Annotated in this window: 51 protein-coding genes, 10 tRNA genes and 1 other RNA gene (1 of these 62 only partly in view); 39 read left to right on the top strand and 23 right to left on the bottom strand. The window is 53.7% G+C overall.

The features are described 5' to 3' along the window. Positions 1-189 precede the first annotated feature (189 nt). The 3 genes from P4S53_RS11880 to P4S53_RS11870 all read right to left on the bottom strand — a co-directional run bounded on the left by P4S53_RS11880 (position 190) and on the right by P4S53_RS11870 (position 3,192). Positions 190-1,401, bottom strand: a complete 1,212-nt coding sequence (locus tag P4S53_RS11880; protein WP_337112848.1) for an FAD-dependent 2-octaprenylphenol hydroxylase — start codon at positions 1,399-1,401, stop codon at positions 190-192. A 2-nt stretch (positions 1,402-1,403) separates the two neighbouring features. After that, positions 1,404-2,555 carry a 2-octaprenyl-6-methoxyphenyl hydroxylase gene (gene ubiH, locus P4S53_RS11875; protein ID WP_337112847.1) on the bottom strand — a complete coding sequence of 384 codons (1,152 nt, stop codon included), beginning with the start codon at positions 2,553-2,555 and terminating at the stop codon, positions 1,404-1,406. Positions 2,556-2,616: 61 nt separating this feature from the next. Beyond that, positions 2,617-3,192, bottom strand: coding sequence for a UPF0149 family protein (locus tag P4S53_RS11870; protein WP_337112846.1), 576 nt, complete (start codon positions 3,190-3,192; stop codon positions 2,617-2,619). 291 nt (positions 3,193-3,483) lie between these two features. Between P4S53_RS11870 and P4S53_RS11865 the strand changes: the two genes are divergently transcribed. From P4S53_RS11865 to serA, 5 genes are all read left to right on the top strand, one after another. Next, positions 3,484-3,786: a cell division protein ZapA gene (locus tag P4S53_RS11865; RefSeq protein ID WP_337112845.1), complete on the top strand. Its 303-nt coding sequence runs from the start codon at positions 3,484-3,486 to the stop codon at positions 3,784-3,786. A 7-nt stretch (positions 3,787-3,793) separates the two neighbouring features. Further along, positions 3,794-3,975: non-coding RNA, 6S RNA (gene ssrS, locus P4S53_RS11860), on the top strand. 69 nt (positions 3,976-4,044) lie between these two features. Beyond that, positions 4,045-4,668 (top strand): 5-formyltetrahydrofolate cyclo-ligase, encoded by a 624-nt coding sequence (locus tag P4S53_RS11855; RefSeq protein WP_337112844.1) that lies wholly within the window; start codon positions 4,045-4,047, stop codon positions 4,666-4,668. 117 nt (positions 4,669-4,785) lie between these two features. After that, positions 4,786-5,445: a ribose-5-phosphate isomerase RpiA gene (gene rpiA, locus P4S53_RS11850; protein WP_337112843.1), complete on the top strand. Its 660-nt coding sequence runs from the start codon at positions 4,786-4,788 to the stop codon at positions 5,443-5,445. A 252-nt stretch (positions 5,446-5,697) separates the two neighbouring features. Next, the gene (gene serA / locus P4S53_RS11845; RefSeq protein ID WP_337112842.1) at positions 5,698-6,927 is read left to right on the top strand and encodes a phosphoglycerate dehydrogenase; all 1,230 of its coding nucleotides are present in this window, start codon (positions 5,698-5,700) and stop codon (positions 6,925-6,927) included. 63 nt (positions 6,928-6,990) lie between these two features. On the opposite strand, the gene P4S53_RS11840 is transcribed toward serA, so the two are convergent. After that, positions 6,991-7,686: an oxidative stress defense protein gene (locus tag P4S53_RS11840; RefSeq protein ID WP_337112841.1), complete on the bottom strand. Its 696-nt coding sequence runs from the start codon at positions 7,684-7,686 to the stop codon at positions 6,991-6,993. A 166-nt stretch (positions 7,687-7,852) separates the two neighbouring features. Next, on the bottom strand, positions 7,853-8,749 hold the full coding sequence (locus tag P4S53_RS11835; protein WP_337112840.1) for a LysR family transcriptional regulator ArgP: 897 nt from the start codon (positions 8,747-8,749) through the stop codon (positions 7,853-7,855). Positions 8,750-8,887: 138 nt separating this feature from the next. Between P4S53_RS11835 and P4S53_RS11830 the strand changes: the two genes are divergently transcribed. After that, positions 8,888-9,520 (top strand): LysE/ArgO family amino acid transporter, encoded by a 633-nt coding sequence (locus tag P4S53_RS11830; protein ID WP_337112839.1) that lies wholly within the window; start codon positions 8,888-8,890, stop codon positions 9,518-9,520. Positions 9,521-9,591: 71 nt separating this feature from the next. On the opposite strand, the gene mscS is transcribed toward P4S53_RS11830, so the two are convergent. From mscS to epd, 4 genes are all read right to left on the bottom strand, one after another. Then, positions 9,592-10,476 (bottom strand): small-conductance mechanosensitive channel MscS, encoded by an 885-nt coding sequence (gene mscS / locus P4S53_RS11825; RefSeq protein WP_337112838.1) that lies wholly within the window; start codon positions 10,474-10,476, stop codon positions 9,592-9,594. A 262-nt stretch (positions 10,477-10,738) separates the two neighbouring features. After that, positions 10,739-11,815 carry a class II fructose-bisphosphate aldolase gene (fbaA, locus tag P4S53_RS11820; protein WP_027253596.1) on the bottom strand — a complete coding sequence of 359 codons (1,077 nt, stop codon included), beginning with the start codon at positions 11,813-11,815 and terminating at the stop codon, positions 10,739-10,741. 138 nt (positions 11,816-11,953) lie between these two features. Then, positions 11,954-13,117 (bottom strand): phosphoglycerate kinase, encoded by a 1,164-nt coding sequence (locus P4S53_RS11815; RefSeq protein ID WP_337112837.1) that lies wholly within the window; start codon positions 13,115-13,117, stop codon positions 11,954-11,956. 44 nt (positions 13,118-13,161) lie between these two features. Continuing rightward, positions 13,162-14,238 carry an erythrose-4-phosphate dehydrogenase gene (gene epd / locus P4S53_RS11810; RefSeq protein WP_337112836.1) on the bottom strand — a complete coding sequence of 359 codons (1,077 nt, stop codon included), beginning with the start codon at positions 14,236-14,238 and terminating at the stop codon, positions 13,162-13,164. Positions 14,239-14,877: 639 nt separating this feature from the next. Here epd and metK point away from each other — a divergent pair. The 3 genes from metK (at position 14,878) to P4S53_RS11795 (ending at position 17,743) form a co-directional block, all read left to right on the top strand. After that, positions 14,878-16,032 (top strand): methionine adenosyltransferase, encoded by a 1,155-nt coding sequence (gene metK, locus P4S53_RS11805; protein ID WP_337112835.1) that lies wholly within the window; start codon positions 14,878-14,880, stop codon positions 16,030-16,032. A gap of 392 nt (positions 16,033-16,424) precedes the next feature. After that, positions 16,425-16,928 (top strand): SprT family zinc-dependent metalloprotease, encoded by a 504-nt coding sequence (locus P4S53_RS11800; RefSeq protein WP_337112834.1) that lies wholly within the window; start codon positions 16,425-16,427, stop codon positions 16,926-16,928. Between the two features lie 95 nt (positions 16,929-17,023). Continuing rightward, entirely contained in the window at positions 17,024-17,743 is a 720-nt protein-coding gene (locus P4S53_RS11795; RefSeq protein WP_442958660.1) for an endonuclease, read from the top strand. Between the two features lie 46 nt (positions 17,744-17,789). Here the strand turns inward: P4S53_RS11795 and P4S53_RS11790 are convergent, their stop codons facing one another. Beyond that, on the bottom strand, positions 17,790-19,109 hold the full coding sequence (locus tag P4S53_RS11790; protein ID WP_337112833.1) for a hypothetical protein: 1,320 nt from the start codon (positions 19,107-19,109) through the stop codon (positions 17,790-17,792). A gap of 261 nt (positions 19,110-19,370) precedes the next feature. Between P4S53_RS11790 and rsmE the strand changes: the two genes are divergently transcribed. The 4 genes from rsmE to ruvX all read left to right on the top strand — a co-directional run bounded on the left by rsmE (position 19,371) and on the right by ruvX (position 22,208). Then, positions 19,371-20,102 carry a 16S rRNA (uracil(1498)-N(3))-methyltransferase gene (rsmE, locus tag P4S53_RS11785; RefSeq protein ID WP_337112832.1) on the top strand — a complete coding sequence of 244 codons (732 nt, stop codon included), beginning with the start codon at positions 19,371-19,373 and terminating at the stop codon, positions 20,100-20,102. 15 nt (positions 20,103-20,117) lie between these two features. After that, a complete protein-coding gene (gene gshB, locus P4S53_RS11780; RefSeq protein ID WP_337112831.1) occupies positions 20,118-21,068 on the top strand; it encodes a glutathione synthase in 951 nt (316 codons plus the stop codon). Positions 21,069-21,219: 151 nt separating this feature from the next. After that, positions 21,220-21,783 carry a YqgE/AlgH family protein gene (locus P4S53_RS11775; protein WP_337112830.1) on the top strand — a complete coding sequence of 188 codons (564 nt, stop codon included), beginning with the start codon at positions 21,220-21,222 and terminating at the stop codon, positions 21,781-21,783. Then, positions 21,780-22,208, top strand: coding sequence for a Holliday junction resolvase RuvX (gene ruvX, locus P4S53_RS11770; protein ID WP_337112829.1), 429 nt, complete (start codon positions 21,780-21,782; stop codon positions 22,206-22,208). The genes P4S53_RS11775 and ruvX overlap by 4 nt, the downstream gene beginning before the upstream one ends. 141 nt (positions 22,209-22,349) lie before the next feature. Here the strand turns inward: ruvX and P4S53_RS11765 are convergent, their stop codons facing one another. The 3 genes from P4S53_RS11765 to P4S53_RS11755 all read right to left on the bottom strand — a co-directional run bounded on the left by P4S53_RS11765 (position 22,350) and on the right by P4S53_RS11755 (position 26,015). Continuing rightward, a complete protein-coding gene (locus tag P4S53_RS11765) occupies positions 22,350-23,666 on the bottom strand; it encodes a YjiH family protein (RefSeq protein WP_337112828.1) in 1,317 nt (438 codons plus the stop codon). A gap of 191 nt (positions 23,667-23,857) precedes the next feature. Next, positions 23,858-24,964 carry a PilT/PilU family type 4a pilus ATPase gene (locus P4S53_RS11760; RefSeq protein WP_337112827.1) on the bottom strand — a complete coding sequence of 369 codons (1,107 nt, stop codon included), beginning with the start codon at positions 24,962-24,964 and terminating at the stop codon, positions 23,858-23,860. 16 nt (positions 24,965-24,980) lie between these two features. Next, positions 24,981-26,015: a type IV pilus twitching motility protein PilT gene (locus P4S53_RS11755; RefSeq protein WP_337112826.1), complete on the bottom strand. Its 1,035-nt coding sequence runs from the start codon at positions 26,013-26,015 to the stop codon at positions 24,981-24,983. Between the two features lie 23 nt (positions 26,016-26,038). On the opposite strand from P4S53_RS11755, the gene P4S53_RS11750 reads away from it, so the two are divergent. The 7 genes from P4S53_RS11750 to hemW all read left to right on the top strand — a co-directional run bounded on the left by P4S53_RS11750 (position 26,039) and on the right by hemW (position 30,874). After that, positions 26,039-26,740, top strand: a complete 702-nt coding sequence (locus P4S53_RS11750) for a YggS family pyridoxal phosphate-dependent enzyme (protein WP_337112825.1) — start codon at positions 26,039-26,041, stop codon at positions 26,738-26,740. 46 nt (positions 26,741-26,786) lie between these two features. Continuing rightward, positions 26,787-27,605, top strand: coding sequence for a pyrroline-5-carboxylate reductase (proC, locus tag P4S53_RS11745; RefSeq protein ID WP_337112824.1), 819 nt, complete (start codon positions 26,787-26,789; stop codon positions 27,603-27,605). 9 nt (positions 27,606-27,614) lie between these two features. Then, positions 27,615-28,172, top strand: a complete 558-nt coding sequence (locus P4S53_RS11740; protein WP_337112823.1) for a YggT family protein — start codon at positions 27,615-27,617, stop codon at positions 28,170-28,172. Beyond that, the gene (gene yggU, locus P4S53_RS11735; protein ID WP_337112822.1) at positions 28,169-28,462 is read left to right on the top strand and encodes a DUF167 family protein YggU; all 294 of its coding nucleotides are present in this window, start codon (positions 28,169-28,171) and stop codon (positions 28,460-28,462) included. Before P4S53_RS11740 ends, yggU begins: the two co-directional genes overlap by 4 nt. 125 nt (positions 28,463-28,587) lie before the next feature. Beyond that, entirely contained in the window at positions 28,588-29,016 is a 429-nt protein-coding gene (locus tag P4S53_RS11730; protein WP_337112821.1) for a DUF4426 domain-containing protein, read from the top strand. A gap of 104 nt (positions 29,017-29,120) precedes the next feature. Then, positions 29,121-29,714 carry an XTP/dITP diphosphatase gene (locus tag P4S53_RS11725; RefSeq protein WP_337112820.1) on the top strand — a complete coding sequence of 198 codons (594 nt, stop codon included), beginning with the start codon at positions 29,121-29,123 and terminating at the stop codon, positions 29,712-29,714. Continuing rightward, positions 29,714-30,874 (top strand): radical SAM family heme chaperone HemW, encoded by a 1,161-nt coding sequence (gene hemW, locus P4S53_RS11720; RefSeq protein WP_337112819.1) that lies wholly within the window; start codon positions 29,714-29,716, stop codon positions 30,872-30,874. The genes P4S53_RS11725 and hemW overlap by 1 nt, the downstream gene beginning before the upstream one ends. Before the next feature lie 68 nt (positions 30,875-30,942). Here hemW and glsB read toward each other — a convergent pair whose 3' ends face one another. Together glsB and trmB are read right to left on the bottom strand one after the other, a co-directional pair. Then, entirely contained in the window at positions 30,943-31,863 is a 921-nt protein-coding gene (glsB, locus tag P4S53_RS11715) for a glutaminase B (protein ID WP_337112818.1), read from the bottom strand. 116 nt (positions 31,864-31,979) lie between these two features. Beyond that, positions 31,980-32,717: a tRNA (guanosine(46)-N7)-methyltransferase TrmB gene (gene trmB, locus P4S53_RS11710; RefSeq protein WP_337112817.1), complete on the bottom strand. Its 738-nt coding sequence runs from the start codon at positions 32,715-32,717 to the stop codon at positions 31,980-31,982. Positions 32,718-32,934: 217 nt separating this feature from the next. Here trmB and mutY point away from each other — a divergent pair, with 217 nt between their 5' ends. The 13 genes from mutY (at position 32,935) to P4S53_RS11645 (ending at position 40,664) form a co-directional block, all read left to right on the top strand. Beyond that, positions 32,935-34,020 carry an A/G-specific adenine glycosylase gene (gene mutY / locus P4S53_RS11705; RefSeq protein ID WP_337112816.1) on the top strand — a complete coding sequence of 362 codons (1,086 nt, stop codon included), beginning with the start codon at positions 32,935-32,937 and terminating at the stop codon, positions 34,018-34,020. Between the two features lie 114 nt (positions 34,021-34,134). Then, positions 34,135-34,407, top strand: coding sequence for an oxidative damage protection protein (locus tag P4S53_RS11700; protein ID WP_120513334.1), 273 nt, complete (start codon positions 34,135-34,137; stop codon positions 34,405-34,407). Between the two features lie 129 nt (positions 34,408-34,536). Next, a complete protein-coding gene (gene mltC, locus P4S53_RS11695) occupies positions 34,537-35,673 on the top strand; it encodes a membrane-bound lytic murein transglycosylase MltC (protein ID WP_337112815.1) in 1,137 nt (378 codons plus the stop codon). 151 nt (positions 35,674-35,824) lie between these two features. Further along, a tRNA-Phe gene (locus P4S53_RS11690) sits at positions 35,825-35,900 on the top strand. A gap of 43 nt (positions 35,901-35,943) precedes the next feature. Further along, positions 35,944-36,019 (top strand) — tRNA-Asn (locus P4S53_RS11685). 116 nt (positions 36,020-36,135) lie between these two features. Next, positions 36,136-36,211 (top strand) — tRNA-Thr (locus tag P4S53_RS11680). Positions 36,212-36,244: 33 nt separating this feature from the next. Then, positions 36,245-36,320: transfer RNA gene (locus P4S53_RS11675), tRNA-Phe, on the top strand. Positions 36,321-36,363: 43 nt separating this feature from the next. After that, positions 36,364-36,438 (top strand) — tRNA-Asn (locus P4S53_RS11670). Between the two features lie 33 nt (positions 36,439-36,471). Further along, positions 36,472-36,547, top strand: a tRNA-Phe gene (locus P4S53_RS11665). Positions 36,548-36,553: 6 nt separating this feature from the next. Next, positions 36,554-36,629, top strand: a tRNA-Asn gene (locus P4S53_RS11660). Beyond that, on the top strand, positions 36,597-36,890 hold the full coding sequence (locus P4S53_RS11655; protein ID WP_337112814.1) for a hypothetical protein: 294 nt from the start codon (positions 36,597-36,599) through the stop codon (positions 36,888-36,890). The genes P4S53_RS11660 and P4S53_RS11655 overlap by 33 nt, the downstream gene beginning before the upstream one ends. A gap of 705 nt (positions 36,891-37,595) precedes the next feature. Then, positions 37,596-38,762: a lytic polysaccharide monooxygenase gene (locus tag P4S53_RS11650; RefSeq protein ID WP_337112813.1), complete on the top strand. Its 1,167-nt coding sequence runs from the start codon at positions 37,596-37,598 to the stop codon at positions 38,760-38,762. A 276-nt stretch (positions 38,763-39,038) separates the two neighbouring features. Then, positions 39,039-40,664: a methyl-accepting chemotaxis protein gene (locus tag P4S53_RS11645; protein WP_337112812.1), complete on the top strand. Its 1,626-nt coding sequence runs from the start codon at positions 39,039-39,041 to the stop codon at positions 40,662-40,664. A 70-nt stretch (positions 40,665-40,734) separates the two neighbouring features. Here P4S53_RS11645 and P4S53_RS11640 read toward each other — a convergent pair whose 3' ends face one another. From P4S53_RS11640 to P4S53_RS11615, 6 genes are all read right to left on the bottom strand, one after another. Next, positions 40,735-41,244 (bottom strand): Lcl C-terminal domain-containing protein, encoded by a 510-nt coding sequence (locus tag P4S53_RS11640; RefSeq protein ID WP_337112811.1) that lies wholly within the window; start codon positions 41,242-41,244, stop codon positions 40,735-40,737. A gap of 67 nt (positions 41,245-41,311) precedes the next feature. Further along, entirely contained in the window at positions 41,312-42,463 is a 1,152-nt protein-coding gene (locus P4S53_RS11635; RefSeq protein ID WP_337112810.1) for an Lcl domain-containing protein, read from the bottom strand. Further along, a complete protein-coding gene (locus tag P4S53_RS11630) occupies positions 42,385-42,759 on the bottom strand; it encodes a hypothetical protein (RefSeq protein WP_337112809.1) in 375 nt (124 codons plus the stop codon). The genes P4S53_RS11635 and P4S53_RS11630 overlap by 79 nt, the downstream gene beginning before the upstream one ends. A gap of 21 nt (positions 42,760-42,780) precedes the next feature. Continuing rightward, positions 42,781-45,054, bottom strand: coding sequence for a proprotein convertase P-domain-containing protein (locus P4S53_RS11625; protein ID WP_337112807.1), 2,274 nt, complete (start codon positions 45,052-45,054; stop codon positions 42,781-42,783). Positions 45,055-45,064: 10 nt separating this feature from the next. Next, positions 45,065-47,221 (bottom strand): TonB-dependent hemoglobin/transferrin/lactoferrin family receptor, encoded by a 2,157-nt coding sequence (locus tag P4S53_RS11620; RefSeq protein ID WP_337112806.1) that lies wholly within the window; start codon positions 47,219-47,221, stop codon positions 45,065-45,067. A gap of 108 nt (positions 47,222-47,329) precedes the next feature. Then, a complete protein-coding gene (locus P4S53_RS11615; protein ID WP_337112805.1) occupies positions 47,330-49,396 on the bottom strand; it encodes a prolyl oligopeptidase family serine peptidase in 2,067 nt (688 codons plus the stop codon). A 417-nt stretch (positions 49,397-49,813) separates the two neighbouring features. On the opposite strand from P4S53_RS11615, the gene P4S53_RS11610 reads away from it, so the two are divergent. The 4 genes from P4S53_RS11610 (at position 49,814) to P4S53_RS11595 (ending at position 51,838) form a co-directional block, all read left to right on the top strand. Continuing rightward, a tRNA-Phe gene (locus P4S53_RS11610) sits at positions 49,814-49,889 on the top strand. A 45-nt stretch (positions 49,890-49,934) separates the two neighbouring features. Continuing rightward, positions 49,935-50,010: transfer RNA gene (locus P4S53_RS11605), tRNA-Asn, on the top strand. A 248-nt stretch (positions 50,011-50,258) separates the two neighbouring features. Then, positions 50,259-50,334, top strand: a tRNA-Thr gene (locus tag P4S53_RS11600). Positions 50,335-50,569: 235 nt separating this feature from the next. Next, a complete protein-coding gene (locus P4S53_RS11595; protein ID WP_337112804.1) occupies positions 50,570-51,838 on the top strand; it encodes an HD-GYP domain-containing protein in 1,269 nt (422 codons plus the stop codon). Positions 51,839-51,871: 33 nt separating this feature from the next. On the opposite strand, the gene mrcB is transcribed toward P4S53_RS11595, so the two are convergent. Further along, positions 51,872-54,298: a penicillin-binding protein 1B gene (gene mrcB, locus P4S53_RS11590; protein ID WP_337114469.1), complete on the bottom strand. Its 2,427-nt coding sequence runs from the start codon at positions 54,296-54,298 to the stop codon at positions 51,872-51,874. Positions 54,299-54,356: 58 nt separating this feature from the next. Further along, the gene (gene hrpB, locus P4S53_RS11585; protein WP_337112803.1) at positions 54,357-56,849 is read right to left on the bottom strand and encodes an ATP-dependent helicase HrpB; all 2,493 of its coding nucleotides are present in this window, start codon (positions 56,847-56,849) and stop codon (positions 54,357-54,359) included. Between the two features lie 126 nt (positions 56,850-56,975). On the opposite strand from hrpB, the gene thpR reads away from it, so the two are divergent. Further along, entirely contained in the window at positions 56,976-57,596 is a 621-nt protein-coding gene (gene thpR, locus P4S53_RS11580; protein WP_337112802.1) for an RNA 2',3'-cyclic phosphodiesterase, read from the top strand. Further along, positions 57,593-57,671: the 5' portion of a DNA/RNA nuclease SfsA gene (gene sfsA / locus P4S53_RS11575; RefSeq protein ID WP_337112801.1), read on the top strand. It continues 629 nt past the right edge of the window; 79 of the gene's 708 nt are visible here — the first part of the coding sequence; the start codon lies at positions 57,593-57,595; the stop codon falls past the right edge of the window. The genes thpR and sfsA overlap by 4 nt, the downstream gene beginning before the upstream one ends.

Genomic DNA, 57,671 nt, shown 5'->3' with positions numbered 1-57,671 from the left:
GATCCTTACCAAAACGGCGACGCCGATATGTTCACAAAAAGAGGTCTAACCTTCCCTTACAAAGGCTTCGTCTTGCCTAACTGTTATTACTTTAGGAGAAAAAAACAGATTGAAAGCAAATGGACTCACAAAAAAAAGCCGCCTCATAGCGAGACGGCTTTTCAGAATCAGCATTCAGTTAAAAGAAGCTTATTCAACCCTGGCTAACGCAGGCAGTTCTCCGCTCAGTCCCAGGGCCCGGCGCATAAACTGATCTTTGACCCCCGGCGCATGGTTGACCAGCAACAGTCCCACATCACGGATCAGCTTTTTCGCCGGATGGCTGCCTGCAAACAGCTCCCGGAACGCTTGCATGGCCGCAATCATTTTCGCCGCTTCCGCTTTTCGCCAGCGTTCAAAATAGCGCAGATGCTGACGGGCACCTATATCCTTGTCCTGACGCCATAGCTGACGCACAGTTTCCGCCAGGCTGGCAGCATCCAGCAACCCCAGATTCACCCCTTGCCCTGCCAGCGGATGAATCGTATGCGCGGCATCGCCAATCAGCGCCACACGCTCACGCACAAAATCACGGGCATAACGCATTTTCAGCGGCACTGACTGACGTTCACCTTCCAGACGACACACGCCCAACCGGCAATCGAACGCTGCAGACAACTGATGGCTAAAGCTGTCGGCATCCAGGGCCATCAAGTCTTCCGCCTTCTGCGGCGAGACAGACCAGACAATCGAGCACAGATCCGGCTCTGACAAGGGCAGAAATGCCAGTGGGCCATCAGGGGTAAAAATTTGTCTGGCGGTGCGAGCGTGAGACTCAGCACAGCGAATGTTGGCAACAATCGCGTGATGGCCATAATCCCAGTGAGTCAGCGGGATATCCATCTGCCTGCGTACCCATGAATTGGCACCATCCGCCCCCACCACCAGCTTAGCCGTCAGGCTCTGACCGTTGTCCAGCGTCAGCCAGGCTTCACGCTCACCAAAAGCCAGTTGCTGGCAGCGCACCGGGGCAATCATGGTCACATTGGACTGAGCATTCACTTTGTCCAGCAGTGCCAGCTGAATCACGCGATTTTCGACGATATGACCCAGATCAGGCTGCGCCAGAGAGGCAGCATCAAAACTGATCTGGGCAAAGCTGTCCTGCTCCCAGACATCCATCTGCTGATAAGGGCTGATTCGCCGCTCAGCCATGCCTTGCCAGGCTCCGACCCGCTGCAAAATCCGCTCACTGGCACGGCTCAATGCAGAGACACGGACATCCGGTAACGGGGCCAGTTCAGGGTCAGGCAACTGGCCTTCAATGACGGCAATACGAAGATCTGTATCGGCCAGGGCCGTTGCCAGAGTTAACCCCACCATACCGCCACCGATAATGGCTATATCCACACTTTGCATCATGATTATCTGTCTACCTGTCCCATCGCCCGCTTCATGAGCGGCGCTTTAATTGTATCCATTACACTCATCGCCATCAGGCCGGCATTACGCCCGGCAACCAAAGGCCAGTGCTCATTTGCAAACAGTTTCACCAGGCAGGTTGTCATCGCCACCGTGGCTGCCTGGTCTGGCTCCCGACGCTGACGAAAGCGGCTTAAAACCGCCGTTGACCCCGGATCTTCACCGGCCTGATAGCCGGCCACTACCTCTTCTGCCAGCGTCACAACATCACGCAAGCCCAGATTGAACCCCTGCCCGGCTATCGGATGCAGTGTCTGTGCGGCATTGCCGATCACGGCAAAACGGTGAGAAACCCGGCGCTCAGCCTGACGCAGACTCAGTGGATAGACAAATCGCTGCCCTGTTTTTTCCATCTTGCCCATGCGCCAGCCAAAGGCGGCCTGCAATTGCGCCAGAAACGTCTCGTCGTCCCATCCCATAACTTCCTGCTGCTGTTCCGGCGATATGCACCATACCAGCGAGCTTCGCCCCTGACTCATCGGCAGCAAGGCCAGCGGACCATAAGGTGTGAATCGTTCAAAAGCTTCGCCCTGATGAGACAAAGCGGTAGAGACATTGGCAATCACAGCGACCTGTTCAAAGTCCAGGCTCTGATGGCCTATGCCCAGTTGCGCGCAGCAGCCGGACACCCCGCCATCGGCCGCCACCAGCAAGCTGGCCTGCAGGGATTCGCCGGTAGAAAGCTGCAGGCTGACCACATCCTGTTCGCGATGCAGCGTATGGATTCTGGCCGGACAAAACAGATCAATCGCCGCCCTTTGCGACAACTGTTCGAGGAATACTGAGCCTGCCTGAGCCAGCTCAATCACATAACCCAGCGCACTGAACCCATACTCACTGGCTGACATACGGGCTAATCCGGGATGACCGCGATCAGACACATGAATACGAGAGATGGCCGTGGCGTCATCCGCCAGAGATGACCAGAGACCGAGTTGCTCCATCAAACGGACGGAGCCTAGAGACATGGCAATACTGCGGGCATCATAACCGGGATGGCCTGTCTGTTCAGGAGAAACCGCTTCAACAACGGCAATGCGTAAATGACCCTGACTCAGGGTATCTAATGCAAGGGCCAGGCTGGCACCCGTCATGGCTCCCCCGCAATGACAACATCATACTGCTTCACGTCTGTTTTACCTCAAACCTGCCCTGTCAGTGCAGCGTAGGCGCATCGCCCTGACCCGACTGGTGCCGTGACACCAGCTCGAAATAACAGGTCAGAGTACACATCCGGACATGCTCTATGACCTGCTCAAACAAAGTCGCCTGCTCTTCCAGATCATCCTCATCGTCGATCCCCAGCTGCGCGATATCCTGCAGATCGCCCAAGGCTTCCTGCACTGAAGCTGGCAGCTTTTCTTGATTCAGTCCCATCAGACCCAATCCGGACAAGAAACAGTTAACCCATTCACTCAAAGCTTCAGCCCGCACCATCAAATCCACATCATCATCTGGCAGCAACAAAGACGCGTCAAAACCCGTACCAGACAATTCCTTCGAAGTCATGTCCACCAGGTTTTGCGTCAGTGTTCTGGCGTCCCCGTCCAGGGATTCGCCATTGTTGGCGTAATCCGAGATAGGACCAATCCATTGCTCGCCGACAGCGGGTAAACCGCCGCACAGCATACCCGTCAGTAATCCGTGTAACTCTGAGGGCGTCACCGCCAGAGACTGGCTTTTCAGCGCGGCTTCAACCGCTTCATAAGCCGGCAATTTTACTTCGCTCATGGGCTTTTTCACCTTAATAAGATTGGTGTCAGATGGGTTTGTGATATGCTACCACTAAGGCTGGATTCAGGCTAACCTAAAGCAAAAGGCGATTGATTGAGTCGATATTTTTACTGGCATTCATCGACTCAACGACAAAAATAACACCGAACTGATGAAGATTTGTCATCTCGCTTGCGGGCCGTTCATACAGTCAGTTCGCATGCTTGCAAGTTAAATAGGCTTTTTCTATATTAGCGACCGATCTTCGCTTCACGAATTCACAGTGACTGACACGGATACAAAACAGCTATGAGCTCGCAGGCAGTTGAAATTGAAATTTTAGGCCGTACCATTAAGGTAAATTGCCCCGTTGGCCAGGAAACAGCGTTACGTGCAGCCGCGGCGGATTTTGACAATCGCCTGAATGAACTGTCGCAGCGAACCAAAATCTCCAACCCGGAGCAGTTACTGATGTTTACCGGGCTGAACATCTGCAGTGAACTGCATAACGAACGACAAGAATTTAACAACAATGCCGATTCTTTGTCCGAGCGCATCGGTCAAATCACAGAAACTCTGACTGAGGCATTGCAAAATCAACCGCAACGTTGATAATGAATTGACCCTGGGGTGTGCGTCAGCGAATCGACGTCCCCGAGCCGATAAGCAAAAAACCAGGATTTGCTTTTATTAGCTATTGAGCATGCTCAGCACGACTGAGAAGCCTACGGTTAATGTTGCCGATCCACCTTGAACGTCTGGTTCAAGGGCTACCATTCGCAACGGCACCTTGGGGCACCCTCTCTTTTTCTATTCTGCTCACAGCCAGCAGTTCTCTCTTTGAGCAGGCGACGACAGGCATAGAATGTTATGGATGCATCTCACCCGCAAGGCCAGACCGGCCAAACAACCCAAACCACACGCCAGCAGCTTCGCCAGCAGGTTCGCCTTAAACGCCAGGCACTGACCCCACATCAGCAGGAACAGGCAAGCAAAGCCGTGCTGAGCCGCTTTTGTCAGCTCAGTGAGGTTCGCCAGTCGCAGCATGTGGCTTTATACCTCAACAATGACGGTGAGTTAGATACCGAGCCGTTAATCGAATGGCTGTGGCACCAGAACAAGAACGTTTATCTGCCCGTTTTACATCCCTTCAGCAAAGGCCGCTTGTTATTTCTGCATTACCGGCCTGAGACGAAAATGCATTGTAACCGCTATGGGATTGCCGAGCCTGTGCTGGATGTCCGTCATGTTAAACCCGTTCACGAATTGGATCTGATTTGCACCCCGCTTGTCGCCTTTGATGAGCAGGGGCAAAGGTTAGGCATGGGTGGCGGGTACTATGACCGCACATTAAGCCAGTGGCACCAAAACGGCGCTGGTCCTCGTCCCCTCGGACTGGCCCACGACTGCCAGCAGGTCCGGCATCTGCCGGCAGAAGCCTGGGATGTGCCACTGCCAGCCATTATCACCCCTTCGGCACACCATCACTGGTAAACATCCAGCTGCCAGTTGCCTAAACAGGGATCTTCATCATGATTTTAACCTGCCAGAGTATCAATGCTCGGCTATAATCAGCGCTCCGCAATCCATAGGCCATCACGAGGAAAAAGCATGACACAAGATGAAATGAAAAAAGCGGCTGGCTGGGCAGCCCTGGACTACGTGACCAAAGACAGCATTGTAGGCGTTGGTACCGGCTCTACCGTCAATCACTTCATCGATGCGCTGGCAACCCGCAAAGAAGAAATCAAAGGTGCTGTGTCCAGCTCTGTAGCATCAACACAGCGGCTGGAAGCGATCGGTATTCCGGTCTTTGATGCCAATGAAGTGTCTGCGCTGGATATCTACGTGGATGGTGCCGACGAAATCAACCCTGACTTTGACATGATCAAAGGTGGCGGTGCGGCACTGACACGCGAGAAGATTGTTGCGGCCATTGCCAAAAAATTCATCTGCATTGTCGACAACACCAAAGAAGTCGATGTGCTGGGTGCTTTCCCGCTGCCGGTTGAAGTCATTCCGATGGCGCGCTCCTACATAGGCCGTGAATTAGTGAAGCTGGGCGGCGATCCTGTATACCGTGAAGGTGTCATTACGGATAACGGCAATATCATCTTAGATGTGCACAATCTGCAGATCACCGATGCAAAAGATCTGGAAAATAAGATTAATGCACTGCCAGGCGTGGTCACTGTCGGCCTTTTTGCCCGGCGCGGTGCGGATGTCCTGCTGGTAGGCTCTCCTGATGGCGTGAAAACTGTCACTAAATAACAGTTTCAGCGCTATTCATAAGGCTTGATGACTAAACGGCATAATATATGCCGTTTTTTATTATCCATTTCGTAATATTCTCGCCACTTCATCGAAATTTTTGATACTTTAATGTGAACGCAATCGTTTAAGCTCACCAGACGGCAACACAGGATGTACGCCTGTCCCCGTGTGACATCACAATGTGCTGTCGCATGAACACGTTATCCTGCCCGCTGTATGGAATACCTGTTGTTTTTAAGGAAAAGGACCATGGCAAAAGTTTCGCTGGATAAAGACAAGATTAAAATTCTGCTGCTGGAAGGCGTTCACCCCTCTGCACTTGAAGTGCTCAAACAAGCCGGCTACGAGAATATCGAGTATCACAAAGGCTCGCTGGCGGGTGATGAACTGCTCGACGCAATCAAAGATGCCCACTTTGTTGGCATTCGCTCCCGCACCCAGCTGACTGAAGAAGTCTTTGACGCGGCCAAAAAGCTGATTGCTGTCGGCTGTTTCTGCATTGGGACCAATCAGGTTGATCTGGCTGAAGCCAACCGTCGTGGTATTCCTGTATTTAACGCCCCCTTCTCAAATACCCGCAGTGTGGCTGAACTGGTGCTGGGTGAAATACTGCTGCTGCTGCGCGGTATTCCGGAAAAAAATGCCAAAGCCCACCGGGGTGAATGGCAAAAAACGGCAGATTCCTCTTATGAAGCCCGCGGTAAGAAGCTGGGTATCATCGGCTATGGCCATATCGGGACTCAGCTCAGTATTCTGGCTGAAAACCTGGGTATGGATGTGTATTTCTATGACATCGAAAACAAACTGACCTTAGGGAACGCAACCCAGGTTGATTCCCTGAGTGAGCTGCTCAATAAATCCGATGTGATCAGTCTGCACGTTCCTGAAACGCTGGACACTCAGAACCTGATGGGTGCCGAAGAATTCGCGCGCATGAAGCCGGGTTCCATCTTTATCAATGCCGCGCGCGGCACAGTCGTCGATATAGATGCACTGTGCAGTGCGCTGGAAAGCAAACATCTGGCAGGTGCGGCGATTGATGTCTTCCCGGTCGAGCCTAAAACCAACAAAGATATGTTCGAGTCACCGCTGACACGCTTTGATAACGTGATCCTGACGCCGCACATCGGTGGTTCGACTCAGGAAGCCCAGCAAAACATTGGGATCGAAGTGGCGGGCAAAATCGTGAAATACTCAGACAACGGTTCTACCGTGTCGGCCGTTGGCTTCCCTGAAGTGTCATTGCCTGAGCACCGTGGCTGTTCGCGCCTGCTGCACATTCACGAAAACCGCCCGGGTATCCTGAACCAGATCACCACAATATTCGCCTCTGAAGGCATCAACATTGCCGCTCAGTATCTGCAAACCAGCCCTGAGCTGGGTTATGTGGTGATTGACGTTGAGACCGAGCGCTCTGAAGAAGCACTGAATAAGCTCAAAGCCATTGACGGCACAGTCCGTGCCCGTATTCTGCATTAATTCGGCCCCCTGAAACTAAGAAGCTCACCCTGGGGTGAGCTTCTTGCTATCTGGTGCATGACGTTATTTTTCCAGACGGAAAACCACTTCCACTCTGTCGCGGAAAGTAATTTCGGCATCCTGATAGGTAGCCTGCGTTTCCATCGCCGCATCCATTTTCATCCGCCCCATCACCGGGCGCGGCATCGGATCGAAATAGCGGATATTCCACACCCCTTCGATCTCGGTATCAAAACCTTGCGCCAGTGACTTGGCCTTACCCTGAGCATCTTTGATGGCGGCCTGGCGAGCTTGCTCCATGTACTTATCGGCATCGCTGACTTTCAGCTCAATATTCTGAATCCGATTGATGCCATCACCCAGCGCACTGTCCAGATAAGTATTGAGTTGTTCTAAATCGCGAACAGTCACAGTCACCTGACGTGATGCCTGATAACCCACCAGTTCAGGTGGTGCATCATTGCTGCTGTGATACTGCGGATGCAGATAAATATTGGCGCTTTCAATATCCGCCCGCTTTACGCCGCTTTTTTGCAAGCGGTCCATAAAGGCCGTGACGGCTTTATCCGCTGCCTGTTTTGCTTCCTTAGCCGTTTTACGATTTTCTTCAACCGCCACGGTAAATACCGCCATATCCGGTTGAGCAGTAACTTCACCCACACCAATGGTTTCCAGACGGGGAAAGCTGTCTTCTGCCATTGCCAACGGACTGATCAGCGTCGCTCCACTCAAACACACAGCAATTAAGGTTTTATTCATAACACCATCCAAATCATCACGTTAGGTTTCAGCTCATTGGCCTTATGCTGTTTTTGACACCGTGCAGAGAAAAATTATCCCTGGATCGCAAAAAATTTTGCACATCATTTTATTAAAATGTCAGTTATCAATAATTGCACACGCTTCGCTGACGGGCTGGTCTCCCTTACTGAGGGAGACGCTTTCTTGCATGATCCAGTAACTGAGCTGTCACTTCACTAAAGACGCCGCTTTCCAGCGCCCAGTGATGCCAGTAAATTCTGCGTGTCAGCATGATATCCGGGGTCAGGTTGACCAGCTCACCGCTTGCCAGCTCTGACTCTATCTGAATTTTAGGGATCAGGCAGTATGCCACTCCCTGCAGCGCCAGTTTGACGAAGGCCTCTGAGGAGCGCACCCTGTGGGTCAGCACGCTGCCACGCGGCAGGTTATAATGCTGCTGAATGAAGACTTCATGTAAATCATCATACTGGTCAAATGCCACAGCCGGGGCGCGCATCAGTACATCGCGGTTTACCCCATCCGCAAAATACCGCATCTGAAAATCCGGGCTGGCAACACACAGATAGTCCATCCGGCCGAGGTAATCAGAGACACAACCGGGCATCGCCGTGGCCTCCATGCTGATGGCCCCGACCACTTCCCCGCTGCGCAATCTGTCGAGGGTTCGGCTCTCATCTTCCAGCATCAGATTAATTTCGATACGTCGCTGCCTGAGCAGCGGACTGAGTGCCGGCAGCAACCAGGTCGCCAGACTGTCGGCATTCGAGGCAATCGACATTTGTAACGGCTGGCTTTGCTCGCCAGGCCGGATATCCGGCAACAACTCCTGCTCCAGCAGACGAACACGGCGGTACAGACCCAGCAATTTTTGGCCGGCCGGTGTGGGCCTTGGCGGCTGCTCCCGCACCAGCAGTGGCTGAGCCATGTGTTTCTCCAGCTGTTTTATCCGCTGTGAGACCGCAGATTGAGTAATGCACAGCATTTCTGCCGCCCGTTCAAACCCCCGCTGCGACACAACCGCGTCCAACGCCTGCACCCAGCGGTAATCCAGTCCTTCCATGCTGCCCTCATTATTAGGAAGTCTAATAAATCATAAAAATTATTAGATTTACTAAATCATAGCGAGCGATTTAAGCTTTAGCCAGATCAAACCTGTAAAGCCCGACACTTTCACCAAAGAATAAGGACAATATCACTCATGAGCCTATGGCCGTTACTGCAAGGCTTTGGCCTTGGCGCCAGCATGATCATTCCGATTGGCGCTCAAAATGCGTATGTACTCAATCAAGGTATTCAACGTAATCATCATTTAACCACTGCCACTGTGTGCAGTCTGCTTGATGTGTTGTTCATCAGTCTGGGCGTATTTGGCGGCGGCGCGCTGCTGTCCAGCAATGAGCACCTGTTGCTGGCCGTGACACTGGGCGGGATCGCTTTTCTGTTGTTTTACGGTAGTCTGTCTGTGAAAAGCGCCTTTCGTCAGGCTTCTGAAGAAGAGGCACAGATGCAGATCATGGCTCGCGGCAGGCGGGCCGTGATCGCTGGCGCGCTGGCTGTGACTGTGCTCAACCCGCATCTGTATCTGGATACTGTTGTGATTCTGGGTTCGATTGGCGGACAGTTTGAAGGTCAGGACCGTATTGCTTTTGCCATAGGGACCATATTGGCATCCTTCGTCTGGTTCTTTACCTTATCGGTTGCTGCAGCAAAAATGGCGCCAACCTTGTCCAGACCCAAAGTCAAACGCGCAATCGATATTGCCGTTGCCGTCATGATGTTCATCATCGCGGCCCATTTGGCTCATGGCCTGCTGGCGCAGTCTGTTTTCTAGCTGTCGCGTGATACCAGCCAAAAACGACAATGGAGCCAAGCGGCTCCATTGTTATTGCTATCTCACTGAAGTTATTCTTCAATTTTGTTGAGATGCACATCCATTTGCGGAAACGGAATCTCAATCCCTTCTTTATCCAGCTCTTCCTTGATTGCCTGGAGCAAATCAAAATACACAGCCCAGTATTCGGCCGTTTTCACCCAGGGACGAACCACAAAATTCACCGAAGAGTCAGCCAGTGCCACCACACCAATGGTTGGCGCAGGCGTTTTCAGCAAACGCGGCTCGGCATCCACAACGCGCTTGAGCACTTCTTTGGTTTTCTTCAGATCCGATTTGTACGAAACCCCAATCACATAATCAATCCGACGGGTTTCATGTCTGGAATAGTTCGTGATAGCTCCGCCAATCACAGCTGCATTCGGGACAACCACCATCTTATTGTCCGGGGTATTGAGTACGGTCTGGAAAACCTGAATCGATTCGACAGAACCGGCCACACCGGCCACTTCAACATAATCGCCGGATTTAAAAGGACGGAATGCAACAATCAGCACACCGGCAGCGAAGTTGGACAGTGACCCCTGCAAGGCCAAACCAATGGCCAGGCCGGCGGCACCGATGACAGCAACCACAGAGGCCGTTTGCACACCTACTCGGCTTAATGCCGCAATCAGCACGATCACAAACAGCAGATAACGGACCAGTGACTGCAGGAATTTGACAACCGCTTCATCCATTTGTTTACGGCGCAGCATTTTGCCGAATCCGCTCGCCACCCCTTTCGATACCAGGTTACCAATAAACAGGATTAACAAGGCAGAAATCAGGTTAACGCCATACTGGATTAACAGTTCCTGATTATCGACAACCCAGTTACCCGCCTGTTTTACACCATCAGCCAGCTCATTATTGGCAATGGTATCCACCACTTTATCCGTTACACTCTCAGTCATAGCGCTCTCTCTACATTGGGGATGATGCGGTAATGCTCAAGTCCCGTGATACATAACAAACAGAACGAAATTACCTTAACATTAATCACATATCTGGACTCAGATAATTATGATACGACATGCGCAATATTGCCGTCATAACAATCACAAGCAAGACATTTTTATGCGGCTTAAGGTAACTTTATTCAGCTCTGGCTATTAAACCAAATAAAAAAGCCCGCACAGCGGGCTTTTTACTATCTCATCTGCTCAGAGTGACGAATTACAGCACGTCCACTGCATTCAGATCAGAGAAAGCTTGTTCCAGGCGCTTCACCATAGAATCCTGACCTTTACGCAGCCATACGCGTGGATCATAGTATTTCTTGTTCGGCGCGTCTTCACCGGTTGGGTTACCGATCTGGCCTTGCAGGTAAGCTTCGTTTTCCAGGTAGTATTCACGAATACCGTTCCAGGTTGCCCACTGAGTATCGGTATCGATGTTCATTTTGATCACACCGTAGCCGATAGATTCACGGATTTCTTCCAGAGAAGAACCTGAACCACCGTGGAATACGAAGTTCAGCGCATTGGACTCAATACCGAACTTCTCAGAGCAATACGCTTGAGAATCACGCAGAATCGTTGGCGTCAGTACCACGTTACCTGGCTTGTAAACACCGTGTACGTTACCGAATGACGCTGCGATAGTGAAACGCGGGCTGATAGCATTCAGTTTCTCATAAGCGTACGCAACATCTTCTGGCTGAGTGTACAGAGAAGATTGGTCCAGGTGAGAGTTATCCACACCGTCTTCTTCACCACCGGTACAGCCCAGTTCAATTTCCAGTGTCATGTTCATCTTGCTCATGCGCTCAAGGTACTTGGCACAGATTTCGATGTTTTCTTCCAGCGACTCTTCAGACAGGTCAATCATGTGCGAAGAGAACAGCGGCTTGCCTGTTTCTGCAAAGTGCTTCTCACCGGCATCCAGCAGACCGTCGATCCATGGCAGCAGTTTTTTCGCCGCATGGTCAGTGTGCAGGATCACAGGCACACCGTAAGTTTCAGCCACGGCGTGAACATATTTTGCACCCGCAATCGCACCCAGGATTGGGCCGTTCTGACCTTCCAGCTTCAGGCCTTTACCAGCAAAGAAACCTGCACCGCCGTTTGAGAACTGAACAACAACAGGGGCTTTCACTTTCGCGGCAGCTTCAAGCACTGCGTTGATAGAGTCCGTGTTCACCACGTTCACCGCTGGCAGCGCAAATTGGTTTTCTTTTGCTACTGCAAATACTTTCTGTACGTCGTCGCCAGAAATCACACCAGGTTTTACGAAGTCGAAGATCTTAGACATAACAATAGTCCTATTAGCTTTTAGCTTTGTTGTCTGGGTTTAAAGATAAACTCATTGCTAATGTGTGCGGCCAAACGGTTAAAGTTCACGCCACACACAGCATATTCCAGGCGCAGAGCAAGCCCAGCGCCGCGGTTATCAGGCTTTCGCTCGTTCTTCCAGCATAGCAACTGCCGGCAGTTTTTTGCCTTCTACAAACTCCAGGAACGCACCGCCACCGGTTGAGATGTAAGACACTTTATCTTTGATGCCGTACTTATCAATGGCTGCCAGCGTATCGCCGCCACCGGCAATCGAGAAACCTTCAGAGTCGGCAATCGCTTGCGCGACCACTTCAGTCCCTTTGCCGAATTGCTCTATCTCGAACACGCCGACCGGGCCGTTCCACAAGATAGTTTTGGCATCTTTGATAATACGGGCCAGCTCAGCAGCAGAATCCGGACCGATATCCAGTACCATGTCGTCTTCTGCAATGTCAGAAGCAGACTTAATGGTGGCTTCAGCGGTGTCAGAGAATTCTTTGGCGCAGACCACATCAGTCGCAACCGGTACATTGGTTTGCGCCATCAGTGCTTTGGCTGTATCAACCAAATCGGCTTCATACAGAGATTTACCGACACCGTGACCTTCAGCTGCAATAAAGGTGTTCGCGATACCGCCACCCACCACAACCTGATCGGCAATCTTAGCCAGCGACTCCAGCACTGTCAGTTTGGTCGACACTTTCGAGCCGCCAACAATCGCCACCATAGGGCGAGCCGGATTACCCAGCGCCTTACCCAGCGCGTCCAGTTCCGCAGCCAGCAGCGGGCCGGCACAAGCGACAGGGGCAAACATGCCCACACCGTGCGTCGATGCCTGGGCACGGTGCGCCGTACCGAATGCATCCATCACAAACACGTCACACAGCGCCGCGTATTGCTTGGACAGCGCTTCGTCATTCTTCTTCTCGCCCACGTTAAAGCGAACGTTTTCCAGTACCACCAGCTCGCCAGCGTTCAGATCCAGACCATTCAGATAGTCTTTCGCCAGCGTCACATCACAGTCGAGCGCGTCTTGCAGATAGTTCACGACAGGCTGCAGAGAGAACTCGTCAGCATATTCACCTTCGGTCGGGCGACCCAGGTGAGAGGTAACCATTACCTTTGCGCCTGCTGCCAGGCATTGCTTGATCGTTGGCAGAGATGCCAGGATACGTGCATCAGAAGTTACTTTACCTGCTTTGACTGGCACGTTCAGATCGGCACGGATCAGCACGCGTTTACCGGCCAGATCCAGATCAGTCATCTTGATTACAGACATGGTTTGTCCTCTCAATAGTCTTACTGTGTAAATGATAAATACATTCAGCCCTGCGATTTTGCCTGGCTGGGAAATTCAGAAACGTCTTGCAGCTGACCACTGACCTGATGCATCACCAGTGCTGTATCCAGCATACGGTTTGCAAATCCCCATTCGTTGTCGCACCAAATCAGCAATTTCAGCAGATGCTGATTACTGACACGCGTCTGGGTGCCATCAACAATAGCGCTGTGGGGATCATGATTGAAGTCAACAGAAACAAGTGGCGCTGTGGTGTAATCGACAATATCCGTCAATGTACACCTGGCAGCCTCGGCCAGGGCTTGATTTACATCATTAACCGAGACATTAGTCTTCACCGTAACGCTCAGATCCATCGCGGTGACGTTAATTGTAGGAACCCTGACTGAAATCGCCTCAAATTTATCCGCAAAATGAGGAAAAATACGGCCGATACCTAAGTGTAATTTTGTGTCGACCGGAATGATCGACTGACTCGCAGCGCGTGTCCGGCGCAGGTCAGTATGATAGGCATCGATCACCTGCTGGTCATTCATGGCTGAATGAATGGTTGTGATCGTGCCGGATTCAATGCCGAAAGCCTCATCAAGCACTTTAATCACAGGCACAATGCAGTTGGTGGTACAGGAACCGTTGGAAACAATGCGATCTTGAGGTGACAGGCTGTCTTGGTTCACACCGAAGATGATGGTGTTATCGATATCGTTCGCAGCAGGATGGGAAAACAGGACTTTCTTGGCACCGGCCTGAATATGGGCTTCACCGTCGGCTCTTGAGCCGTACACCCCGGTACAGTCCAGAACAATATCCACTTCCAGATCCCGCCACGGGAGCAACTGGATATCACTCAGATGAAGAATACGAATCGCGTCTTCACCCTGACCATTGGCAATGAACAGATGTTCCTGATCATGGCTGACCTTACAGCCAAAGCGACCATGACTGGAATCATACTGAAGCAGATGTGCCATCGCTTCAGGCTGAGCCAGTTCGTTCACTGCCACGACTTTTATCTGGTGATGTTTGCCGCTTTCATACAAGGCCCGCAGTACACTGCGGCCGATACGGCCAAATCCATTAATTGCGACTCGTAATGTCATATCCGTGCTACGTAAGTTAAAAGCCGCTCTAGTGTATACCAAGCGTTAACGAGATTCATCCTAATTGTGACCCGCCTCACTCCCCAGGATCATTGTCTGCGAGCGTAGCGCAATGCCAGTAAATACGCCCGCTGTCACTCCATCCTTCCTTATAACAGATATATAAATAGTGCTTTATCGGAATAAAAAAAGCTCCCGTCTGGCGTATTTTTTTCATTGTCCGAAATAATTTTTCTGCAACCTATCAATAACAATTGGTCCGAACAGCAAATCGCCGCGGCTCGATCAGGCAATCGCGGCTCAGATAGCAATACGCGCCGGGACAGCAAGAGGCCGGGACGCCTTTCGCAAAGAAAAGAAGGGGCTGCCAACTCACAAAGAAGTTAAATGGTCTGATTTTTTAATGTAACCCAGTATTATTCACCAACAAGATTGCAAACCACATAATGAAGATAATCGTTTGGCTGACAATTATCTTATTTCCACACATATCTAGTTGTTGATTTTGATCCCATACAAGTTATTATAGCCGTCTAGACGGAGGTAGCTCTATACATACAGACTGATGATTTATCACTCAGACTGCTGAAAATCACACCTCCAATCACCTTTAAAGTTTTTCTAATAGTGAGAATACTCATGGCGAAACACCTGTTTACTTCTGAGTCGGTATCGGAAGGCCATCCAGATAAAATTGCAGACCAGATCTCAGATGCAGTCCTGGATGCGATCTTAGAACAAGACCCGAAAGCACGTGTTGCGTGTGAGACTTACGTCAAAACCGGCATGGTCATGGTCGGTGGTGAAATCACCACCACGGCCTGGGTGGATATCGAAGAGCTGACCCGTCAGACAGTGCGCGACATTGGTTACGTCCATTCAGACATGGGTTTTGATGCCAACTCTTGTGCCGTTCTGAGCGCGATTGGTAAGCAGTCTCCTGATATTAACCAGGGTGTTGACCGCAGCGACCCGAAAGATCTGGGTGCGGGCGATCAGGGGATCATGTTCGGTTACGCCACCAACGAAACTGAAGTGCTGATGCCGGCCCCTGTCACTTATGCCCACCGTCTGGTTGAGCGTCAGGCGAAAGTCCGTAAAAACGGTACGCTGCCATGGCTGCGCCCGGATGCCAAAAGCCAGGTCACCTTTGCTTATGACCAGGGCAAAATCGTGGGTATCGATGCCGTGGTTCTGTCCACTCAGCACTGTGACAGTATTGAGCTGCCTGTGCTGCAAGAAGCAGTGATGGAAGAAATCATCAAGCCAGTGCTGCCGGCAGAGTGGCTGAACAAAGACACCAAATACTTCATCAACCCAACCGGCCGCTTTGTGATCGGTGGTCCAATGGGCGACTGTGGTCTGACTGGCCGTAAAATTATCGTTGATACCTACGGCGGCGCGGCGCGTCACGGCGGTGGTGCCTTCTCGGGTAAAGATCCATCGAAAGTGGATCGCAGTGCGGCCTACGCCGCCCGTTATGTGGCGAAGAACATTGTCGCAGCCGGTCTGGCTGACCGCTGTGAAATCCAGCTGTCGTACGCAATTGGTATTGCCGATCCAACATCCATCATGGTGGAAACCTTCGGCACCGAGAAAGTCTCTCATGATCTGATCGTGGACGCCGTGCGTCACCACTTCGACCTGCGCCCATACGGCCTGATCGAAATGCTGGATCTGCTGCAGCCTATCTACAAGAAAACCGCAGCATACGGTCACTTTGGTCGCGAAGAGTTCCCTTGGGAAAAAACCGACAAAGCCGATCTGCTGCGCGATTACGCCAACATCAAGTAATCCGTTCAGAATCCGCAAGGCTGTGATTCTTACTCGTGAAAAAGGAAGCTTCGGCTTCCTTTTTCATTGCTTTCCTTTCGCTCCGTCCGATCCCCTGTACAGCTCTTTCAGCTTAGGGTCACCGATGTTCTAAAAGCAGATCAAGCTGTTACCCCATCTCTAAAAAAACAGATAACAACATGAAAATAAAAACATTTTAGTGCTTTTTACTTCCCATGTTCCAATCGCTCCAAAAGCTGCTCATCTGTGGCTGTACAGCTTACTGAGGTTTTGACCACCCATGATCCAAATGCTGTCATTGCTGTACAAGACGCATTTCAGGCCTATTGCGGGTAGAAAATCCGCGCCAGACCTTTCATACTGAGCCTCTTGTTTGTTTACCTTTCAGCGTTATGGACTCACTACAACAAGCCATGATTGAGCGGACCCTCGCCTGCCTTCGACAGGCTGAAAACAAGCTTGGCAAACCGTTTCCCGATCCGGTCATCCGTTTTACCCAACGCGGTAAAATTGCTGGTAGTGCGCGGATGCAAAGCTGGGAGATCCGCTATAACCCGATTTTACTGGCAGAAAACCCGCAGGCTTTTCTGGCCGAAGTGGTTCCCCATGAACTGGCCCACCTGCTCACGTATGCCTGCCATGGCAAAGTGCGTCCGCATGGCCCGGAATGGCAAAAAATGATGACTGAGGTGTTTCATGTGCCGGCTCGCACTACCCACAGCTTCGATATCTCTTCTGTGAGCGGGCGTACTTTCCCTTACCGCTGCCAGTGCCGGGAGCATCAGCTCACTGTCAGGCGGCATCATAAAATTCTGCGTCAGCAGGCCATCTATCACTGCATGCAATGCCACCAGCCCTTGACGCCCATTACTGGAAATGCGCCGCAGTCATATTGAAAATTTGATTTTTTACACACAGATAACGTGAAACACTTCTAAAAAATTCCGGTACTGATAACATCATCACCCTGTATTCAGTCACCGGAAATCCCATGTTAATCAAGCTGAAAAGGCTAATGACTGTCGCACTGCTAAGCGTCAGTACCCTGTCCAATCCCGTATTGGCAGACTCACCGCAAAACTTCTCCAAAGCAAAAAAACTGCTGGTCAACATTTATCAGGCTCACAACGAGAGCTTTTACTGTGGCTGCCGGATTGAGTGGCAAGGGAAAAAGGGCGTCCCGGATTTAAACAGCTGTGGCTATCAGGTACGCAAGCAGGAAAAACGTGCCAGCCGGATTGAATGGGAGCACGTGGTTCCGGCCTGGCAGTTTGGTCATCAGCTGCAATGCTGGCAGGATGGCGGGCGTAAAAACTGCCGCAAAGACCCGACCTTCAGCAAGATGGAAGCCGACATGCATAACCTGACCCCGGCCATCGGCGAAGTGAACGGCGATCGTTCCAACTACCGCTTTACACCCTGGCGCGAAAATGACGGTGCCTATTATGGTCAGTGCGATATCAAAGTGGATTTCAAGAACCGCCGGGTCGATCCGCCGCCACGTGCCAGAGGGGCCATTGCCCGCACCTATCTTTACATGGAGCAGGAATACCGCTTCCGTCTGGCGAAAAGTCAGCGCCAGCTGATGCAAGCCTGGCATCAGAGCTACCCGGTCAGCCCCTGGGAGTGCGAAAGGGATCGACGTATTGCGAAAATCCAGCACAAGCACAACGGCTTTGTGCTGAATGCATGTCAGCAGGCAGGGCTTTAATCGAACATCGGCTGAGATCAGGGGCTCTCAGCCGTTTGCCTCTTCTTTAGTGACGCAGCATCTCGTCCAGATAACGCTGGCTGTTATCGGTCACCGGCGCCAGAGCCTTACGGCTGAAACGCTCAAATCTGGCCGACATCACAGCAGTCCGCGCCTGGCACCAGCCGTAACCATAGGGCAGATCCACCGGCATTGCGCTGGCGATGGATGCAAATTCAGCGCTCAGCTCCTGCTGCAATATACTTTCTGAGACCAGCCTGGCGCGCGGCACAACCTCTTGCTGCGCCAGTCGGTTACGCTGGCCCCAGCCGATGATCAAATCGTCGCAGCTGTAGTTCGCAAAAGCCGGTGAAGCGGTAAACGCCACATCAGAGAGCGCACCATATTCCCGCCACATCATGTAGGCTTCAAACAGCATGGCAACATCTTCAGCATCGGTGTAATAACCATAAAAATCAGCGGCACCATCAGACTCGAACGCCGCGCCTGCCTGCTCAGGTGACAGCGTGGTTGACGCAGATGCGCCGCCGAAATAACGCTCGGCCATCAATTGTAAACTATCCACAGAAAGCGCATGGGCTTGTCGCAGTGCCGTCTGAACCCAGTTGCCTTGAATCAGCTGGATGTTGTTGCCGATGCTGGTTGACATATCCAGCATGCTGAGCTGATCCGGCGGCAGGAAGTCGTTGGCATGCGCCAGCTCATGAACCAGCAGATTAAACAGCCCGGGGGCGATTTCCGATTTGCTTCGCCAGGAATTGACAGTCACATCAAAAGTATTGCTGTAAGTGACATACTCACCATTGCTGTACACGTAACGCTGCAGAGCCAGAAACGGCAGTGACTCGGCAAAGCCGGCGCGGTAATCCTGCTGCTGGTAGATGTCATTCCACTCGGCCTGATCGCGCCACAGATAACGCGGATCGATATAGATACTTGCGGTGTCTGTATGATAGAAAGACGGGCGGATATCAAGACTGAGTACGATGACATTGAGTGGCTTAAACAGGTTCAGTACATCCTGCGGTAAGTCACGCACCACATCCATGAAACTGTCTCCCATCCAGTGATGGGACACCAGCAATCGTTCGGCGATATCCTCCGGGGTCAGATCACCCGGAATGTCATAGCCGAGTGGCGCAATATCCTGCAACTGACAGGACTGCCCCTGCTTATAGATAACAGCACAATCTTCGGCTGCCAGTCCGTACGGACTGGTGCTCAGATACGGTTGCAGGCTGGCCAGCAAAGGATCGCCATTCACATTCAGACTGCGCTCGCCAGACTTGCCGTCACCGCCACAGCCCGCTGCCAGCAGCGCCGCCATAAGGATCGCCAACCGGCGCGTTCCCTGTGTGATTGTCATTCTTGTTCTGTCCCCTGTTCAACAGCGCCGCCGTAAAGCCGGCATTTTAGGGGATACGGGAGTCAATCCCACTGACTTTTTGCCGGAGTTATGAGCCGCATCAATATCAGTTCCTGCAGCTTTTGCGCGAGATAACACTTCAGCGCGGCTCTGCTGCGTTTCATCGCGCATGATTCAGCACTGTGCAATGTTCGGTACATTGCCGCCAAGCTTGATATACTGACGCCAGGAATAACCACCAAAGCCAACGAATTTAATACTATGAGAGTGCCACGTATTTTCCATCCTGAGACCCTGCCTGCAAGCGGCAGAGTGCCCCTGAGTGACGACGCCGCCAACCATGTCGGCCGCGTGATGCGCATGCAGCCGGGCCAGGAAATTCTGTTGTTCGACGGCAGCAATGCTGAATTCCCGGCTGTCATTACCGAAGCCGGTAAAAAAAATGTCGAAGTAGAGATCTCTGCCCGTGTTGAGCACAGTGTGGAGTCCCCTTTGGATCTGCATTTGGGCCAGGTGATTTCCCGCGGCGATAAAATGGAATTCACGATTCAGAAATCCGTCGAGCTGGGCGTCAACAGCATTACGCCGCTGATCTCAGAGCGCTGCGGTGTCAAACTGACTCAGGACAGGTTCGACAAGAAACTGTCCCAGTGGCAAAAAATCGCCATCAGCGCCTGCGAGCAATGCGGCCGCAATGTGGTGCCGGAAATCCGTCCTGTGATGAAGCTGGAAGACTGGTGCGCAGAAGAATTTGACGGCCTGAAGTTGAATTTGCATCCAAGAGCCCAATATTCCATTAATACCCTGCCCGCACCTGTGACCCGGGTCCGTCTGCTGATCGGGCCGGAAGGCGGCCTGTCAGAGCAGGAAATCACTATGACAGAAACATACCGCTTCAGCGAAGTGTTGCTGGGTCCCCGGGTTCTCAGAACTGAAACTGCCGCGATGACGGCGATAACTGCGCTACAGGTCCGCTTTGGCGATCTTGGCTAACCAAGGAGAAAAGACATGATCAAATTGGGTATTGTGATGGATCCCATCCAGTCCATTACCATCAAAAAGGATTCCAGCTTTGCGATGATGCTTGAAGCGCAGCGTCGCGGCTGGGAAATCCATTACATGGAAATGGCTGATCTGTCTCTGGAGCAAGGCAAAGCGATCGCCCGCACCCGGATCGTCAAACTGCAGGAAGATCCGGCCGACTGGTTCAGCTTCCACGGTGAGCAGGAAATCGAACTGAGCGAGCTCGATGCCGTGCTGATGCGTAAAGATCCGCCGTTCGATACTGAATACATCTACGCCACCTATATTCTGGAGCGTGCTGAAGAACAGGGCACCCTGATCGTCAATAAACCCCAGAGCCTGCGTGACTGTAATGAAAAACTCTACACCGCCTGGTTCCCGGAACTGACGCCAACCACAATTGTGACCCGCCGGGCAGAGAAGATCCGCGCTTTCCAGCAGGAACACGGCGATATCATACTCAAACCGCTGGATGGTATGGGCGGCTCGTCGATTTTCCGCGTCAAGGCCGGCGATCCGAACCTGTCGGTGATCATTGAAACCCTGACCAATCACGGTGAATACTACTGCATGGCGCAAACGTTCGTGCCGGACATCAGTAACGGCGACAAGCGCATTCTGGTGGTGGACGGCGAGCCGATGCCTTACTGCCTGGCCCGGATTCCGGCCGAAGGGGAAACCCGCGGCAATCTGGCCGCCGGTGGCCGCGGCGAACCCCGCCCGCTGAGCGAGACTGACCGTAAAATTGCTGAAGCCGTCGCCCCGGCACTGAAAGAAAAAGGGCTGATTTTTGTTGGCCTGGATGTGATCGGCGACAAGCTGACGGAAATCAATGTCACCAGCCCAACCTGTATTCGCGAAATTGAAGCGGCGTATGATATTTCGATTACGGGCAAACTCATGGATGCCATTGAACGTCGCCTGAAAACCGCTTAATACTTCTGAAACCTCGGCGTGTTGTCTGTCAAAGTTGACAACACGTCACGTTTTCATTTTTAACAACACCTTTCTCAGACTTACCATTTCGGCCAATTCATCCCCATACTGTAATGAAAGAGCCTGTCTGAGAGCGTGTAAGGACTGAACGATGAATCTCACCAATCATTTTCTGGTGGCCATGCCCAGTCTGCAGGACCCGCACTTCAAACGCAGTGTGGTGTATGTGTGCGAGCATAATGATGAAGGCGCGATGGGTATCGTCATTAACTTACCGATTGATGTCTCTGTCGGCAGCATGCTGGAGCAGATTAAGGTAGAGCGCGACTTACCCGTTGCGCATCCGGCCAGCCTGGAAAAGCCTGTCATGATCGGCGGTCCGGTGGCCAGTGACCGGGGATTTATCCTGCACAACAGCAAAGAAGAATACAGCTCCAGCCTTGACCTGACCGAAGAGATCAAGATGACCACATCAACCGATATCCTGCCATTACTGGGTACCCAGAATGAGCCGAGCCAATTTCTGGTCGCGCTGGGCTATGCCGGCTGGACCGCCGGTCAGCTGGAGCAGGAACTGGCCGACAATAGCTGGCTGACCATGGAAGCCGATCCCAAGGTGGTGTTTGAAACCCCCATCAATGAACGCTGGGACAAAGCCGTCGCCAAACTGGGTATCCATTCCGCCAACTTATCCACTGAAATAGGACATTCATGAGCACCTCTCGTACGGTACTAGCCTTCGACTATGGTACCAAAAGCATTGGCGCCGCCATCGGCCAGGAGCTGACGGGGACAGCCAGTCCCCTGTCGGCCCTGAAAGCCAACGACGGCATTCCCAGCTGGGAAGCGATTGAAAAATTACTCAAAGAATGGCAACCCGATCTGATTGTGGTCGGCCTGCCGCTGGATGTTTACGGCAAGGAGCTGGAAAGTATCACCCCGCGTGCCCGTAAATTTGCCAACCGCCTGCACGGCCGGTTCGGGTGCCAGGTTGAATTGCATGATGAACGTTTGAGTACAGTGGAAGCGCGCTCGGATCTCTTTGCCCGGGGTGGCTACCGCTCACTCAGCAAAGGCAATGTCGACTCTCAGTCTGCTGTCGTTATCCTCGAAAGCTGGTTCGAACAGCAATACGGTTGATCGCCCGGTACAGCGTTTTTAGCTTTGAGATCACAAGTGGTCCTGAGCCCTGCAAACCAGCGACAAAATAAAAGCCCTGACAGTCACGACTTCAGGGCTTTCTTCATCACTCAGAATGAGCCAGCAGCGGTCATAGCGAACCTACATTTGCCCGGCCACAAACAATGCAAACGGAATCGCCAGCAACAGGCTCAGCGCGGTACGGATAAACCAGATCACCACCAGACGCCCGACACTCAGCGGAATCGAGGTCGACAGAATGCAGGGAATTGACGCTGAGAAAAACAGCACGCTGGACACACAAATCACCCCCGCAGCCATACGCACCACAAACTCAGCGTCACGCAGCAGCAAGGCAGGCAAGAACATTTCCGCCAGACCCGATGCCGAGGCCTGCGCCAGTTCTTTCGCGCCATCAATGCCCCACACCGCGGTAAACGGGTAAAACAGATAGCCCAGCCACTCAAACACAGGAGTGTATTTCGCGACCAGCAGACCAATCAGCCCCACAGACATGATGGATGGCAGGATGGAAATGGTCATCAGCAGGCCGTCTTTGATAGTCGATAAAACATTACTGCCCACGGCCGGTGCCTGCCGGGCCACATTCATGCCGGTCTGGTACGCCGTTTGCAGTCGCCCTTCACTGCCGGCATCAGGTTCAGGATCCGCCACGGATTCATCCATTTGACGTAACGGCGGCAAATGAACCGTAATCGCAGTCACGATGAAAGTGATCACCAGCGTGCCCCAGAAATACAGGTTCCAGACCGACATCAGATCCAGGGTTTTCGCCACGATGATCATAAACGTGGCCGACACAGTCGAGAAGCCGGTGGCGATGATCGCCGCCTCTTTCGCTGAGTATTGCCCAGATTTGTATACTCTATTGGTGATCAACAGCCCCAGAGAGTAACTGCCGACGAATGAGGCAACCGCATCAATGGCAGAACGCCCCGGCGTACGCCAGATGGGCCGCATCACAGGCTGCACCAGAATACCAATCAACTCCAGCAACCCATAACTGACCAGAAACGACAGAAAAACCGCCCCGACAGGAACGATCAACCCGACCGAGATCACCAGCTTTTCAAACAGAAACGGCAACATGTCTTTGCTGTGCAGGAATTCTGGTCCAGCCCCTGTGACCGCCATCAGCGCCGCGCCTGCCCCCATGACTTTCAGTCCAGAGAACACCTTATCTGTCAGGCTCTTTGACCATTGGCCGCTGACAAAAGGATAGACCGCACCGATCACTATCATGGCAAAGGCGTACCAGGCGACACCGCTCCCCAGCCAGACTTTGATTTGACTAACCAAATGATCCAGCGGGATCGTTGATTTTCCGTTCACTGAAATTGGCACGAAAAAGAAAAAGATTCCGACAGCACTGAGAAACAGCAGGCGGAAACGTGCCAGTGCATCCGATGCACTGACACGAGACTGAGATTGTTCCATGTGATTCACTCCCTCTACACGTTATTTGTATATACATATAAAGAGAGAGCAAACAGAGCGCAAGGTGGTTATTTTGAAACCACTAAGGGGATCACAAAGATTTAACCCAAGCGTAACAATGTCGCAGACAGTACAGCTTCCTCCGCTCTGGGATCATGGGTGGGAAAAAGCTCCCCTGGCTGTATCTGGTCTCACTCAAACCGGATCGTGACCCCGTCCAGCCCGCCAGCTGAGCTCTGGCCAGGCTGACCTGTCTTGATCATCAGGCGCAGATCATTGGCCGAATCGGCATAACTGAGGGCATCGTTCTCGCGGATTTTGCCTTGTCTGAACAGTGCATACAGCGACTGATCAAAGGTGATCATGCCATGCTCACGGCCTTTGGCCATAGTGGCTTTCAGTTCATGCAACGCTCCGCGCCGGATCAAATCCGACACTCTGGGTGTGTTGATCAGTAACTCAAACACCGCATGGCGGCCCTCACCGGAAGGATCGGGGATCAGCTGTTGCGCCAGTATCCCTTTCAGGTTCAGCGACAAATCAAACAACAACGACTCCCGGCGATCTTTCGGCACTAAATGCAGTATCCGTTCCAGCGCCTGATTGGCATTATTGGCATGCAGGGTCGCCATGCACAGATGGCCGGTTTCGGCAAAATTGAGCGCATGCTCCATGGTGTCCTGATTGCGGATTTCACCAATCAGAATCATGTCCGGTGCCTGGCGCAAAGAATTTTTCAGCGCCACTTCATAGCTTGCGGTATCTAAGCCGACCTCGCGCTGGGTCACGATGCATTGCTGGTGCTGATGAATAAATTCTATCGGGTCTTCCACCGTCAGGATATGACCGCTGCTATGGCGGTTTCTGTGCCCTGTCAGCGCAGCCATGGAGGTTGACTTACCTGAACCGGTCGCCCCGACGACCAGGAGCAAGCCCCGTTTCGCCAGCGCCATGGCTTGCATAGGTTCAGGCAGGCAGAGGGAATCCATGTCGGGGATGACGGTTTCAATACGGCGAATCACCATACCCGGCTGCTCGCGCTGCCAGAAGGCACTGATACGAAAACGGCGCTCACCGCGTACCAGCGCAAAGTTCGCCTCTTTGAGTTCAACAAAGCTCTGCCACTGCTCATCCGACATCGACTGCTGGCACAAGGCCATCAATTGTTCTGCCGACAGGCTTTCACCGAGCGGACACAGCCGCCCGTTGATTTTCAGCTGGCAGGGCGCAGCCACGGTGAGATACAGGTCGGACGCCTGCTGGTCGGTCATCTGGCAGAGCATAAAATCCAAATTCATGGGTCGATTTCCTGCCTCATAATCCCTGATTACGTTCCACCACCTTGGCGGCTTCCTCGGGTTCAATCAACCCCTGCGCCATGAGACGGTTCACGGCCTGCTCCATTGTCTGCATCCCCATCCCGGCTCCGGTCTGGATCATGGAATACATCTGAGCCACTTTATCTTCGCGGATCAGGTTTCGGATCGCCGGGGTTGCCAGCATGATTTCATGGGCTGCCTTCCTGCCGCCGCCGGGGCATTTGAGCAGGGTCTGCGCGATCACCGCCCGCAGTGATTCCGACAGCATAGAGCGCACCATGGCTTTATCATTACCGGGAAACACATCAATGATCCGGTCGATCGCCTTGGCCGCCGAGCTGGTGTGCAGGGTGCCCAGTACCAGGTGGCCGGTTTCAGCCGCCGTCAGCGCTAAGCGGATGGTTTCCTGATCGCGCAATTCGCCCACCATGATCACATCGGGATCTTCGCGCAACGCCGAGCGTAGCGCATTCTGGAAACTGTGGGTATCCCGGTGCACTTCACGCTGATTGATCAGACAGCGCTTACTTTGATGAACAAACTCCACCGGATCTTCAATGGTCAGAATATGACGGTGAGTGTGAGTGTTAATATGATCAACCATAGCAGCGATGGTGGTCGATTTGCCTGAACCGGTCGCTCCGGTCACCAGCACCAGTCCCCGCTGACTCTGGGCAATCTGGTAAAACACCTCTGGCACCTGCAGGGTTTCCAGAGAGGGCACAGACTGAGGAATGGTCCGAAACACGGCGGCACACCCGCGGGATTGCTGGAACGCATTGACACGGAACCGGCCGACCTCGGGCATGACAAAAGAAAAATCCACTTCCAGCCTTTCTTCATATTCACGCCGCTGGCCGTCATTCATAATATCGGTGATCAGCCGGTGTGCCTCTTCATGGCTCAAAGGGGGGATGCTGAGCGGCCTGACATCACCGTCTACCCGAATCATTGGCGATACCCCAGCGGAAAGGTGCAGATCGGAGGCGTTATGCTTTACACTAAAGTCCAGTAGTTCGGTGATATCCATACATTTTCCCTAAAGAATCAATTATGAGTAGTATCAAACAAAATATTACACAGGTCACCCGAGAGATCCGGCAGGCCTGCGAAAAATGCGGCCGCGATACAGATTCAGTGCAACTGCTGGCGGTCAGTAAAACCAAACCGGTCAGCGCCATCGCTGAAGCCATTGCCGCCGGGCAACGCGCCTTTGGCGAAAACTATGTGCAGGAAGGCGTTGAGAAAATTCAGTATTTTTCTCAGTCAGACCCAAGCTTAGTCTGGCATTTTATCGGCCCAATCCAGTCCAACAAGACACGCCCGATCGCCGAACATTTCGACTGGGTGCATTCGGTCGACCGGCTTAAAATCGCCCGCCGGCTCAGCGAGCAGCGCCCGGCAACGCTGCCGCCGCTGAAAATCCTGCTTCAGGTCAACACCAGTGGCGAAGCGTCCAAATCAGGTGTCGACTTTGACCAACTGGCAGAGCTGGCTGTCGAAGTTGCCGCCTTGCCCAATATCGAGCTGCGCGGACTGATGTCGATACCGGAAAAAGCCGACGATTACGTCAGTCAGCTCGAGGCTTTTTCTGCCCTGGCGAAAGCCAGAGATGCTTTGCAGCAACGTCTGCCGCAAGCCAGGTTGGATACCCTGTCGATGGGCATGAGCGGCGACATGGAAGCGGCCGTGGCCGCCGGCAGCACTATGGTGCGCATCGGGACCGCTATCTTTGGCGCCAGGGATTACAGTTAAATTCGCTTGAAGTATCAGGCGCTCATTACGTTCAGAAGGATTTCTCATGGAACAACGTACAATCGCTTTTATCGGCGCCGGTAACATGGCCCGCTCCATCATCGCCGGCCTGGTTGCCAGCGGTTATCCCGCCGATAAAATCACCGCCACTGCGCCAAGTGCCGAGCGCCGTGAACCACTGGCGCGTGAGTACGGTATTCATACCGACAGCGACAATCTGCGCGCCGCCCAGCAAGCCGAGGTCATTGTACTGGCGGTCAAACCTCAGCTGATGGCCAGCGTCTGTGAGCCGCTGCAAGCCATCGATTTTGACGGCAAACTGGTGATCTCCATCGCTGCCGGTATCTCAGTGGCACGTCTGCAGGAGATGCTGGCCGCCAAAGTCAGCCTGGTGCGGGTGATGCCCAATACTCCTTCGCTGATTGGCAAAGGCATGAGCGGTATGTATGCCGACGCCAGTGTCAGCACTCAGGATCGTCATTTCTCTGACAACCTGATGGCGGCGGTCGGCAAAACCTGCTGGGTTACGCAAGAGTCGGGCATCAATGGCGTGATTGCCGCTGCCGGCAGTGCCCCGGCTTACTTCTTTCTGTTCATGGAAGCCATGCAGAATGAAGCGATTCGTCAGGGCTTTGACAAAGAGACCGCACGTGAACTGGTGCAACAGGCCGCACTGGGCGCTGCCAGCATGGTGATCGCCAGCCCGGATACTGAGCTGTCGACCCTGCGTGAACAGGTGACCTCGAAAGGCGGCACCACAGCAGAGGCGATCCGCACATTTAATGAAGCGCAACTTAGTGATATCGTAGCCAAAGCCATGCAGGCCGCTGTCAGCCGCGCACAGGAAATGGAAAAATTATTTTAAGGTAACAATATGAATGCTATTGCTTTTTTAGTCAGCACCCTCTTTGACCTCTATATCATGGTGGTGCTGCTGCGACTGTGGCTGCAATGGGCCAAAGCGGATTTCTATAATCCCTTTTCCCAGTTTGTGGTGAAAGTCACCCAGCCGGTTCTCGGCCCGCTGCGTCGTGTTATCCCTTCAATCGGCTCGCTTGATCTGGCCACTGTGCTGTTTGCCTACCTGCTTACGGTCGGAAAATTTATCGCGCTGCAATTCGTGCTGACCAATGGCGGCTTGGCATTCAGCCCGGATCTGTTCTGGATCGCCGGACTCTCCTTGCTCAAAGCGGCCGGTGGACTGCTGTTCTGGGTCCTGCTGATCCGTGCCATCCTGAGCTGGGTCAGTCAGGGACGCAGCCCGATCGAATACGTGATGCATCAGCTGACCGAGCCGATGACAGCGCCAATCCGCCGCATCATTCCGGCCATTGGCGGCCTGGATCTGAGCGTGCTGGTGCTGTTTGTTGGCCTGCACTTTGCCAATATTCTGATGGGCGATCTGATTGGCCCGATCTGGTTCCAGCTGTGAGCCTGAGCCCTGTTTTTCAGGATAAAGCGGATCTGATGATCCGCTTTTATGTACAACCCAAAGCCAGCCGGGATCAGTTTGTCGGCCTTCATGGCGACGAAATCAAAGTCGCCATCACGGCTCCGCCGGTTGACGGCAAAGCGAACGGCCACCTGGTCAAATTTCTGGCCAAGCAGTTCAGGGTAGCCAAAGGACAAATCATCATAGAAAAGGGAGAAACGGGCCGGCACAAACTCGTCCGGATACAAGCACCACAAGTCATGCCCCCGCTCGTCAGCGCCTTGCTGTAATTCTGATACCCGCAAAGACGCCGTCCGCGGACCACTCTATACTTTAAACAATTACTGCATTATCCCTTTTGAATGTAAGGTCTTACTCCGTGTGACATACTTCGACAGGACAGAAGGACGACACCATGAAACAGTTACTGATTGCTGTGATTGCAACCCTAGCTTTTGCCGTACCGGCACAGGCAGAACAACTCAAAAACATCGGCGAGCTGGAAGTGCACTATTCAACCTTTCCGTCTACTTTCCTGACGGCGGATATCGCGAAGAACTACCGTATCCAGCGCAGCCGTTATTCGGCCCTGATTAATATCACTGTGCTCGATACCAGCATTGAAGGTAAACCGGCGGTTGCTGCACTGGTGAAAGGCACAGCGCGTAATCTGGTCGGCAATGAGAAAAACCTCACGTTCCGTGAAGTGCGCGAAGGCGATGCCATCTACTACATTGCCGAACTGAGCCATGCCAATGAAGAACGCTTCCGTTTTAATATTGATGTCTCCCGCCAGTCCACCAGCGGTAATATTCAGTTCGAACAGACCTATTTCGCCGAATAAGCCACGCCAGTGAAAAAGAGGGACAGCACGCTTCTTTTCTGTCTTTGGCATTTGCTCTGGCTGTGGGTATCATAGCGCCCCAGCCTTACAGACCAGGAGTCTTCATGAGCAAATTAGTACTTGCGACCGGCAACCAGGGGAAAGTCAGTGAAATGGCCAACCTGCTTGCCGATTTCGGTTTCGAGGTCATCGCCCAGACGGATCTCAACGTCTCTGATGTGGCCGAAACCGGCACGACATTTATAGAAAATGCCATTATCAAAGCGCGTCACGCCGCCAGAGAAACCGGCCTACCCGCGATTGCTGATGATTCCGGTCTGGAAGTGGATGCCCTCAAAGGAGCACCCGGTATTTACTCGGCCCGTTATGCCGGAGCAGACGCCAGCGATCAGGCGAATCTGGAAAAGTTACTTGAGGCCATGGAAGCCGTACCGGACGCTGAACGCACCGCCCGCTTCCACTGTGTGCTGGTGATGATGCGCCACGCCGATGACCCGACACCGCTGGTGTGCCACGGTAAATGGGAAGGCCGTATTCTCCACCAGGCCAGAGGCGAGAATGGCTTTGGCTATGATCCTGTTTTCTGGGTACCGGAAGCCGATTGCGCCTCAGCCGAGCTGTCCCCTGAACGTAAAAAACAATTGTCACACCGCGGCAAAGCTTTGCAACACCTCTTTGCAGCCCTGAAGGACGCCTGATGTTAGTACCGCCACCGCTGAGCCTGTATGTCCACATTCCCTGGTGTGTCCAGAAATGTCCCTACTGTGACTTCAACTCTCATGCACTGAAGCACGACATTCCCGAGCTGGATTACATTGATGCTCTGCTAGAGGATCTGGCGATCGATCTTGATCGCTATCAGCTGGCCGATGGCAGCCGGGCGCTGCACTCCATTTTTATCGGTGGCGGCACCCCGAGCCTGATTTCCGCCCCGGAGATCGGACGGCTGCTGACAGGCATTGAGGCCAGAATCCCGTTCAGCGAGCAGATTGAAATCACCATGGAAGCCAACCCAGGCACAGTGGAGGCCGGCCGGTTTCAGGCTTACCGCGAAGTGGGCGTCAACCGGATTTCTATCGGCGTACAGAGTTTTCAGGATGACAAGCTCAAACGCCTGGGCCGGATTCACGGCAAAGGTGAAGCGGTGCGCGCTGCCGGGCTGGCTCAGGAAGCCGGGCTGAACAGCTTCAACCTGGATCTGATGCATGGCCTGCCGGATCAATCCGTGGCAGATGCCATGTCGGATCTCAGGCAAGCAATCGCCCTGAACCCGCCGCATCTGTCCTGGTATCAGCTGACGATCGAGCCCAATACGCTGTTTTATTCCAAACCGCCAACCCTGCCGGATGACGATGATCTGTGGGATATTTTCGAACAGGGCCATGTGCTGCTGGCCGAGGCCGGTTATCAGCAGTACGAGATTTCCGGTTACAGCAAACCCGGTATGCAGTGCCAGCACAACCTGAATTACTGGCGCTTTGGGGATTATCTGGGTATCGGCTGCGGTGCCCACGGCAAGGTAAGCTTTGCTGACGGCCGCATCACCCGTACGGTGAAAGTGAAGCACCCGCGCGGTTATCTCAATCCGCAAAAGGCGTATTTGGATCAGGAAACCCAGGTCGGTGATGAAGAGCGTCCGTTTGAGTTTTTCATGAACCGTTTCAGGTTGCTGGAAGCCTGTCCGAAGCAGGACTATGTCGAACGGACTGGCCTGTCGCTGGACAGTATTCAACAGCCGATCAGCTGGGCGCTGGACAAGCAATATCTGCAGGATCAAGGCGACAGCTGGCAAATCACCGAACAAGGAAAACTCTTTTTGAATGATTTACTGGCCGCTTTTGTCGAGGAAGATCAGTAACAGGCTATGATTCGCTGGCAGCCTGCTGCCAGCGATTGTCACTCCTCCACACAGAAGATAGGGTACGGTCAGAAAATAGAGCGGCCAATCCGCTCTGCCAGCAGCTCCAGCGCTGCAGTGCCGGCCACTGAATTGCCCGAGGCATCGAGCTCAGGCGACCAGACCGCAATCGACATTTCCCCCGGCACAATCGCGACAATACCGCCACCGACTCCGGATTTCCCCGGCATGCCGACACGATAGGCAAATTCACCGGCACCATCATACAGACCGCAGGTTGCCAGCAGTGCGTTGATTTGTTTGCTTTGCGTCGGCGAAATCAGCGGGGTCTCTGTGCCCAGAGGCATGCCTTTGTTGGCCAGGTAACTGAAGGTCCGGGCCAGATCAACACAGCTCATTTTGAGTGCACAGTAACCGAAATAATTACCCAGCACAGGCACAACATCGTTTTTGAAATTGCCGAACGCCCGCATCAGATAGGCAATCGCCGCATTGCGATCACTGTGCTGCATTTCCGATGCAGCCACGTCCTTGTCGTAGGCGACATCCGGGTTACACGCCAGACTGCGCACCAGTTCCAGCATCCGGTACTGCGGCGCGGAGAGACGGCTGTGCAGCAGATCAGACACCACCAGCGCACCGGCATTAATGAAAGGATTACGCGGAATCCCCTGCTCCAGCTCCAGCTGGATCATCGAATTAAACGCATGCCCCGACGGCTCTTTCCCGACCCGGGACCAGATTTCATCGGCCTCATACAGTGTCATGGCCAGCGTCAGGCTCAGCACTTTGGAGATCGACTGGATGGAGAAGCCTTCTTCGCTGTCGCCGGCCTGAATAATTTCACCGTCGTTATAGCAGACTGCAATGCCCAGCCTGTTGGCGGGAACCTGTGCCAGCGCGGGGATATAGCCGGCGACTTTACCCTGGCCGATTAAGGGTCTGACTTCATCCAGAATGTCATTCAGCAACTGCTTATTGGGCTTCATTCACTCTCTCCAGAGGACAAAAAAGCCAACGCAGAGGCTGGCTTTTCAGGCTAATCATGTTTTCAGGTCAACATCTTACTCTATGTTGCCCCGCAATGGCTTTGAACCATAGCACATTATTCTGTACGCGCGAACTTCATATCCCACACACCGTGACCCAGTCGATGCCCGCGGGCTTCAAACTTAGTCAGCGGACGCTCCTCCGGACGAGGGATATAATCACCATCTTGCGCGGTATTCTCATAACCAGGCGCCGCTTTCATCACATCCACCATGTGCTCTGCGTAATTTTCCCAGTCTGTTGCCATGTGGAATATACCGCCGATTTTCAGCTTTTTACGTACCATTTCCACAAAAGCAGGCTGCACAATGCGGCGCTTATGGTGACGGGCTTTGTGCCACGGATCAGGGAAGAACAACTGGACTGTATCCAGGCTGCCATCCGGGATCATATGCTCAAACACTTCAACGGCGTCATGACACATCACACGCAGATTCGCCAGGCCTTCCGCTTCGGCGGCCATCAGACAGGCACCGACGCCCGGGCTGTGCACTTCAATCCCGATAAAGTTTTTCTCGGGCACATTCTTTGCCATCTCAACCAGAGAAGCCCCCATACCAAAGCCAATTTCCAGCACCACATGGCCTTCACGACCATAAACCTCAGTCCAGTTCAGGGGTTGCTTGTTAAAATCGATCCCCATGTTTGACCAGTTATTTTCCAGCGCCAGTTGCTGGCCCTTGGTTAAACGGCCTTCACGACGCACAAAGCTGCGGATCTTGCGTACCAGCTTACCGTCTTCTGTAAATTCAGTCAGAGTGACGTCAGCGTTTGTTCTGGATTCTTGGCTCATGGGTCCTTACCTAAAATATGGAGTGTTTGGCACTAATGGATCCGGCATTATCCAAAGTTCACGGCTGAGTGCAAGTGCCGTCTTCGCATTGAAGCCAGCCCCGGAATGTGGTGCAATCGTCACCGCAATGTCGGCCGGATGGTCAGCTCAAATAAAACAGGCTCAGGGTCGTGGATGAACCCTCGTACGACAACCTGGCTCAAGTCAAAGAATATCAATGCACTGCGGCACTCAGATGATGTTCATCCTGAAGCGCAGTCAGATTCAGCAGCACTGTGAAGATAATTTTATGAAGCAATTTCCATTGCCACCCGAAACTTTTCAGGATCGTCTGATCCAATGGCAGCAAACCCATGGCCGCCATGATTTGCCCTGGCAGCTCAATCCAACCCCTTACCGGGTGCTGGTCTCCGAAATCATGCTTCAGCAAACTCAGGTGGCCACGGTCATCCCCTACTTTGAACGCTGGATGGACAGCTTTCCGACCATTGAAGCGCTGGCCGCCGCCACCGAAGATGACGTGATGAACCACTGGCAAGGACTGGGCTATTACTCCCGTGCCCGCAATCTGAGAAAAGCCGCCCTGTATGTCACCGATGCGTGTGCGGGCGAGTTTCCGGCACAAGTTGATCAACTGCTGAAGATTCCGGGCGTCGGCCGCTATACCGCCGGAGCCATTGCTTCATTTGCCTACAATACTTATGGTCCGATTGTCGATGGCAACGTCAAACGTCTGTTCTGCCGTTTCTTTGGCATTGAAGGCGTGCCGGGCACAACTCAGGTCGACAAACAGCTCTGGCACCATGCCGAACAATTCACCCCGCAGCAAAACAACCGGGCATTTGCACAGGGGCTGCTCGACATGGGAGCAACCGTCTGTAAACCGAAAAATCCAGCCTGCGGAGACTGCGCTTTTCAGGACAAATGTATTGCTTTCAATACCGACCGCGTTGCAGCGCTGCCTACACCAAAACCGAAAAAAGTTGTCCCGACCCGTCCCGGCCAATTTCTGTGGATCGAATCCGAGGGTCAGCTGCTGCTGGAAAAACGCGAAGAGAATGGCATCTGGGGGGCGCTCTGGTGTCTGCCGCAAATCTACCTGGAACCTGAACAGCTCGGAGACCATGTGGCGCTCAAAGGCACCTTCAAACATACCTTCACCCATTACAAGCTCAACGCCAGCGTCTGGGCGGTGGATCGCCTGAGTGATCAGACCGGCAACCAGCAGTGGTTTGCCATGGATGCCCTGAGTGATTTGGGCCTGCCGACGCCTATCCGTAAATTCATTGAAAAGCGTGTCTGAGGTAGCTCCTGCACGCAACAAACTTGAATCCTGCAGCCAGAAGCAGGAAACTAGCCCCAGAAATTCGATTCAGGCAGCCATGCAGGCTGCCCACTCATCAACATTGAGGATCCCATGAGCCGTACTGTATTTTGTGCCCGACTGAAGAAAGACGCCGAAGGTCTGGATTTCCAGCTGTATCCAGGTGAACTGGGTAAACGTATTTTCGATAACATTTCAAAAGAAGCCTGGGCTGAGTGGCAAAGCAAACAGACCATGCTGATCAACGAAAAGAAACTCAATATGATGGATCCGGAGCACCGCAAGCTGCTGGAAACAGAAATGGTGAAGTTCCTGTTCGAAGGTCAGGATGTTGTCATCGATGGCTACACGCCACCGAGCGAGTAACACTCAACGCCAGTTTCATGTGCACGCATGTCACGTTCTCAGGCGCCAATGCCTGAAAAACGTACCGTGAACAATCATAAAATGACATTATTTGCCAAACGCAGTAATGTCATTTTTTATATGAATCACATGAAAAAAACACTCCTTCTTGCCACAGTGGCACTAAGCCTGAGTGGTTGCAGCCGTGAACTGGTTGAAAATATCTACGGCGTGAATTACGCACCGACCAATCGGTTTGCAAAAAATCTGGCGCCATTGCCCGGACAATTTACCAAAGATACCGCGGCTCTTGATCGTCTGATCCACACTTTCAGCGGCCAGGTGAAGCAGCGCTGGGGGGATGACAACGTCCTGATTGCCAGTAAGCGCCACTACGTCAAATATACCGATGGCTACCAGAGCCGGGCCCATGTCGACTTCGACAAAGGGGTCGTGACCATTGAAACGGTTGCGACCACCAATCCCAAACAGCATCTGATCAATGCGATCGCCACCACGCTGCTCACGCCCGCCGATCCCGCTGAGGTCGATCTGTATTCTGCCCAGGACTTTGCCCTGAGCGGCAGCCCGTTCTTACTGGGTCAGGTGCTGGATCAGGATGGCAAATCTATTGAATGGTCCTGGCGGGCGAAGCGTTATGCCGAATATCTGGTCAACAACCAGCTCAAGAAAAAGCAGGTGCGCTTTCAGCAGGCCTATTACGTCGATATCCCCATGGTGGCAGACCATGTCAGTAAGCGAAGCTACAAGTATGCCGACATAGTGCGGGACGCCTCTCGCCGATATGGTATTAAAGAAGATCTCATCTACGCCATCATTAAAACCGAAAGCAGCTTCAACCCTTATGCCGTCAGCCCGGCCAATGCCTATGGTCTGATGCAGGTTGTGCCGAAAACCGCCGGCGCAGATGTTTTTAAGCTGGTGAAAAAGCAAGCCGGCCAGCCATCTCCGCAATATCTGTTTGATCCGGCGAAGAATATCGATACAGGGACCGCCTATTTTTACCTGCTGCAAAACCGCTATCTGAAAGAGGTCCGCAACCCGCTGTCGCTGCACTACAGTATGATCTCAGCCTATAATGGCGGCACCGGCGGCGTGTTGAGCGCGTTCAATCGCAACCGTAAACGGGCCATGCAGGATTTAAATCAGCTGCAGCCAAATCAGGTTTATTGGGCGTTAACCAACAAACATCCCAAAGCAGAAGCTCGCCGTTATTTAGAGAAAGTGACCCGCTACCAGAAAGAGTTTCAAAGCGGAAAAATCTGATACAGAGTAATCACTTTGCGTGGAATGACCGGAATAACGCCGACTCCTGAACCGCAGCGAACAAAAAGCGAGCAAGCGATCGACATTCGCTCTTTTTTATGGAAAAAGGTATTGACGATGAGGGCCAAAACCCGTTTAATAGCGCTCCGTTGCCTCGATAGCTCAGTCGGTAGAGCAGAGGATTGAAAATCCTCGTGTCGGTGGTTCGATTCCGCCTCGAGGCACCATATTTCTTTATGGTGTTCTGGTAACGTCATAATGCAAGACAATTCCCCCTTAGTTCAGTCGGTAGAACGGCGGACTGTTAATCCGTATGTCGCTGGTTCAAGTCCAGCAGGGGGAGCCAAATTAATACACTTGCTTCACTGCAGTGTATGTCCTCCAGACTGGTAAGCACGATGTGCTCAATGTCGCTGGCCTGGCCGGCCGCGTTAAGTCCAGCAGGGGGAGCCAAATTCGTGTGCCGACTTAGCTCAGTAGGTAGAGCAACTGACTTGTAATCAGTAGGTCACCAGTTCGATTCCGGTAGTCGGCACCATTTATTTAGAGTAAAGCAGTAATGTTTTACCCTGCCTCGATAGCTCAGTCGGTAGAGCAGAGGATTGAAAATCCTCGTGTCGGTGGTTCGATTCCGCCTCGAGGCACCATATTTTTTTATGGTGTTTTGTTGACACTGTAAAGCAAGACAATTCCCCCTTAGTTCAGTCGGTAGAACGGCGGACTGTTAATCCGTATGTCGCTGGTTCAAGTCCAGCAGGGGAGCCAAACAGCAAAGCGAAGATGACTCATCTTTGCTCTGCCTCGATAGCTCAGTCGGTAGAGCAGAGGATTGAAAATCCTCGTGTCGGTGGTTCGATTCCGCCTCGAGGCACCATACAATTCCCCCTTAGTTCAGTCGGTAGAACGGCGGACTGTTAATCCGTATGTCGCTGGTTCAAGTCCAGCAGGGGGAGCCACTTCAGAAACCCTGGTCGAAAGACCGGGGTTTTTCTTTATGCGTCCCGGAAAAATGCCAGACGCATCAGATCTTCCTCTCCTCCAGCGATGAGCGTTTCGACACCCTGAATGCTGCGCATTCATTGTCGCTGGCCTGGCCGGCCGCGTTAACTCCAGCAGGGGGAGCCGCTTCAGAAACCCTGGTCGAAAGACCGGGGTTTTTCTTTATGCGTCCCGGAAAAATGCCAGACGCATCAGATCTTTCTCTCCTCCAGCAATGAGCGTTTCGACACCCTGAATGCTGCGCATTCATTGTCGCTGGCCTGGCCGGCCGCGTTAACTCCAGCAGGGGGAGCCGCTTCAGAAACCCTGGTCGAAAGACCGGGGTTTTTCTTTATGCGTCCCGGAAAAATGCCAGACGCATCAGATCTTTCTCTCCTCCAGCAATGAGCGTTTCGACACCCTGAATGCTGCGCATTCATTGTCGCTGGCCTGGCCGGCCGCGTTAACTCCAGCAGGGGGAGCCACTTTAGAAGCCCTGGTCGAAAGACCGGGGTTTTTCTTTATGCGTCCCGGAAAAATGCCAGACGCATCAGATCTTTCTCTCCTCCAGCAATGAGCGTTTCGACACCCTGAATGCTGCGCATTCATTGTCGCTGGCCTGGCCGGCCGCACCAGGTCGCCACGTTCATGCCATCAGGCGCATCTCTTGACTAAGCCGCCCGGACGTGCGCGCTGCAAAGCCTCACAGCCCGCTTTTTATTGACCCGGCTGAGTGACAGATATGATTTCTATCAACGAGTAAAGCAGCAACGGCAGATAAGAAACCCGCTTTTAGTCCCAAGTATTTAATACGCGATGAAAATTATCATCCCAGGTTTTGAGTCACTTCCCTTATTTACATTCCATGAATTGCCTGTTGAGCACTCTTCGTCCAAACCCTTAGATGCAATCACGCACTATTCAACTTGTTTTAAGGAGAGAAAATGTTGGTTCAATACGCTTCATGGAGGAAAGGGCTGCTGTGCTTTGCGATCACTTCAGTGATCAGCTCACTGTCAGCGACGGCTCACGCGCATGGATATATGGACTATCCACCGGCCAGACAGGAAATCTGCGATCGTGACGGGGGGTATTGGGATACCACAGACGGCTCAACCATTCCAAACGCCGCCTGCCGCGCCGCATTTTTACAATCAGGCTGGTACCCTTTTATCCAGAAACCTGAGTTTGCCCGGCTGGTGTCCGATTACAATAATCAGGCTGCTGTTGAGCAAGCCATTCCTGATGGCTCGCTTTGTTCTGGTGCCGATAGCAAAAAATCCGGTATCGATCTTCCCTCCCCTTACTGGCAGAAAACCCTGGTCGAACTCACTGAAAATGGCCAGCTGACACTGCTTTACCGTGCTGAAACACCGCACAGTCCCAGCTTCTGGAAGTTCTATCTCAGCAAGCCAGGTTTTGACAGCGCAGTACAATCTCTCGCCTGGGCAGATTTGGATCTGGTGGCTGAGGTCGGTAATGTGCCGACCACCACAATTAATGGCCTCAAGTATTACCAGATGACCATCACCCTGCCGACGGATCGTACCGGTGATGCGGTACTGTTCACGCGCTGGCAGCGCGCAGACCCGGCAGGTGAAGGTTTCTATAACTGTAGTGATATCCGCTTTACAGGGACAGACGGCGGTCAACCGGATAGCTGGACCGGCGCAGGCGCTTATGTCAAATCCACCGATATAGCCCAGCCCGGTGAGTCAGCCTGGTTCCGTATTTTTGACCACAATGGTCAGGAAACCGTATCAGAGCAGTTAGCCATTACTACCGCCAACCAGTCTCAGGCTGTCTGGGCAGAAACTCTGGCTACCACAATCAATCAGGCTTATCCGCAAATGGTGCAGGTTGGCAAGCAAGACACCGGCGGTGCCATTGCGTTTGATACTCAGGATCTGTTCGGAAACCAGGTTTACCTGAAAAATCAGGGATACACCTACCAGCTGGATATCAAAGTGGTCCCGGCAGCCCCTGAGTGGCTCGCCAGCCAGGTTTATGTCGCCGGCGACAAGGTGCTCTATCAGGGTCAGCTCTATACGGCGAAATGGTGGACAAAAGGCGATCAGCCCGGTCAGACCGATGTCTGGCAGTTAAACTAACCGCAATCTGGGTGGTATGGGCTGTAAGATACCACCCTTTGTTCGCTCTGCAGCATCTGCCCTATCCAGCCCGGAACACTATTATTACATCAATCAGTAACCATAGTTCATTCAAAAGGTAAACAGCGAAAACTTATCCTCTCAAGCCAGATCATGTTTTGTCACTTTCCTTCTCTGAACGTTTCTAAACCTGAATTACTATTTTTTCACGATGAAAAATAACTCCTCCTAACCGCATGTCAGGAGGCCTCTTATGCATTACCAAGAGACCAGGGAATGAAACTCAGGACACAAACATATTGGCTATCCGGCATCATATTGTTCGCTTTGTTATTTATCATGATGACCGGCCTGTGGACGCTGCGGATGGCCAGCAATCAGGATAATGAATCCAGAGTCACACAGTTATTCAACAGCACATACAATATATTGATTGAAATCGAGAAAATGTCGAAGGAAGGCCTTCTCGAAGAACCTCAGGCCAAAGCACTGGCGACACGCCTGCTGCAGAAAAATATCTATAAAGACAATGAATATGTCTACGTCGCAGACAGCAAGCTGATGTTTATTGCTGCGCCGCTGGATCCTCAGCTGCACGGCACCAGCTTCCATGACTTCAAAGACGGCCAAGGTAACAGTGTCGGTAACATTCTCAAGCAGGCTGTGGCAACCAGCGGAGGCAAGCTCGCTCAATACACCTGGACGCAGAAGCAAGCTGACGGCAGCATTGAAGAAAAACTATCGATTGCCCGCCAGACGCCCTACTGGGGCTGGTATGTCGGGACAGGTATTGGCTATAACGAAGTGAATCAGCGTTTCTGGTCAACGGCCAGCTGGCAGCTTGTCCTGTGCCTGTTTATCACAGTGGCGATTCTCAGCGTTCTGATTTTTGCCAGCAAACGCATCATTCATCTGCTGGGCGGCGAACCCGATGATGTGCAGGCCGCGGTTCAGGCGGTGGCCGATGGCAAGATCACCACACATTTTGCCCACAGGGCAGCGCCGGGCAGCATTTACTATGCCGTCCAGACCATGAGCCTGTCGCTGGCAGAACTGATCAATAATCTCAAGCAATCCATGTCGGCGCTGCGCAGCGAAATTGACCAGGTATCGTCACGTTCCGGCATGATTACCGGGCTGACCGACAGCCAGCAGCAATCCACCGTGATGATAGCCACCGCAATGACAGAAATGGCTTCTTCGGCAAACAATGTCGCTGAATCGGCCAGCGAAACAGCCAGCAATACTGAGCGTGCCGATCAGCAAAGCCAGGTCACTCAGAACCTGATCCTGTCCACGGTCGATAATATTCAGGGGCTGGCTGATCAGTTAGGTATCGCCAGTCAGGCTGTTGCGCATCTGGATACTGAAGTGAACAGTATCGCCAGAGTGCTGGAGGTCATCGGCGATATTGCCGAGCAAACGAATCTGCTGGCCTTAAATGCGGCAATTGAAGCAGCCCGTGCCGGCGAGCAGGGACGCGGGTTTGCCGTGGTGGCCGATGAAGTGCGTAACCTGGCGGGCCGCACGCAAAACAGCACCAAGGAAATTCAGCAGATGATCAGTCGCCTGCAAAGCGGATCGCGCAATGCCATTCAAACCATGGAAACCTGTGCCGAAACCAGCCAGACCACAGTCCAGCAGTCGCAGGAGGCCTCGGAAGCCTTGCAGCAGATTGTCTCGGCCCTGGAGAGCATTACCGAAATGAGTCATCAGATTGCCACTGCGGCCGCCGAGCAGACACAGGTCAGTGATGATATCTCAGCGCGAATCAACATGATTGAAGAAAACGGCAACCAGTTGTCTGACGTGGTCAATCAAAGCCATAGCAGTACCCGTTCGCTGCAAGGGCTCTATCATGAACTGGAAACCTGGACCGGCAAATTCAGTCTGAAATCCTGAGCCGGATCTCTGCCCTGAAGATAAAAAACCCCACGCGTTCGTGGGGTTTCTCTTCAACCGGAGCGCCAGATTACTGTGCGCCGTCGCTCACCAGCAGCACACCCAGTTCAAAATCCTGATAGCCGTAATGCATCACCATGCCATCATTCAGGCCCAGACTCAGAATCGTCTGGCTCGCGGGATGCGGCGTGGACGACCAGACATTGGAGGTCAATTCCCATTGTTCATCTTCGGTCCGGATCAGGCCAGGGAAAGCTTTGAGATTCACCGCCGGTGAAATACAGGCCACCTCACGCAGGCTCACCAGCTCTTTAATGTTGGGCATCCGCCAGCCGGAGACCCCATCCACCACTTTGTGCTTCTCGTTGAGATCAATCTGAAACAGGGCTTTTTTCCAGCTGTAGCCTTCCCGGTTACCCACACAAGTTTGCTGCACCGAATCCCACACTGTGCCCATCAGGCAACGACGCCAGACCAGATTGGTCAGCAGATCCGTCACTGTCCCATGCTTGTTTTCCTGAAAACGGATATCCGGGGCGCTGCCGGACATCTCCTGATAACAGGACTGAAATGCAGCCATGGCATTGGCTGAGTACAAAAACGCGCACAACCATGCGCCAGCAATTTTTTCAACATCATTTGATTCCTTATTCCGCAACCATCCGCACTGCCATCACATTCGGCGACAGGCACTCTTCTCCCGGCACACACAGTGCCTGATAGGCCGTGATCTCGCCCAGTCCTGTCCCACCGTCAGCCCCCGTCATCTGCGTCAGATAAGTCAGCGCCTTCCCTGAGGTATAACCGGGATCCGTTCGCAGCAGGGTTGAGGACCAGTAGAAGCCATAAGGTAAGTCGTCACTGCCGATCCACAGATCATTGAAGAATGCCGCCGTCAGGCCATATATGTTGTTGTTCGCGTCCGTTGCCGTTTCACTGAAATCGAGCAGGTCATACTGCTCATGCATGGTCGGCAGACGCCAGTTAGTTTTCCCGCACAGTGCCGATTCATTCAGTTTCTGGCTGTACGCCTGAGTTGTGCAGGCTTCCAGCTGATCCGAGCTGCACGACGCCAGTGCGAGTTCATCGGCATGTGGCTTGATCGTCTCGGTTTCCAGTGCAAACAAGCGGTGTTTGTCGCGAAATGAACCCGCATCGTCCGGTTTAATTTCCCAGACAAGGCCGCTGCGCTCATCTTGCACACAGTGCCAGATCGCACTGTCTTCAGGCAGCGGCTGACCCTTGGCATCCAGTTTGGTGAACTTGAAGCCGCCCTCGGTGACATCCAGTCCGAAACTGGCATCCTGTCCCGGTGCGCCGGGATCCGGCTCATCAGTCAAAGTCCCTGTCGACAAGTTCAGGTGCTGAACCATGCCGGTATCATTGAGCTGTTTGACCGACATCTGGCCCAGTGCCAGGATTTTCTCCAGCTGCTCTTCATCCAGCGTCTCTGCCATCAGAGCAGCACCATAAATCCCCAGACCTTTTGCTGCACCGGCAACCACGACGCCATAATCGGCATGGCGGCGACTCAGCAGGCTGACCAGCGACAACACCTTGCCATCCAGTTCAGCCAGCGCGGCATCATCACTGCCAGCCAGCAGATCCGATGGCGGCGCCATCCCCAGCGATTTCAGATGATTTTTTACCGAAGCTATCGCTGTATTGAGGCTGGCACCGGACAGCATTTCCCCGACCACCAGGGTGGTGATCCCATTGATCAGCGTGTGCGCATTTTCACGGGCTGCGGGCGCAGCCAGATGCAATGCCGTCGTTGCCGTTGAGCGGGCCGCAACCACAAGGGGGCCTGAACCAGCAGCGGGGAAGTTTTCACCCGGATATCTGTACTGGTCAGGGTAAAATTATATTGTGTGGCTTTGACCGACGGCTCACCGGCGCTGCATGTCCAGTCCCGATTGATATCCGCACACACTGTCATCGGCAGGTCAACCGATGCCGAGGAGACACGACCGCTGACGTCATAGGTCGGTTGATTTTGCTCACCTGAATTACTGCTGCCGGAGCCCGAGCCATTACATCCGCTCAGAACCATGGTCAGCGCAACCGGCAAGACCGCAAGTTGGATTGATTTCATCTGATTCTCACTTCTTTCGAATTAAAATGGGCGGCGTCTTGCCAGCGCCATTGTCAGGCCAAACAGCAAACTCAGCACCCCGAGCGAACCCCCGCCGGATGTGCCCTGGTTGTCTGGTTTTGCTGTGTTGTCTTGGTTCGGTTGAACGGTCTCTGCATCGCCGCAGTCATACCCGGTCACCGCGCCAATGCCCCAGGATTTGAGTGTGCCGCGCTGCCCTGTCACCCGGTCGGTCACTTCCAGCACCCAGTTTCCGGACATCGGCTCTCCCACCAGAGCCGACAGCGCCGGGGTATTCTTTTGGGTATAGGTGTAGGTTTTTTCGGTTAAGGGAGAGGAGTGATAGGTCATCAGCGGGAAGCTCCGCCCGGACGGTGTGCGAACCTCCACCCGCAGATCGGAGAAACGCGGATGCGACACAGACAGCTGAATGCCAAAGTCATCAGATACCTGTCCGGCTCCCGCCGGCACCGTCAGCGCATACATGGACTCACCCAACAATATCTTGCCACCTTCATTGATCTGACGGGCATCCGACAAAGCTGCATTCAGCACGTTCAGCGGTTGCGACAATATCGGCACGCCATAGGTCAAGTTCAGCTGCTGCTGACTGTGACGGGAAGTTTGGGCAGTATTCTGCGTTACCGTGATATCCGCAGTCAGTTGAATGGCTTCACCGCACTGCAGCGAAGCAGGAAGCTGAATGGCTTCTCTGACCTCAGTCACGGCACCAGGCATGACCTGCGTGGCTTGCACCTGCTGATGCCAGTTCAGCGCAGGCATGGATAACTGAGCGCTCAAAGCAGCCAGCGGCTGCTCACTGTCATTGACCAGCGCAACTGACACGTCCGTCACATTCGGTCTGGTCACGGCCAGCGCAGAAGTCGCCTGCGCCAGAACAACCGTGTCATTCAAGATGCCATGGTGATGAAAGCGGGCCGTGAGCCACTGGGCATAGTCTTTCTGCGGATAAAGACGCTGCGCCGCATCCACGGTGGAGCGGGCCAGATCGTCCATCTTCATGCCATAGCCCATCCCGGCCATGCCTTCGATCACCACCCGGTTGAACTCATCAAACGCTGCCTCGCCATAGACGGCTTCCGCCTGCTTCAGGGTCTGAAACAGTGGCGTGGACCACAGCTCATCGCCCAGCGTGCCGGCTACGGAAATATGGGCCCGATAATCCATGTCCCGGTTGTAGCGGGCATCGTCATCATGCAGTGAACGGCGGGATTTCACCGCGCCGGCTGCCCCATCCCAGTTGGCGAACACATCCAGTTCAAAGCGTTCATTGCGATGACGCTGAACCCAGAAGCTGTAAGCCCCGGCCCAGTAATCGCCGAAACCTTCACCAATGGCGCCGGTATCTCCGCCTTTCCAGTCCGGTATCAGCATCTCGTTGATGGCATGGCCGAATTCATGCAGTACCACATCCGCATCTTCACTGTCCGGCACGCCCCCCACCCCCATCGACAGGATGCTGACGTCATCCAGATAGGTCGAGTTATTGGTGCTCTGGCCCTGCGCATCCATTTTCAGCGGCGCTGTAAACAGAGCCCGCTCACCCGTGAAGCCGAGACTGGCCAGATATTGCAGCGACTGATCCAGGTGATAAAACGCATTCACATCCCGAAACGCAGTAAACTGCCGGGTGAAATCAAATGGCTGTCCGTCTGCAACCGTTACCAGACCTTGCTGCGGCCCGACCTCCAGCGCTGTCATCGACTGAATATCGATTGCCATTACCCGATCATTGCTCAGATATAACCGGCCGTCTTTTCGCGTGACTTCCACGCCGGACACTGTGGTATAAGCCTCAGCCGGAATGACAATGTCATCCACATCTGAATGATCCGCTTCAATGGCACGGCCCGTCGCGGTGCGTGGATCCGGGTCAAACACCGTCATGGTTGTCTGAACAATGTCGCCCTGCGGTGGTATCAGCAAGGTGTGCGGACGCGGTGGCAATGGCACATTCAGCGCGCAGTCATCGGCGTTATCCACCAGATGATTGAACAGGCGGTAAAGCTGACCATGCTGGTCCGTGGTCACCACGATGGCGCCTTCACACAACTGACCGGAAGCATGCTGCTGCACAAAGTGATAATGCGTGCCCAGCAGGCTCTGACGGGTGCCCCGCAGCGCCAGCCTGTCGGTCTGCGGATATCGCGCCTGGACATACGCCAGCGCGTCATCACTGTTGTCAATCGCCGGGGTGTCCAGCGGGTAAATCAGGTGCTGTGCCTGAAGCGGCGCGCACCAGATCGCCGCCAGGGCCAGTAAAGATCGTTTCATCCCGGCATCCTTAAAAACGGTACTTGGCGTTCACGCTGAAATAGCGGCCCGGCTCAGTTGCAAAGGTGGTTTGTGCTTCTGTGACACCAGCCACGTCCTGATAGCGGGTGTATTCACGATCAAACAGGTTATGCACTGCCGCATTGATCCGAAAATCCGGCGTCACGTCATAGCCAACGCCCGCATCCATTGTCATCCAGCCGGCGGTCGTTGCGCAGTTCTGACGGATCCCCAGGCCGTCTTCACAGCTCGGCACCTGATCCATCGCAGCGGCGTAATTCACCCGCAAGAAGCCATTCAGGCTGTCCTGCTGGTAACTCAGCATGGTGTTGCCTTCCAGCGGCGTCAGGGTCCGAATGGGTTCACCGTGCTCATCTTCACCGTCCACAATGCCCAGTTTCGAGACCAGATTCAGCCGATCGTTGAACCAGTAGCTGACGGTCATTTCGGCGCCATAGGTTTTCACGCCATTCAGGTTCTGATACTGCACCTCGGCGTATTTGCCGGCGTCATTCCAGCCGATGGTTTTCTCCGTCATGAAGTTATCGAAAACGGAGTAGAACAGTGCGCCATAAACAGCCAGCTGACCGTCATCGTACTTGGTGCCCAGCTCCAGATTGTCACTGGTTTCTGCATCCAGATCCGCATTAGGCCGAATCACGAAATTTCCCAGATCGCTCGACAAATGCGGGACAAAGCCGTACGCCTTGGCATAAGACGGCGCCAGAAAACCATGGGAATAACTCAGGTAAGATCTCAGTGCCGGCGTCCATTGGTAAGCCAGAGACAGGCTCGGAGAAAGCTCGCTGCTGTTGAGCTCATGGAGCGGGTAGCCGCCAATGGTGTCATCCACCTCAGACGACATTTGCTGGACGTCGAAACGCAGCCCCGGTGCCAGATGCCATTTGCCCCAGCGAATGTCATCATGTACATAAACGCCAAAGGTATGTGTTCTGGCCGTCGCGAAAGGCTCCGAGTCCTTCAGCATGTTGCCGGTCCAGTCCACGACACGCACATTGACCGGGCGCTCATGCAGCATCCTTTCCAGTGCAACTCCCCAGGCAAATGTATGTTCAACATCGCCCTGGCTGGCCTGCTTTTGCAGATCGGCCGACAGGCCGATCAGGTGATCATTAAAAGCCCGGTGTTCAGACTGGCGACGCTTGAATACCAGCCCTTCCTGCGTACGCTGCATGCCAACATCTTTATCACTGGCCGTGTCGGTCTGACGGTAATACAGATTGAGATCCGCCTGATCAGCCAGCAGCCTTTCACCTTCCCACTCAGCGCCTGCGCGCACGGACAGCATGGTGGTATCCCCTTCTTCCAGAAACGACGTGGCTTCCCAGATGCCATCCATCTGTGTCGGCGCTAACCCTTCCCCCCGGCGAGTCTGCTGGTTGTAATAATCCACCTTGCCTTTCAGCAGCCAGTTGTCATTGAGGAACCACTCACTGGTCAGTGCCGCATTGATCCCGTCAATATCGCGGACATACAGGGACTGCTCATGGTTTTTGGTCTCGCTGCCCTGCCAGTAGCTGAGGCGCACCAGATGCGCGGTGTCACCCATCCGGGCTGCTGTGGTCAGCGTCGAGATATATTTATCGCTGATGCCTGAATATCCCCCTGTCAGGCCAACATAATGATCCTCGCTGCCCAGATAATCGCTCGGGGTTTTCGACGTCAGGACCACCACACCGCCAATCGCGCCAGAGCCATAGAGCGACGAGTCCGCCCCTTTCACCACTTCAATCTGTTTGACGTCACCCAGATCAAAACTGTTATGACCTGCGACATCGTTCAGATCGCTGGCGCCATAACCATCTGCCACTTTGACACCATCTTTGATCACCGCGATCCGGTTGCCGCTCATCCCCCGGATCGTGAGATTTTGCGGACGACCGGCACCACCACTGACACTCACACCCGGTTCATGCGACAGCACATCGTACAGCTCGGTCGCCCCCTCGCGCTCAATATCGTCACGGGTGATCACGGCGACAGAGCCGTTGGTTTCAGACAACGGTTGCTCAATGCGGGTCGCCGTAACGACCACGGTTTCCATCTTTTTCGCATCTGGCTGCTGGGCGGCCAGGCTGTGAAAACTCATCAGGCCAGCGGTACTGGACAAGGCATACAAAGCCAGTGGGACAGGCTTTAACTGCATGGTGCAAACTCCGGTTCTCATCAAAAAATTACAAGTGGAAGGTTCTTTCAGATAAAAGCAGCCCCTCCGGCTTCACTCGAAGCCAGACAGGTCACATTCAAATTTATCTCAGGGGGACTGGGTCCCGGATGGCACCAGACTGAGCAGGAAAGCATACTCGCGGGCTTGCTGCTGTTGTGCCTGCCGGGCATCCTGGCGGTGTCCGCCAGACAGATTGGTCTGAAGCAAATACGGCCCCGGATTCAGACTGTTTTCACGCACGCGCATCACCCACCGGGCGGGCTCCCAGTAAGGCACCTGCGTGTCATACAATCCTGCCGTCACCAGCATCGGAGGATAAGCCTGAGCGGAAATATTGTCGTTCGGGCTGTAACTCGCCATCACGGCGCGCTGCGCCGGATCGCCTGGATCGCCCCACTCCGCATATTCCTGACGGGTCAGCGGCAAACTGGGATCCGACATCGTGGCGATCACATCCACAAAGGGCACCTGAAGCACGGCACCGGAAAATAATTCAGGCTGGCGATTCAGGGCGCCAGCAACCAGTGTGCCGCCCGCACTGCCGCCCAGTGCCAGGATCGGCCGGTTTTGGCCCTGATGAAATGCCTTCATCACTTCGGCCACGGCCAGAAAATCATCGAAAGCACGGGGTTTGTTAACCCCTTTCCCTTGCGTATACCAGTCCGGGCCCAGATAACCGCCGCCCCGGACATGGGCAATCGCATAGATCACACCCCGATCCAGCAGGCTGATGATTTGTGGCATAAAGTAAGGGCGAACCGGCGTGCCGTAAGCACCATAACCGTACAGCATGACCGGCGATGACTGCGTCAAACGATCGGCACGATACGCCAGCGTCACCGGAACGGAAACGCCCTGGTGGCGAACCTGAATTTGTTCAGTCTGATACGCAGCCGGATCAAAATCAGGATAACGGTCTTCCGCCACAACCCTGAGAGTCTGCTGCTTCAGATTGAACGCTTGCCACTGCGGCGGTTGCGTCATCGACATACTGCGGATCATCACCGACTGACCATAGCGGTTCGTATTGCCCGACAGCCAGGCGACACCACCCGCAGGGGTGATCAGGGTTTCTTTCTGAATGCCCCCCTGATAGCTCAGCACCACCAGACGGCTCAGATGCTGTTCTGACACTTCCAGGACAATATGCTCCGGAAACAGCAGCCAGTTCTTGATGTGCTGATTGTTTTCCGGTTGCCAGAGCGGTAGCCAAGCTGCCTGCTGCGACGCACCCAGATGAGTTGTCTCCGGAACCGCGCTCTGGTAGAGCGAAAAGTCACCGTTCAGGTTGCTGGACAGAAATAAACGACCATGACGGACATCGGCATAATATTCAACGCCGGACTCCCGTGGGCGAATCACTCCCAGCGACTGGCCACTGTTACTCTGAATCAGCCACTGCTCGCTGCTATTGTGGTTATTGGACTGAATGATCAGGTAGTGATCCACAGTGGCGGCATACACGGAAACGAGCCAGGCCGGATTGTCTTCCCGGAAAATCGTGCTTTGTGTCGCCGTTGTTTGCGACCAGCGGCGCACCGCAAATGGCCGGAAAGTGCCGGATTCATTCTCAACAAAGTACAGGCTTTGACTGTCCTGGCTCCAGGCCAGATCCGTGCTCGCCGCCTCGGCCAAGGTCGCTTTGATCTGGCCTGTGCGCAGATCCAGCACGGTCAGTGTGTAATTTCGGTCGCCCCGATGATCTTCAGTGATCGCCAGCAGGCGATGATCCGGGCTCACCAGCCAACTGCCGAGGTGATAATAATCCGAATCCAGACTGCGTTTGCTCAGATCGGCGGCAGTCGTCACCTCGCCACTTTTGGCATGCTGCTGTAACAACATCCCTTTGCTCAGCCGGTAATTGTACGTCCCGGCCAGATGCCAGGGCCGGTCGGCCACACTGGCCTGACGAGCCTGCCACTCACCCAGCAATGACTGTTCCAGCAAGGCCTGCTGCTGTAATGCCTGCTCAGTCTGCTGATTTTCATCTTTCAGAAAAGCCAGTACCTGTGCCGACTGACGGGAATCATCCCGTAACCAGCCGTCAGCCGGGGCCGGTTCAGAGACCGCCGCCACATCAAGGGCGAATACCGGCAAAGCTGAAAGCAGGCTCGCCATACCGCACAACATGATACCCACCAAGCAACTTTTCATTTCGACATCACAACCTAATTACAACTTCATCAGAGAAAGCAGTTTTCTGCCCATTAAACAGGGCGCACATCATGCACTCAAACAATAATGAGATCAATTATCAGTTTTATTTGCGTTTATAGAAACAGAATAAAGGTGATTTAGATCACAGGAAATCATCTAAGCAACAAGATGCTGACCAAAAAACAGACCGGATAAAGAAGAACCATCAGAAGAAAGCGCGGGATAATAATAATTGAGCCATAGTCATCGCCGACCAAGACCCGGTATGGCAATGTATAAATCTGGCGATTTTCGTTATTCCGCGGACAGGTAAGATTAAAATCCACACAATCCGTACAAAAAAAGGAATCTTGTTCGCTTTTTTTAAAAAAACCATTGACGGAAAAACGCAAAACCTTTTTAATGCGCCCCGTTGCCTCGATAGCTCAGTCGGTAGAGCAGAGGATTGAAAATCCTCGTGTCGGTGGTTCGATTCCGCCTCGAGGCACCATAATTTGATTTGTGGTGTTCTGGTAACGTCATAAAAAAGAACAATTCCCCCTTAGTTCAGTCGGTAGAACGGCGGACTGTTAATCCGTATGTCGCTGGTTCAAGTCCAGCAGGGGGAGCCAATTAAATACATTGTTTCACTGCAATGTATGTCCCTCAAACTGGTGAGCACGATGTGCTCAATGTCGCTGGCCTAGCCGGCCGCGTTAAGTCCAGCAGGGGGAGCCAATTAAATACATTGCTTCACTGCAATGTATGTCCCTCAAACTGGTGAGCACGATGTGCTCAATGTCGCTGGCCTGGCCGGCCGCGTTAAGTCCAGCAGGGGGAGCCAAATTTAGTTTTTAAGAATAACTTAAGAACAAAAAAAGCCGACTTAGCTCAGTAGGTAGAGCAACTGACTTGTAATCAGTAGGTCACCAGTTCGATTCCGGTAGTCGGCACCATCTTTTGAACCTCGCTTTTTGCGAGGTTTTTTTATCTATTCCTTTTGCACTTTTTTCACGACATTAAGCCCATTTTTTATTAACGGTATTCTTAATAATCGATTTCAGAACGCTATTGTGATACACATTTCACCCAGCACGGAATAACCTCTCCCTTTCCCGACTGTCAAAGCATGACAGGCACAGGACTCGCCGTGCATTGCCTGCCTGAAATAGTAAATGCATAGAAAAGGTAATGACAAGCATAGAACTCCCTACCGAGTGTTTAACTCCAGGCCTGTATATCAAACTGCCGTTACAGTGGACGGAGCATCCGTTCATGCTGAATCACTTCAAGATTAAGGATAACCAGCAGATCCGTCTGATAAAAAACCTCGGGCTTAAATTTGTCATTCTCTATCCGGACAAAAGTGACACCCACCCGCTTCCGGAAAATACGCTCAATACCGAACAGGATGCCATCTCAGAGCAAGAGGCCCGCTTTATCAATAAACAGGCCGATAAGTTGTGGAAAGAAAAGCAACGGCGAATTGAGCATCTGAAGAATTACAAACGCAACCTCAATCGTTGTGAAAAAAGCTTCCAGCGTTCTTTGTCCAAGTTACGCGCGATTTCGCAAAAAATAAAAAACCGTCCGGTGACGGCATTTGCCGATGCCAAAGAGCTGGTCAACGACATGGTGGAAGCCTTACTGGACAACGACAATCTGATTCTGCACCTGATGAGTGATGCGAAAGAATCGGAAGACATTTACTACCATTCGCTGAATGTGGCCGTACTGTCCATGTTGCTGGCCAAATCCAACGGCATGCCAGCCAGCGATATCAAAACCATAGCGCTTGGTGCCCTGTTTCATGACATTGGGAAGCAAAAAATACCGACGCACATTCTGCGCAAAATAACCCCTTTGACAGAGCCAGAAGCCAATTTCCTCAAACTGCACCCGAAGTACAGCACGGAACTGGCAGAGCTGGGCGAAAACTTTCCGGACGCTGCCAAACCTATCCTCAGTCAGCACCATGAACTGATGGACGGCAGTGGCTACCCGCTGGGCCTGCAGGGCCACCAGATCAATCGCTTTGCACAATTGGTCGCTGTTGTGAACGCCTACGACAACTTGTGCCACCCGATGGATCCCGGCAAAGCAAAAATCCCCTACAGTGCGCTTTCCTATCTGTTTAAACACAAGAAGGGGCAATATAGTGAGGAATTCATCGCGTTAATGGTGCGTATGATGGGCGTCTATCCGCCGGGTAGTGTGGTGCTGCTCTCCAACCAGCAGGTCGGCATGGTCATTTCCGTCAATGCCAAACGACTACTTTACCCCAACATTTTGATTTACGATCCGAGCGTGCCGTCCAATGAGGCACCGGTGCTTGATCTGGAACAAAGTGATCTGACGATAGAGCGGGCGCTGCACCCGCAGAAACTGCCCGAACCGATACGCCAGTACCTCAATCCCAGAGCCCGTATTTCCTACTACTTCGAACCGGAAAACGGATAAGGGCTGACAATGCAGCCCTTCTGCTGATGTGCTTTACCAGCTGAACATATCTTTGATCCAGCCTTCAGGTTTACCCTCCCGGCAATGTGCGGACAGCGAACCGGTCGGATCCCAGGCCGGCAGAGACTGCTCGCCCTGACAATCCAGCCCCAGCGTACCGTTTTTCAGTCTGTGGTACTTGAGCGTACTGAGTTTCTGCGGCCAGTTCAGCTGCAACCGCTCCGGCTGACGGCGTTCCAGATAGCCGCTGTAGAGGCGCAAAGCGCCGCTGGCACCGGTCAGTTTCACCGGTTTATTGTCATCCCGGCCAATCCAGACGGTGACCACTTCCCTGCCGTCCGCCCCGACAAACCAGCTGTCGCGGGTATCATCTGTGGTCCCGGTTTTGCCAGCCAGCGCAGCCCAGCCAAATCTGGGTTGCAGATACCGTCCTGTCCCCTGACTGACCACCCGTTTCATCGCATAAGTCGTCAGCCAGGCCGCCTGCTCAGGCACCACCTGACGACCGGAAGGCAGGTGACGATAAAGCACCTTGCCCTGACGCTCGACCACAGCGCGCAAGGCGGTCTGGTCGGCACGCCGTCCCCCGCTGGTCAGGCTCTGGTACATCTGACTGACGTCAAACGGCGACAGGGTAAAGGCCCCAAGCAAAATAGAAGGCAGGCGTGGCACGGCTTCTTTGGCGACACCCAGTTCCGCCAGCGTGGCGATCACATTGTCCAGCCCGACCTGCAGGCCCAGATTGACCGTCGGAACATTCAGCGAACGCGATAAGGCGTCATACAAAGGCACCTGACCGTGATATTGACGATCATAGTTTTGCGGCCGCCACTCACTGCCCTGATTGCCTTTGAGCAAAATCGGCTTGTCGTCCAGTGTCGTGGCCAGACTGAACTTATCAGGCTGGCGCAGAGCGCTCAGATAAACGGCTGGTTTCACCAGTGAACCAATCTGCCGGCGACTGTCGAGTGCCCGGTTAAATCCGGCATAGCCCGGACGGCTGCCGCCTATCATGGCCCGGATCTCACCACTGTGACGGTCGACCACCACCATTGCCGTTTCAATCGGGCTCCCGGCTTTTTTCTCTAAGACCGGGATCCACTGAGCGACCGCGTTTTCTGCTTCTTGCTGCGACACAGGATCCAGTGTACTGAAGATCCGCAACCCGACGCCCGGCGTGAAACGGTTACCGACTTTCTCTTTCAGTTCCCGTTGCAGCAGCTGGAAATACGCTGGCTGACGGCTGGCGATCACCGGCTGCTTTTGCACATCCAGTTTTCTTGACGCAGCCTGCTCATACTCAGCGCCGGTCAGGATATTTTGATCCAGCATCAGTCTGAGCACCAGATCCCGCCTGTCTCTGGCGCGCTCGGTATGCCGCCACGGGTTGTAATACGACGGGCCTTTGACCATGCCCACCAGCATCGCCAGCTGATCAATCCGCAGTTCCTGCAGCGGCCGGCCAAAGTACAGGCGGGCGCCCAGGCCAAAGCCATGAATTTCCCGGCTGCCGCTCTGGCCGAGATACACTTCGTTCAGATAGGCTTCCAGAATGCGATCTTTGCTGTAGCGATAATCGATAATGATGGCGATGTAAGCTTCCTGGATCTTGCGCCACAGCGAGCGTTCGCGGGTCAGGAAGATATTTTTCGCCAGCTGCTGAGTCAGAGTACTGCCGCCCTGCACGGTACGCCCGGCTTTGAGGTTCACCAGCGCCGCACGTAAGATAGCCAGTGGCGACACCCCGCCGTGGTGATAGAAATCCCGATCTTCAGTCGCCAGCAGGGCATCAATCAGCACTTCAGGAAACTCTTCTCTGGGCGTGAAGATCCGCTGCTCCCCTTCTTTGGTGCCCAGCATCCCCAGCATTTTGGGTTCGACACGCAGATAACCCAGCGCCTTTTCCCGCCCGAGATCGTCAATCCGGCTCAGGCCGCTGTCACCGAATGTCAGCATCACGTGGCGCTGACTTTCATAGCCGTCATCAAACTCAAACGGACGGCGCACCATCTCAATGCGGGTCGACGAAGCTGAATATTCCCCGGCACGCTGCGGGGTACGCACTTTGTGATACTGCAAGGCATCCAGCTCGCGTTTGACTTCACTCAGGGTGATGGCCTGACCGGGCTGCAGATCCAGGATCCGGCCGTACACAACGGCGGGTAAGTCCCAGAGCTGGCCTTCAAATTTGTCCCGCACCAGGGTATCCAGATAGATTCCCATCACCACCACCACGGCCAGAACCGCCAGGCCCAGCTTGAGACTGGAAAACAAGACCCAGCGCCCGATCCGTGCCAGACGGCTTTTCTGTGGCTGACGCCTGGTCTTTGGCTGCGTACTTTTCTTACGGGGTTGTGCTTTCGCGCTTTTACTTGCCGGTGCCTTTTTTCTCGGCGCACGAGGTTGCTTGTCACCGGGCTTTTTGGGCGCCGCCAGGCGGTACTTGGACTTTTGAATCATCATGATGTCTTAGCTTAGCTATCAGGCTGTCAGTTTCAGCGCAGCACAGGCTGGCCGACTACATATATTTCTTGGTTTTTCGTGTCGGGGCATGATTGGCAGGATCATCAGGCCAAACATGCTTAGGGTAACGGCCCTTCATTTCTTTTTGTACTTCTTTGTAGGCGCCTTGCCAGAATGCGGCCAGATCTGAGGTGATCTGTAACGGCCGCTGGGCCGGGGAAAGCAGCTCAAGGACCAGCGCTACCTTGCCCTGGGCAATCCTGGGTGAGATCTGCTCGCCGAACATTTCCTGCATGCGTACCGCCAGCACAGGGGCCTGACCGGGCTGATACCGTATCGGGTAGCGTGATCCGGTCGGCACCTGATAATGGGTCGGCAGCGCCGCATCCAGGGCTTGCGTCTGCTCCCAGCCGAGATAAGCTTCCAGGGCGGCGCTCAGGTCCAGTTTCACCAACCCTTTCATGCTATGGATCCCTGTCATGAAAGGCAGCAGCCAGTCTTCCAGCGCCAGCAGCAAACTCGCTTCATCCATGGCTGGCAGTGCCATCTCAGGCAGCCAGTTTGCGGCACACCGGGCGCGAGTCAGCAGGCCTTCGCTGCGCGTATTCCAGGGCAGCACACTCAGCCCCTGGCGGCGAATGGCATTCAGCAAAGCTTCCCCGGCGCGGGCCGGATCCGGCTCTGCCAGCGCGGTACGTTGAATGATCAGCCTGCCACAACAATATTGATTTTCCGCGACCAGACGCCCTTTTTGGTCATCCCAGTCGAGCCATTCTCTTTCGCTGAACAATTGCGGCATCGCTTGCTGCAACTGGCCGATATCGGCAGCCACAGCTGAAAATACCCGGCTGTCACCCTGCCGGGTTTTCACCACATCAGCCACCACCAGCGCAGGCTCACCCGCCAGCGGATGGTCATCCTCGATCACCACACCCTGCCCGTTCGCCAGCTGAAAGCGGCCGTCCTGCCCCCGGGAGAGGGCAACGCGATCGGGAAAACCCGCCGCCATCAATACCGGCAGCCAGCGGCTGTCGGTCCGCCATCTGACGGTCTTATCCTGCTCCGGCGTCCCGAGTTTTGAAAAATGCTGTCTGGCTCGCTGCCTGTAGTAGGCACTGCGGGGGAGCTGATCTGATTCCAGCAGGTGCAGCTGAAACGCCAAATCGGGATTGTTCATCCCTCTGACCGGCTCTTCTAACAACGCCACCAGCATGGCGGCAGTCACGCGCGCGCTCACCTCGAGCGAGCTGGCATGCGCCAGAATCGCCGCCAGCCGGGGCTCAGTCCCCAGTTGCTGGATGACCTGTCCTTTGCCCGTGAGCTGATGACGTGTGTCCATCGCCCCCAGCGCGACCAGTAATGCCTGCGCCTGCTGCAGCGCGCCCTCAGGCGGCACATCCAGCCAGCGCAGTTCACTGGCTGACACGCAGCCCCACTGGGCCAGCTCCATCGCCAGATGGCTCAGATCGGCCCGCAGGATTTCCGGCTCAGGCACAGCGGGCTGACGGGCCAGTAACTCTTGGCTGTAGAGCCGCAGACAGATACCCGGCTCAAGCCGCCCGGCGCGTCCGGCTCGCTGTTCCGCCGAAGAACGGGCAATGCGCACTAATTCCAGACGGCTGATACCGGTTTTGGCGTCCCAGCGGGCTATCCGCTCTAAACCGCAATCCACCACCAGACGGATGCCTTCAATGGTCAGACTGGTTTCTGCAATATTGGTGGCCAGCACAATTTTCCGTTTGCCCTTGATGGCAGGCTGTATGGCCTGCTGCTGGGCTTTGCTGTCCATTTGTCCGTACAATGGCGCAATCATCACCTCCGGGCTGACCGCGGCTTGCAGCCACTCGGCCAGCCGGCGGATCTCACCGGCGCCGGGCAGAAAGACCAGCACAGAGCCCGGCTCGGCCGCCATCAGTTTGAGGATTTCGCGCCCGGTCCATTCAATTGCCACACCATTGCCCTGCTGGGCACTGGTTCCCTGAGTCTGGTATCTATAGTCCACCGGGTAGCTGCGGCCTTCAGAGACCAGATATTCCGCATCGGGCAGTAACGACTGCAAAGCCTGATGATCCAGGGTGGCAGACATCACCAGCACTTTCAGATCGTCGCGTAAGGCTCCCTGCACTTCCAGCGCCAGGGCTAATGCCGTATCGGCATGCAGGCTTCGTTCATGAAACTCGTCGAAAATCAGCAGTTCTATGCCGGATAATTCAGGATCTTGCTGCAACATCCGGGTCATGACTCCTTCCGTCACGATCTCCAGTCTGGTGCTGTCACTGACCCGTGTTTCACCCCGCACCCTGAGACCGATGGTCTGTCCCACGGACTCACCCAGCTGAGCCGACAGGTAGGAGGCGATGTTACGGGCCGCCAGCTGGCGCGGCTCCAGCATGACAATTTTTCCGGCCACAGCGCCCGCGGCCAGCAGTGACAGCGGCAGCCGGGTGGATTTGCCCGCGCCTGGCGGTGCCTTGAGAATCATCTGTGCGCTGCGCTCAAGCGCCTGGTGCAAATCAGGCAGTACCGCATCAATGGGGAGTTGTGACAATGTCTTTACCTTGTGTCATCTTCTATGAAGGAACCTGTGTTTCTGGCCATACAGAACGTTCAGAAAAATCGGACGTATTGTACTCAAACAGGGGTAATGGTGCCATCCAACCGGCAGGAGAACGCTATGACACATCACTCCGGGACACATCTCTCCGGGCAGCCTGATTTTCCACATCCGCCAGACAGCCGACGCATGTTTTTTGCCCTGCCGCTGACAGAACCCCCTACGGCGAATCAGGCGCCGTACCAACGCCTGTGTCAGCTGAAAGATACGATACCCGGCAAAGGGCGTACCGTACCGGATGCCAACCTGCATCTGACGCTGGCCTTTCTCGGGCAGGTCACCGATGAGCAAGCCCGCCAGCTTGTTGCCGCTGTCAGCCAGCTCGCCGTCCCGGCTTTCTCGATGCATTTCAACCTGCTGCGTTACTGGAAACGCAGCCGGGTACTCTGGCTGGGCAGCGATACCTGTCCCGAGCCTTTAGCGCATCTCGCCGCGCAGCTGAATCTGCTCGCCCGGAATCTCGGGCTGAGGCAAGACACCAGGCACTATACCCCGCACATCACGCTCAGGAAGAACCTGCGCCAGCGCCCTGTCATTCCTGACCAGCAACCGGATTTTCTTTTTCACTTTCAGCGCTTTGGCCTGTATATTTCTGAACCCGACGGACCAGGCGTCCGTTACCGGCTCGCGAACCAGTGGCCACTTATTCAACCGGAGATCGCCGTACAGGACAGCGAATGAATTACACACCTTCCCTGCAGCCAGCCACACTCATTCGACGCTATAAACGCTTTCTGGCTGATATCACGTTGCCCG

The sequence above is a fragment of the Photobacterium sp. Hal280 genome (genome assembly GCF_037162255.1).
GTDB lineage: Bacteria > Pseudomonadota > Gammaproteobacteria > Enterobacterales > Vibrionaceae > Photobacterium.
The sequence above is the reverse complement of the archived record's forward strand: the minus strand, read 5'-3'. Positions and strand labels throughout refer to the sequence as shown.

Excerpts from the sequence above, each read along its gene's own strand:
- P4S53_RS11880 (WP_337112848.1), bottom strand. The coding sequence starts at position 1,401 with ATGATGCAAAGTGTGGATATAGCCATTATCGGTGGCGGTATGGTGGGG.
- ubiH (WP_337112847.1), bottom strand. The coding sequence starts at position 2,555 with ATGACGGGTGCCAGCCTGGCCCTTGCATTAGATACCCTGAGTCAGGGT.
- P4S53_RS11870 (WP_337112846.1), bottom strand. The coding sequence starts at position 3,192 with ATGAGCGAAGTAAAATTGCCGGCTTATGAAGCGGTTGAAGCCGCGCTG.
- P4S53_RS11865 (WP_337112845.1), top strand. The coding sequence starts at position 3,484 with ATGAGCTCGCAGGCAGTTGAAATTGAAATTTTAGGCCGTACCATTAAG.
- P4S53_RS11855 (WP_337112844.1), top strand. The coding sequence starts at position 4,045 with ATGGATGCATCTCACCCGCAAGGCCAGACCGGCCAAACAACCCAAACC.
- rpiA (WP_337112843.1), top strand. The coding sequence starts at position 4,786 with ATGACACAAGATGAAATGAAAAAAGCGGCTGGCTGGGCAGCCCTGGAC.
- serA (WP_337112842.1), top strand. The coding sequence starts at position 5,698 with ATGGCAAAAGTTTCGCTGGATAAAGACAAGATTAAAATTCTGCTGCTG.
- P4S53_RS11840 (WP_337112841.1), bottom strand. The coding sequence starts at position 7,686 with ATGAATAAAACCTTAATTGCTGTGTGTTTGAGTGGAGCGACGCTGATC.
- P4S53_RS11835 (WP_337112840.1), bottom strand. The coding sequence starts at position 8,749 with ATGGAAGGACTGGATTACCGCTGGGTGCAGGCGTTGGACGCGGTTGTG.
- P4S53_RS11830 (WP_337112839.1), top strand. The coding sequence starts at position 8,888 with ATGAGCCTATGGCCGTTACTGCAAGGCTTTGGCCTTGGCGCCAGCATG.
- mscS (WP_337112838.1), bottom strand. The coding sequence starts at position 10,476 with ATGACTGAGAGTGTAACGGATAAAGTGGTGGATACCATTGCCAATAAT.
- fbaA (WP_027253596.1), bottom strand. The coding sequence starts at position 11,815 with ATGTCTAAGATCTTCGACTTCGTAAAACCTGGTGTGATTTCTGGCGAC.
- P4S53_RS11815 (WP_337112837.1), bottom strand. The coding sequence starts at position 13,117 with ATGTCTGTAATCAAGATGACTGATCTGGATCTGGCCGGTAAACGCGTG.
- epd (WP_337112836.1), bottom strand. The coding sequence starts at position 14,238 with ATGACATTACGAGTCGCAATTAATGGATTTGGCCGTATCGGCCGCAGT.
- metK (WP_337112835.1), top strand. The coding sequence starts at position 14,878 with ATGGCGAAACACCTGTTTACTTCTGAGTCGGTATCGGAAGGCCATCCA.
- P4S53_RS11800 (WP_337112834.1), top strand. The coding sequence starts at position 16,425 with ATGGACTCACTACAACAAGCCATGATTGAGCGGACCCTCGCCTGCCTT.
- P4S53_RS11795 (WP_442958660.1), top strand. The coding sequence starts at position 17,024 with ATGTTAATCAAGCTGAAAAGGCTAATGACTGTCGCACTGCTAAGCGTC.
- P4S53_RS11790 (WP_337112833.1), bottom strand. The coding sequence starts at position 19,109 with ATGACAATCACACAGGGAACGCGCCGGTTGGCGATCCTTATGGCGGCG.
- rsmE (WP_337112832.1), top strand. The coding sequence starts at position 19,371 with ATGAGAGTGCCACGTATTTTCCATCCTGAGACCCTGCCTGCAAGCGGC.
- gshB (WP_337112831.1), top strand. The coding sequence starts at position 20,118 with ATGATCAAATTGGGTATTGTGATGGATCCCATCCAGTCCATTACCATC.
- P4S53_RS11775 (WP_337112830.1), top strand. The coding sequence starts at position 21,220 with ATGAATCTCACCAATCATTTTCTGGTGGCCATGCCCAGTCTGCAGGAC.
- ruvX (WP_337112829.1), top strand. The coding sequence starts at position 21,780 with ATGAGCACCTCTCGTACGGTACTAGCCTTCGACTATGGTACCAAAAGC.
- P4S53_RS11765 (WP_337112828.1), bottom strand. The coding sequence starts at position 23,666 with ATGGAACAATCTCAGTCTCGTGTCAGTGCATCGGATGCACTGGCACGT.
- P4S53_RS11760 (WP_337112827.1), bottom strand. The coding sequence starts at position 24,964 with ATGAATTTGGATTTTATGCTCTGCCAGATGACCGACCAGCAGGCGTCC.
- P4S53_RS11755 (WP_337112826.1), bottom strand. The coding sequence starts at position 26,015 with ATGGATATCACCGAACTACTGGACTTTAGTGTAAAGCATAACGCCTCC.
- P4S53_RS11750 (WP_337112825.1), top strand. The coding sequence starts at position 26,039 with ATGAGTAGTATCAAACAAAATATTACACAGGTCACCCGAGAGATCCGG.
- proC (WP_337112824.1), top strand. The coding sequence starts at position 26,787 with ATGGAACAACGTACAATCGCTTTTATCGGCGCCGGTAACATGGCCCGC.
- P4S53_RS11740 (WP_337112823.1), top strand. The coding sequence starts at position 27,615 with ATGAATGCTATTGCTTTTTTAGTCAGCACCCTCTTTGACCTCTATATC.
- P4S53_RS11730 (WP_337112821.1), top strand. The coding sequence starts at position 28,588 with ATGAAACAGTTACTGATTGCTGTGATTGCAACCCTAGCTTTTGCCGTA.
- P4S53_RS11725 (WP_337112820.1), top strand. The coding sequence starts at position 29,121 with ATGAGCAAATTAGTACTTGCGACCGGCAACCAGGGGAAAGTCAGTGAA.
- hemW (WP_337112819.1), top strand. The coding sequence starts at position 29,714 with ATGTTAGTACCGCCACCGCTGAGCCTGTATGTCCACATTCCCTGGTGT.
- glsB (WP_337112818.1), bottom strand. The coding sequence starts at position 31,863 with ATGAAGCCCAATAAGCAGTTGCTGAATGACATTCTGGATGAAGTCAGA.
- trmB (WP_337112817.1), bottom strand. The coding sequence starts at position 32,717 with ATGAGCCAAGAATCCAGAACAAACGCTGACGTCACTCTGACTGAATTT.
- mutY (WP_337112816.1), top strand. The coding sequence starts at position 32,935 with ATGCACTGCGGCACTCAGATGATGTTCATCCTGAAGCGCAGTCAGATT.
- P4S53_RS11700 (WP_120513334.1), top strand. The coding sequence starts at position 34,135 with ATGAGCCGTACTGTATTTTGTGCCCGACTGAAGAAAGACGCCGAAGGT.
- mltC (WP_337112815.1), top strand. The coding sequence starts at position 34,537 with ATGAAAAAAACACTCCTTCTTGCCACAGTGGCACTAAGCCTGAGTGGT.
- P4S53_RS11655 (WP_337112814.1), top strand. The coding sequence starts at position 36,597 with ATGTCGCTGGTTCAAGTCCAGCAGGGGGAGCCACTTCAGAAACCCTGG.
- P4S53_RS11650 (WP_337112813.1), top strand. The coding sequence starts at position 37,596 with ATGTTGGTTCAATACGCTTCATGGAGGAAAGGGCTGCTGTGCTTTGCG.
- P4S53_RS11645 (WP_337112812.1), top strand. The coding sequence starts at position 39,039 with ATGAAACTCAGGACACAAACATATTGGCTATCCGGCATCATATTGTTC.
- P4S53_RS11640 (WP_337112811.1), bottom strand. The coding sequence starts at position 41,244 with ATGGCTGCATTTCAGTCCTGTTATCAGGAGATGTCCGGCAGCGCCCCG.
- P4S53_RS11630 (WP_337112809.1), bottom strand. The coding sequence starts at position 42,759 with ATGAAATCAATCCAACTTGCGGTCTTGCCGGTTGCGCTGACCATGGTT.
- P4S53_RS11625 (WP_337112807.1), bottom strand. The coding sequence starts at position 45,054 with ATGAAACGATCTTTACTGGCCCTGGCGGCGATCTGGTGCGCGCCGCTT.
- P4S53_RS11620 (WP_337112806.1), bottom strand. The coding sequence starts at position 47,221 with ATGCAGTTAAAGCCTGTCCCACTGGCTTTGTATGCCTTGTCCAGTACC.
- P4S53_RS11615 (WP_337112805.1), bottom strand. The coding sequence starts at position 49,396 with ATGAAAAGTTGCTTGGTGGGTATCATGTTGTGCGGTATGGCGAGCCTG.
- P4S53_RS11595 (WP_337112804.1), top strand. The coding sequence starts at position 50,570 with ATGACAAGCATAGAACTCCCTACCGAGTGTTTAACTCCAGGCCTGTAT.
- mrcB (WP_337114469.1), bottom strand. The coding sequence starts at position 54,298 with ATGATTCAAAAGTCCAAGTACCGCCTGGCGGCGCCCAAAAAGCCCGGT.
- thpR (WP_337112802.1), top strand. The coding sequence starts at position 56,976 with ATGACACATCACTCCGGGACACATCTCTCCGGGCAGCCTGATTTTCCA.